The sequence below is a fragment of the Stutzerimonas stutzeri genome (assembly GCF_024448715.1).
In the GTDB taxonomy this organism is placed as follows: Bacteria; Pseudomonadota; Gammaproteobacteria; order Pseudomonadales; family Pseudomonadaceae; genus Stutzerimonas; species Stutzerimonas stutzeri_AR.
The window spans coordinates 576,717-632,251 of the sequence record NZ_JAMOHZ010000001.1 but is presented as its reverse complement, the minus strand read 5'-3'; the positions used below and the strand labels follow the sequence as shown (position 1 = coordinate 632,251).

Annotated in this window: 57 protein-coding genes (2 of these 57 cut by a window edge); 26 read left to right on the top strand and 31 right to left on the bottom strand. The window is 60.1% G+C overall.

All coding sequences use genetic code 11. The features are described 5' to 3' along the window. Nucleotides 1-741: the 5' portion of a hydroxysqualene dehydroxylase gene (locus tag NAV33_RS02740; RefSeq protein WP_255976670.1), read on the bottom strand. It extends 708 nt beyond the left edge of the window; only the first 741 of its 1,449 coding nucleotides appear in the window; the start codon lies at nt 739-741; the stop codon falls past the left edge of the window. Between the two features lie 244 nt (nt 742-985). Here NAV33_RS02740 and NAV33_RS02735 point away from each other — a divergent pair, with 244 nt between their 5' ends. Next, a complete protein-coding gene (locus tag NAV33_RS02735) occupies nt 986-1,309 on the top strand; it encodes a hypothetical protein (protein ID WP_255976668.1) in 324 nt (107 codons plus the stop codon). Between the two features lie 14 nt (nt 1,310-1,323). Here the strand turns inward: NAV33_RS02735 and NAV33_RS02730 are convergent, their stop codons facing one another. From NAV33_RS02730 to NAV33_RS02695, 8 genes are all read right to left on the bottom strand, one after another. Further along, a complete protein-coding gene (locus NAV33_RS02730) occupies nt 1,324-3,045 on the bottom strand; it encodes a bifunctional protein-serine/threonine kinase/phosphatase (RefSeq protein ID WP_255976666.1) in 1,722 nt (573 codons plus the stop codon). A 184-nt stretch (nt 3,046-3,229) separates the two neighbouring features. Continuing rightward, nucleotides 3,230-4,042 (bottom strand): formate/nitrite transporter family protein, encoded by an 813-nt coding sequence (locus NAV33_RS02725; RefSeq protein ID WP_255976664.1) that lies wholly within the window; start codon nt 4,040-4,042, stop codon nt 3,230-3,232. A 108-nt stretch (nt 4,043-4,150) separates the two neighbouring features. Beyond that, nucleotides 4,151-4,537, bottom strand: coding sequence for a nitrite reductase small subunit NirD (gene nirD, locus NAV33_RS02720; RefSeq protein WP_255976662.1), 387 nt, complete (start codon nt 4,535-4,537; stop codon nt 4,151-4,153). Further along, nucleotides 4,537-7,095, bottom strand: a complete 2,559-nt coding sequence (nirB, locus tag NAV33_RS02715; RefSeq protein WP_255976660.1) for a nitrite reductase large subunit NirB — start codon at nt 7,093-7,095, stop codon at nt 4,537-4,539. Before nirB ends, nirD begins: the two co-directional genes overlap by 1 nt. A gap of 922 nt (nt 7,096-8,017) precedes the next feature. Then, nucleotides 8,018-8,563, bottom strand: a complete 546-nt coding sequence (gene folE, locus NAV33_RS02710; RefSeq protein ID WP_255976658.1) for a GTP cyclohydrolase I FolE — start codon at nt 8,561-8,563, stop codon at nt 8,018-8,020. A 104-nt stretch (nt 8,564-8,667) separates the two neighbouring features. After that, nucleotides 8,668-9,225, bottom strand: a complete 558-nt coding sequence (locus tag NAV33_RS02705) for a Smr/MutS family protein (protein WP_255976656.1) — start codon at nt 9,223-9,225, stop codon at nt 8,668-8,670. Between the two features lie 43 nt (nt 9,226-9,268). Beyond that, complete coding sequence (locus tag NAV33_RS02700) at nt 9,269-9,586, bottom strand: hypothetical protein (RefSeq protein WP_255976654.1); 318 nt, start codon at nt 9,584-9,586, stop codon at nt 9,269-9,271. A gap of 89 nt (nt 9,587-9,675) precedes the next feature. Beyond that, a complete protein-coding gene (locus NAV33_RS02695; protein ID WP_255976652.1) occupies nt 9,676-10,269 on the bottom strand; it encodes a cysteine hydrolase family protein in 594 nt (197 codons plus the stop codon). Nucleotides 10,270-10,457: 188 nt separating this feature from the next. On the opposite strand from NAV33_RS02695, the gene prmB reads away from it, so the two are divergent. Then, nucleotides 10,458-11,378, top strand: coding sequence for a 50S ribosomal protein L3 N(5)-glutamine methyltransferase (gene prmB, locus NAV33_RS02690; protein ID WP_255976650.1), 921 nt, complete (start codon nt 10,458-10,460; stop codon nt 11,376-11,378). Nucleotides 11,379-11,420: 42 nt separating this feature from the next. Here the strand turns inward: prmB and NAV33_RS02685 are convergent, their stop codons facing one another. Together NAV33_RS02685 and NAV33_RS02680 are read right to left on the bottom strand one after the other, a co-directional pair. After that, nucleotides 11,421-12,209, bottom strand: a complete 789-nt coding sequence (locus NAV33_RS02685) for a hypothetical protein (protein WP_255976648.1) — start codon at nt 12,207-12,209, stop codon at nt 11,421-11,423. Between the two features lie 66 nt (nt 12,210-12,275). Then, nucleotides 12,276-13,241 (bottom strand): alpha/beta hydrolase family protein, encoded by a 966-nt coding sequence (locus tag NAV33_RS02680; RefSeq protein WP_255976646.1) that lies wholly within the window; start codon nt 13,239-13,241, stop codon nt 12,276-12,278. A 154-nt stretch (nt 13,242-13,395) separates the two neighbouring features. On the opposite strand from NAV33_RS02680, the gene aroC reads away from it, so the two are divergent. The 8 genes from aroC (at nt 13,396) to NAV33_RS02640 (ending at nt 18,691) form a co-directional block, all read left to right on the top strand. Beyond that, the gene (gene aroC / locus NAV33_RS02675; RefSeq protein ID WP_255976644.1) at nt 13,396-14,487 is read left to right on the top strand and encodes a chorismate synthase; all 1,092 of its coding nucleotides are present in this window, start codon (nt 13,396-13,398) and stop codon (nt 14,485-14,487) included. Between the two features lie 75 nt (nt 14,488-14,562). Further along, a complete protein-coding gene (locus NAV33_RS02670) occupies nt 14,563-15,714 on the top strand; it encodes an MFS transporter (protein ID WP_255976642.1) in 1,152 nt (383 codons plus the stop codon). Further along, nucleotides 15,711-16,331 carry a methylthioribulose 1-phosphate dehydratase gene (locus tag NAV33_RS02665; protein WP_255976640.1) on the top strand — a complete coding sequence of 207 codons (621 nt, stop codon included), beginning with the start codon at nt 15,711-15,713 and terminating at the stop codon, nt 16,329-16,331. The genes NAV33_RS02670 and NAV33_RS02665 overlap by 4 nt, the downstream gene beginning before the upstream one ends. 91 nt (nt 16,332-16,422) lie before the next feature. Then, nucleotides 16,423-16,968, top strand: coding sequence for a 1,2-dihydroxy-3-keto-5-methylthiopentene dioxygenase (locus tag NAV33_RS02660; RefSeq protein ID WP_255976638.1), 546 nt, complete (start codon nt 16,423-16,425; stop codon nt 16,966-16,968). A 2-nt stretch (nt 16,969-16,970) separates the two neighbouring features. Then, a complete protein-coding gene (mtnC, locus tag NAV33_RS02655; RefSeq protein ID WP_255976636.1) occupies nt 16,971-17,654 on the top strand; it encodes an acireductone synthase in 684 nt (227 codons plus the stop codon). A gap of 74 nt (nt 17,655-17,728) precedes the next feature. Further along, nucleotides 17,729-17,938 (top strand): PLD nuclease N-terminal domain-containing protein, encoded by a 210-nt coding sequence (locus tag NAV33_RS02650; RefSeq protein ID WP_255976634.1) that lies wholly within the window; start codon nt 17,729-17,731, stop codon nt 17,936-17,938. A gap of 4 nt (nt 17,939-17,942) precedes the next feature. Continuing rightward, on the top strand, nt 17,943-18,134 hold the full coding sequence (locus NAV33_RS02645; RefSeq protein WP_255976632.1) for a PLDc N-terminal domain-containing protein: 192 nt from the start codon (nt 17,943-17,945) through the stop codon (nt 18,132-18,134). Nucleotides 18,135-18,163: 29 nt separating this feature from the next. Further along, nucleotides 18,164-18,691, top strand: a complete 528-nt coding sequence (locus NAV33_RS02640; protein WP_255976630.1) for a histidine phosphatase family protein — start codon at nt 18,164-18,166, stop codon at nt 18,689-18,691. Here the strand turns inward: NAV33_RS02640 and NAV33_RS02635 are convergent. After that, nucleotides 18,648-19,592: a DNA-3-methyladenine glycosylase family protein gene (locus NAV33_RS02635; RefSeq protein WP_255976628.1), complete on the bottom strand. Its 945-nt coding sequence runs from the start codon at nt 19,590-19,592 to the stop codon at nt 18,648-18,650. The two genes, NAV33_RS02640 and NAV33_RS02635, sit on opposite strands and share 44 nt — an antisense overlap. 168 nt (nt 19,593-19,760) lie before the next feature. Here NAV33_RS02635 and speE point away from each other — a divergent pair, with 168 nt between their 5' ends. After that, on the top strand, nt 19,761-20,621 hold the full coding sequence (gene speE / locus NAV33_RS02630) for a polyamine aminopropyltransferase (RefSeq protein WP_255976626.1): 861 nt from the start codon (nt 19,761-19,763) through the stop codon (nt 20,619-20,621). A 341-nt stretch (nt 20,622-20,962) separates the two neighbouring features. Further along, nucleotides 20,963-21,304: a ribonuclease E inhibitor RraB gene (locus tag NAV33_RS02625; protein ID WP_255976624.1), complete on the top strand. Its 342-nt coding sequence runs from the start codon at nt 20,963-20,965 to the stop codon at nt 21,302-21,304. Nucleotides 21,305-21,317: 13 nt separating this feature from the next. On the opposite strand, the gene NAV33_RS02620 is transcribed toward NAV33_RS02625, so the two are convergent. After that, a complete protein-coding gene (locus tag NAV33_RS02620) occupies nt 21,318-22,274 on the bottom strand; it encodes a LysR family transcriptional regulator (RefSeq protein WP_255976622.1) in 957 nt (318 codons plus the stop codon). A gap of 106 nt (nt 22,275-22,380) precedes the next feature. On the opposite strand from NAV33_RS02620, the gene NAV33_RS02615 reads away from it, so the two are divergent. Then, the gene (locus NAV33_RS02615; RefSeq protein WP_255976620.1) at nt 22,381-23,136 is read left to right on the top strand and encodes a sulfite exporter TauE/SafE family protein; all 756 of its coding nucleotides are present in this window, start codon (nt 22,381-22,383) and stop codon (nt 23,134-23,136) included. Here NAV33_RS02615 and NAV33_RS02610 read toward each other — a convergent pair. After that, entirely contained in the window at nt 23,133-24,542 is a 1,410-nt protein-coding gene (locus NAV33_RS02610; RefSeq protein ID WP_272887182.1) for an MATE family efflux transporter, read from the bottom strand. The two genes, NAV33_RS02615 and NAV33_RS02610, sit on opposite strands and share 4 nt — an antisense overlap. Before the next feature lie 123 nt (nt 24,543-24,665). Here NAV33_RS02610 and pdxB point away from each other — a divergent pair, with 123 nt between their 5' ends. From pdxB to NAV33_RS02570, 8 genes are all read left to right on the top strand, one after another. Continuing rightward, a complete protein-coding gene (pdxB, locus tag NAV33_RS02605) occupies nt 24,666-25,811 on the top strand; it encodes a 4-phosphoerythronate dehydrogenase PdxB (protein WP_255976615.1) in 1,146 nt (381 codons plus the stop codon). 115 nt (nt 25,812-25,926) lie between these two features. Then, nucleotides 25,927-27,972, top strand: coding sequence for a DNA polymerase III subunit gamma/tau (dnaX, locus tag NAV33_RS02600; protein ID WP_255976613.1), 2,046 nt, complete (start codon nt 25,927-25,929; stop codon nt 27,970-27,972). Between the two features lie 15 nt (nt 27,973-27,987). Beyond that, entirely contained in the window at nt 27,988-28,314 is a 327-nt protein-coding gene (locus NAV33_RS02595; RefSeq protein WP_019339308.1) for a YbaB/EbfC family nucleoid-associated protein, read from the top strand. Nucleotides 28,315-28,459: 145 nt separating this feature from the next. Further along, on the top strand, nt 28,460-29,059 hold the full coding sequence (gene recR, locus NAV33_RS02590; RefSeq protein ID WP_255976611.1) for a recombination mediator RecR: 600 nt from the start codon (nt 28,460-28,462) through the stop codon (nt 29,057-29,059). Between the two features lie 197 nt (nt 29,060-29,256). Beyond that, nucleotides 29,257-30,246, top strand: coding sequence for an ABC transporter substrate-binding protein (locus NAV33_RS02585; RefSeq protein WP_255976609.1), 990 nt, complete (start codon nt 29,257-29,259; stop codon nt 30,244-30,246). A gap of 96 nt (nt 30,247-30,342) precedes the next feature. After that, nucleotides 30,343-31,086 (top strand): ABC transporter ATP-binding protein, encoded by a 744-nt coding sequence (locus NAV33_RS02580; RefSeq protein ID WP_255976607.1) that lies wholly within the window; start codon nt 30,343-30,345, stop codon nt 31,084-31,086. Continuing rightward, nucleotides 31,086-31,859 (top strand): ABC transporter permease, encoded by a 774-nt coding sequence (locus NAV33_RS02575; protein ID WP_255976605.1) that lies wholly within the window; start codon nt 31,086-31,088, stop codon nt 31,857-31,859. The genes NAV33_RS02580 and NAV33_RS02575 overlap by 1 nt, the downstream gene beginning before the upstream one ends. A gap of 11 nt (nt 31,860-31,870) precedes the next feature. Then, on the top strand, nt 31,871-32,581 hold the full coding sequence (locus NAV33_RS02570; protein WP_255976602.1) for a transporter substrate-binding domain-containing protein: 711 nt from the start codon (nt 31,871-31,873) through the stop codon (nt 32,579-32,581). Between the two features lie 13 nt (nt 32,582-32,594). Here NAV33_RS02570 and NAV33_RS02565 read toward each other — a convergent pair whose 3' ends face one another. Both NAV33_RS02565 and NAV33_RS02560 read right to left on the bottom strand, forming a co-directional pair. Further along, nucleotides 32,595-33,203: an SCO family protein gene (locus NAV33_RS02565; protein ID WP_255976599.1), complete on the bottom strand. Its 609-nt coding sequence runs from the start codon at nt 33,201-33,203 to the stop codon at nt 32,595-32,597. A gap of 20 nt (nt 33,204-33,223) precedes the next feature. Then, a complete protein-coding gene (locus NAV33_RS02560; protein ID WP_255976596.1) occupies nt 33,224-33,772 on the bottom strand; it encodes an adenine phosphoribosyltransferase in 549 nt (182 codons plus the stop codon). Nucleotides 33,773-34,070: 298 nt separating this feature from the next. On the opposite strand from NAV33_RS02560, the gene nadE reads away from it, so the two are divergent. Further along, nucleotides 34,071-34,898 (top strand): ammonia-dependent NAD(+) synthetase, encoded by an 828-nt coding sequence (gene nadE / locus NAV33_RS02555; RefSeq protein ID WP_255976593.1) that lies wholly within the window; start codon nt 34,071-34,073, stop codon nt 34,896-34,898. Nucleotides 34,899-34,969: 71 nt separating this feature from the next. On the opposite strand, the gene NAV33_RS02550 is transcribed toward nadE, so the two are convergent. From NAV33_RS02550 to ccoN, 9 genes are all read right to left on the bottom strand, one after another. Beyond that, entirely contained in the window at nt 34,970-35,704 is a 735-nt protein-coding gene (locus NAV33_RS02550) for a sulfite exporter TauE/SafE family protein (RefSeq protein ID WP_255976591.1), read from the bottom strand. Continuing rightward, nucleotides 35,697-35,903 (bottom strand): cbb3-type cytochrome oxidase assembly protein CcoS, encoded by a 207-nt coding sequence (ccoS, locus tag NAV33_RS02545; RefSeq protein WP_255976589.1) that lies wholly within the window; start codon nt 35,901-35,903, stop codon nt 35,697-35,699. The genes NAV33_RS02550 and ccoS overlap by 8 nt, the downstream gene beginning before the upstream one ends. Before the next feature lie 55 nt (nt 35,904-35,958). After that, nucleotides 35,959-38,403 carry a heavy metal translocating P-type ATPase gene (locus tag NAV33_RS02540; protein ID WP_255976587.1) on the bottom strand — a complete coding sequence of 815 codons (2,445 nt, stop codon included), beginning with the start codon at nt 38,401-38,403 and terminating at the stop codon, nt 35,959-35,961. Nucleotides 38,404-38,410: 7 nt separating this feature from the next. Beyond that, nucleotides 38,411-38,914 carry a FixH family protein gene (locus NAV33_RS02535; RefSeq protein WP_255976584.1) on the bottom strand — a complete coding sequence of 168 codons (504 nt, stop codon included), beginning with the start codon at nt 38,912-38,914 and terminating at the stop codon, nt 38,411-38,413. Nucleotides 38,915-38,925: 11 nt separating this feature from the next. Next, entirely contained in the window at nt 38,926-40,338 is a 1,413-nt protein-coding gene (gene ccoG, locus NAV33_RS02530; RefSeq protein WP_255976582.1) for a cytochrome c oxidase accessory protein CcoG, read from the bottom strand. A 137-nt stretch (nt 40,339-40,475) separates the two neighbouring features. Next, nucleotides 40,476-41,393 carry a cytochrome-c oxidase, cbb3-type subunit III gene (gene ccoP / locus NAV33_RS02525; RefSeq protein ID WP_255976580.1) on the bottom strand — a complete coding sequence of 306 codons (918 nt, stop codon included), beginning with the start codon at nt 41,391-41,393 and terminating at the stop codon, nt 40,476-40,478. Continuing rightward, nucleotides 41,394-41,576, bottom strand: a complete 183-nt coding sequence (locus tag NAV33_RS02520) for a cbb3-type cytochrome oxidase subunit 3 (protein ID WP_255976578.1) — start codon at nt 41,574-41,576, stop codon at nt 41,394-41,396. A gap of 6 nt (nt 41,577-41,582) precedes the next feature. After that, a complete protein-coding gene (ccoO, locus tag NAV33_RS02515; protein WP_255976576.1) occupies nt 41,583-42,194 on the bottom strand; it encodes a cytochrome-c oxidase, cbb3-type subunit II in 612 nt (203 codons plus the stop codon). Nucleotides 42,195-42,204: 10 nt separating this feature from the next. Beyond that, nucleotides 42,205-43,632: a cytochrome-c oxidase, cbb3-type subunit I gene (ccoN, locus tag NAV33_RS02510; protein WP_255976573.1), complete on the bottom strand. Its 1,428-nt coding sequence runs from the start codon at nt 43,630-43,632 to the stop codon at nt 42,205-42,207. Between the two features lie 535 nt (nt 43,633-44,167). On the opposite strand from ccoN, the gene NAV33_RS02505 reads away from it, so the two are divergent. Beyond that, complete coding sequence (locus tag NAV33_RS02505) at nt 44,168-44,848, top strand: alpha/beta family hydrolase (RefSeq protein ID WP_255976571.1); 681 nt, start codon at nt 44,168-44,170, stop codon at nt 44,846-44,848. Here the strand turns inward: NAV33_RS02505 and NAV33_RS02500 are convergent. After that, complete coding sequence (locus tag NAV33_RS02500) at nt 44,838-46,406, bottom strand: methyl-accepting chemotaxis protein (RefSeq protein WP_255976569.1); 1,569 nt, start codon at nt 46,404-46,406, stop codon at nt 44,838-44,840. The genes NAV33_RS02505 and NAV33_RS02500 overlap by 11 nt on opposite strands. Before the next feature lie 187 nt (nt 46,407-46,593). Then, a complete protein-coding gene (acnA, locus tag NAV33_RS02495) occupies nt 46,594-49,269 on the bottom strand; it encodes an aconitate hydratase AcnA (RefSeq protein ID WP_255976567.1) in 2,676 nt (891 codons plus the stop codon). Nucleotides 49,270-49,573: 304 nt separating this feature from the next. Between acnA and rlmM the strand changes: the two genes are divergently transcribed. Then, the gene (gene rlmM, locus NAV33_RS02490) at nt 49,574-50,623 is read left to right on the top strand and encodes a 23S rRNA (cytidine(2498)-2'-O)-methyltransferase RlmM (RefSeq protein ID WP_255976565.1); all 1,050 of its coding nucleotides are present in this window, start codon (nt 49,574-49,576) and stop codon (nt 50,621-50,623) included. Between the two features lie 65 nt (nt 50,624-50,688). Further along, entirely contained in the window at nt 50,689-50,940 is a 252-nt protein-coding gene (tusA, locus tag NAV33_RS02485) for a sulfurtransferase TusA (protein ID WP_255976563.1), read from the top strand. Nucleotides 50,941-50,985: 45 nt separating this feature from the next. Here the strand turns inward: tusA and NAV33_RS02480 are convergent, their stop codons facing one another. The 3 genes from NAV33_RS02480 to coxB are packed head-to-tail and all read right to left on the bottom strand — an operon-like array spanning nt 50,986 to nt 54,766. Further along, a complete protein-coding gene (locus NAV33_RS02480; protein ID WP_255976561.1) occupies nt 50,986-51,345 on the bottom strand; it encodes a hypothetical protein in 360 nt (119 codons plus the stop codon). Continuing rightward, nucleotides 51,345-53,876, bottom strand: coding sequence for a cytochrome c oxidase subunit I (ctaD, locus tag NAV33_RS02475; protein ID WP_255976559.1), 2,532 nt, complete (start codon nt 53,874-53,876; stop codon nt 51,345-51,347). The genes NAV33_RS02480 and ctaD overlap by 1 nt, the downstream gene beginning before the upstream one ends. Next, nucleotides 53,873-54,766, bottom strand: a complete 894-nt coding sequence (gene coxB, locus NAV33_RS02470; RefSeq protein WP_255977001.1) for a cytochrome c oxidase subunit II — start codon at nt 54,764-54,766, stop codon at nt 53,873-53,875. Before coxB ends, ctaD begins: the two co-directional genes overlap by 4 nt. Nucleotides 54,767-54,910: 144 nt before the next feature. On the opposite strand from coxB, the gene NAV33_RS02465 reads away from it, so the two are divergent. Beyond that, the gene (locus NAV33_RS02465) at nt 54,911-55,375 is read left to right on the top strand and encodes a DUF2231 domain-containing protein (RefSeq protein WP_255976557.1); all 465 of its coding nucleotides are present in this window, start codon (nt 54,911-54,913) and stop codon (nt 55,373-55,375) included. A 74-nt stretch (nt 55,376-55,449) separates the two neighbouring features. Here NAV33_RS02465 and NAV33_RS02460 read toward each other — a convergent pair whose 3' ends face one another. Next, a protein-coding gene (locus NAV33_RS02460) for a CopD family protein (protein WP_255976555.1) crosses the window boundary here: on the bottom strand, nt 55,450-55,535 show its end. The gene runs 328 nt beyond the window's last position; 86 of the gene's 414 nt are visible here — the last part of the coding sequence; the start codon falls outside the window, past its right edge — the gene reads right to left on this strand; the stop codon is at nt 55,450-55,452.

Sequence of the window (55,535 nt, the reverse complement as noted above, 5' to 3'; positions counted from 1 at the left end):
AGCAGCGGCGCAGTTGAATCTGACTTCGCCCCCGTGGCGCTCCAGGCAACGAATCGCCGGCCAAGCATAGAGATCGCTCAACCCTACCTTTGGAAAGCCGAATGCGAGGTCGTTGTGACCGAGCCCTTGCGCCAAGAGGCGCATCAGCGATGCGGCTGAGCACTGCTCGACTGGCAGGTTGAGTATCGCCATTGAAGCCGAGGCCCAGAACCAGTCGATGAAGCTCGGGCTGACGCCGTTATCGAGCAGGTACTGATACCCGGTACGGTCATCGAGGGCCATCAGCTCGCCGGGTGAACTGCGCATGGTGCGCCAGGCCAGCGGAACGTTGCTGAGCAGCCGACGTAACGGGACGCTGGGCAGGATCTGCGGCAGGTTACGCAGGTAATGCATTGGCGCTGGCAAGCCACCCACCTTGAAGCGGATATGCCGATGCTTGTCGAGAACGGTCAGCAATTCTTCTGTCTGCCAGCAGACCTGCTCGGACGTGCCGAAGCGTTCGAGCATCGCCAGCATGTTCGAGTATTTGTTCAGCAATACATGCGGGCCGATATCGACGCTGTCGCCGGTTGCCGGATCGGCCCAGCTCCTGGCACGCCCACCGGGCACTTCGCTGGCTTCCAGCACCAGCACGCGTTGCCCTGCATCAGCCAACAGCGACGCGCAGGACAGGCCGGCAATGCCGGAGCCGACGACAACGACATCAAACGGCGGGCCGGTAGATCGGGATGTCAGGGGCATGAACGTGCGACCTCGCCCTTGTCGGTGGAGTGATGTCGAGGAATGGATACTTACTGGCCGAGCAGGTCGGAAGCAGCAGGCAGCACCTCATCTGGCAGCCGCGCATCAGCGGTTGTTCCCACGGCCAGCCGGGCGGCACTGAGCAGTGGCGCATCGGCAAGGCCAGACGAACTGATAGGTGGGTGCGAATTCGACCGGTTCGATGGATGTCCAACGGCCACAGCAATTGCATGGAGGTCGTCCAATGGATTCGCCAAGCCCTTCGGTGTTGGCCCTGCAGAAAGCTCAGGACATCACGTCACGCTGGTCGGACGGGGAACTCGGTGCTGACGAGGCGCAGCATGCGCTCAAATCGTTATTCGACCAGTGGCAGCCCGGCACGCCGGAAAGCGGCATCGACGAAGCCGCCGAGACCGCGCTCACCGCATCACGCATAGCCTTCCATGATTGGCTGCAGCGCGGCGAGAACTGTGAGGAACTGGTGACGCAAATGTGTTGGATTCTCGACCCATCGAAAGACGGGCATGACGACCCTGCGCTCAACGTGTACGCGCCGCACCGTCCCTGATGCGGCCTGCCTCGTCATCGGCTCAGTAGCACCGCCACCGTTATTGCCAATGCCAGCGAAACGGCTTTCCAGAACAGCACCGGGTTGCGTTCCATCAGTGGTGGCCGGGCCTTGTTGAGAAAGGCCTGGTTGGGCTGGCGCAGCTCGAACACGAACTCGGACAGGTCCTCGTAGCGCTTGTAAGGGTTGGGATGCAGCGCCTTGCGCAGCACATCGTCGATCCATGCCGGTACCTCGCGGTCATGCGCGCGGATCGGGCTGTAGCTGAGCTTGTTCTGCGCCGCGCGGGTGCGACAGCGGGCAACCGCGGTGCCGTAGGGTAGGTGGCCGGTGAGCATCTGATAAGCGATAACCGCCAACGAGAACATATCCGAGCGGGGCGTCCCGCCTTCGCCGAGAAAGTATTCCGGCGCGGTGTATTGAGCGGTGCCGAGCAGATCGCCGCGTTCGATGGGTGAAGCAATCTCCATGATGCCGGCGACACGGGTCGAGCCGAAGTCGATGATTTTTACCGTGCCGGTGGTGTCGATCATGATGTTTTCCGGCCGCAGGTCCTGGTGCAGCATCTCCAGTCGGTGAAAGGCGCGAAGACCTTTGGCGATCTGCTCGACAATGCCACGAACCGTTTCCAGGTCCGGCTTGGGGTGGTCGATCATCCACTGCGTCAGCGTCTGGCCTTCGACGAATTCAGTGACGCTGTATAGGTAGTTGCGCTTGCGGGTCTGCAGGCACGGCTTGACGACGTGGGCACTTTCGATGCGCCGCGCGACCCATTCTTCGGTAAGAAAGCGCTCGACGTATTGCGCGTCCCGTTGCAGGTCGATTGACGGCGTCTTGATGATCACCGGCGTTTGGCTGTCGTCGTCGGTCGCGAGGTAAACGTGACTACGGCTACTGGCGTGCACTTCGCGAATAATGGTGTAGCCGTCGAACCGGGCTCGCGCGTCGAGAATGGGTGGGAAGGGCAGTTCGGTGAGTTGCAGGTAGAGCTCGTCGGCGGCCCGCAGCGGCAGCTCGTCGATACGCAGTATCTGTACCGTAAGGTTGTCGTCGCTGCCCTGGGCCAGCGCCTGGGCAATGATCGCTTGAGCAGCTGCATCCAGATTGTCGGGGTTGTGGGCAATGGCGCCGAGCATTGACGACGCGGTGATGTATTCATAGACGCCATCGGTCGCGAGGATAAAGGTGTCGCCCACCTCGACCTGTTCGGCGCGATAGTCCAGATCCAGCTGTGGATGAATGCCCAACGCCCGGCTTAGGTAGCTTTTGTCTTCCGTGACCCACATCCGATGATCGTTGGTCAGCTGTTCCAGCGCATTGCCCTGGACGCGATAGATGCGTGAGTCGCCGGCGTGGAAAAGGTGCGCGGTGGTCGACTTGATGACCATGGCGCTGAAGGTGCAGACGTAGCCGCGGTTCTTGTCGTAACGGTACTGGCTCTGCTGGCTTTGCGCATGCAGCCAGGAGTTGGTCGCCATCAGGACGCGTTGCGCCGAGGTCTTTACCGTCCAGGCGTCGGAGGTGCAGAAATAGTCGGCAAAGAAACCGGTAACCGCCGATTCGCTGGCGATATGGCTGACGGCGCTGCTGCTGATGCCATCCGCGAGCGCGATGGCGATGCCCTTGCTGCTCAGCAGCGGTTCTTTGGGAATGTAGACGCCGTGGAAGTCTTGGTTACTTTCCTTGCGTCCCCTGTCGGTGTGCTGGCCCACCGAGACCTTGAGTTGACTGCTCATCTGCTCATGAAATGCGGTGAGTCCCGGACAAGGCTGCGTACTGCGCAAGCGTAGGAGCGAGGGGACACCCAGTCCTTGCTGGCGATCCCGGTCTGGCCTGTCGCCAGCAAGCTGGCTCCTACAGAAAACGCGTGTCTACCCGTTAGTGCGTAGCTTGATCGGACAGTGTACGGACGGACCGAACTCAGCGCAGCGCGCGTTTTGGCGCAGTCTTTACATGGGTCGTGTAAAGCGTCAGACCAGTGAATGCCAGGCCGCCTACCAAGTTGCCCAGCGCGGTGGGAATTTCATTCCAGATCATGTAATCCATGATTGAGAAGTCGCCGCCCATGATCATCGCCGAGGGGAACAGGAACATGTTCACCACCGAGTGCTCGAAGCCCATGAAGAAGAACAGCATGATCGGCATCCACATGGCGATGGCCTTGCCGCCGACGGTGGTCGAGATCATCGCGCCCACCACACCCATCGAGACCATCCAGTTACACAGCATGCCGCGCAGGAAGATGGTCCCCCAGCCAGCCGCACCGAACTCCGCATAACCCAAGGTTCGTGCTTCGCCGATATGGGAGATTTTCTCGCCGATCGGACCTGGGTCGGTGGAAAAACCGGTGGTAAACATAAAGGCCATCATGAAGGCGACCAGCAGCGCGCCGCCGAAATTGCCCAGGAAGACCAGCCCCCAGTTGCGCAGAACTCCGTTGACCGTCACGCCTGGACGCTTGTCCAACAGTGCCAGCGGCGTCAGGACGAAGACGCCGGTAAGCAGGTCGAATCCCATCAGGTAAAGCATGATGAAGCCGACCGGGAACAGCATCGCGCCCACCAGCGGAGAGCCGGTCTGTACCGTGACAGTTACCGCAAACACCGCGGCGAGGGCCAGGATCGCACCGGCCATGAATGCACGGATCAGGGTATCGCGGGAGGACATGAAGATTTTCGACTCACCCGAGTCGACCATCTTGGTGACGAATTCCGCAGGAACGAGATAGGACATTTTCGGTTCTCTGGTTGTGTTGGCTGTTTGCTGATGATTTCGGCCTTATAAATTCGAGCGATCGCTTCCGCAGGGGCCGCGCTGTTGGCCGAATTCAGCCCTACAAATTCATGCCCCGCCCGTTGGAGCGATTTCCACCGCGTCGCCGTTTAAGCGCACTGGCCAAACCTGCAGGTGCTGTTCCGGATATTCCAGGCAGCTGCCGTCGGCCAGGCGGAAGTGCTGCTTGTAAAGCGGCGAAGCAATCACCAGGTCGCCCTTGAGCTGGCCGAGAATGCCGCGGCCGATGACATTGGCGCCGGATTTCGGGTCCTTGTTGGCGATGGCGAACACCTGCTCGCCAGTCTCGGTATCGGGCAAGTGAAACAGCGCAACCTGCTCGCCATCCAGCCAGGCGACCACGCCTGAATTGGCGACTAGATCGTGGCGGCTGCACAGCGCCCGCCAGTTGGCGGATTCACTCGGTTGCACGCGTACGGCGTTGGGCTGGCTCATCAGAGCACCTCCTCGGTTACGGGAATCAGGTGAAGTTCGGATGCGTGTACCGGACGGCGCTGCCCGCGTTCCTTGACGAAGTGAACGTCTGGGTCGCCGCGCTGGTCGTTGACGAAGGTGCGGAAGCGCTTGAGCTTTTCCGGGTCTTTGATGGCATTGGCCCACTCGCATTCGTAACGGTCGACCACCAGTTGCATCTGCGCTTCTAGTTCAGCGGCCAGCCCAAGGCTGTCGTCGATGATCACTTCCTTGAGGTAATCGAGGCCGCCTTCGAGGGATTCGCGCCAAACGGAGGTGCGCTGCAGCTTGTCCGCGGTGCGGATATAGAACATCAGGAAGCGGTCGATGTAGCGCACCAGGGTTTCGTCATCCAGATCGGTGGCGAACAGCTCGGCGTGGCGCGGACGCATGCCGCCGTTGCCGGACACATACAGGTTCCAGCCGTTCTCGGTGGCGATCACGCCGATGTCCTTGCTCTGCGCCTCGGCGCATTCGCGGGTGCAGCCGGACACGCCGAATTTAATCTTGTGCGGTGAGCGCAGCCCCTTGTAGCGATCCTCCAGGCGCAGTGCCATGCCGACGCTGTCCTGCACGCCGTAGCGGCACCAGGTGCTGCCAACGCAGGACTTCACCGTGCGCAGGGATTTGCCGTAGGCATGGCCGGTCTCGAAACCCGCCTCGATCAGCTCGCCCCAGATATCCGGCAACTCATGCAGCTGAGCGCCGAAGAGGTCGATGCGCTGGCCGCCGGTGATCTTGGTGTAAAGGTCGTATTTCTTTGCGACCGCGCCCAGGGCGATCAGCTTGTCTGGAGTGATCTCACCGCCAGCGATGCGCGGCACCACGGAGTAGGTGCCGTTCTTCTGCATGTTCGCCATGAAGGTATCGTTGGTGTCCTGCAGCGGGATCAGCTTGGGGTCGGTGATCGGCTGGTTCCAGCAGGACGCGAGGATAGAACCCACCGCCGGCTTGCAGATGTCGCAACCGGTGTGGCCGCGGCCGTGCTTGGCGAGCAGTTCTTCGAAGCTGGTGATGCCTTCAACGCGGACCATCCCGTACAGCTCTTGGCGGGTGTGGGCGAAGTGTTCGCACAGGCTCTTGTCGACTTCGACGCCGCGAGCGGTCAGTTCATCTTCGAAGACTTGCTTGAGCAGCGCGCTGCAACCGCCGCAGCCGGTGCCAGCCTTGGTCGCGGCCTTGAGATCGCCGAGGTCGGTGATGCCGGCGTCAACCTGGCAGCACACCGCGCCCTTGGTGACGTTGTGGCAGGAGCAGAGGGTGGCGGTGTCGGGGAGGGCGTCAGCGCCGAGCGTTGGTGCGCCATCGGACAGTGGCAGGATCAGGCTGGACGGATCGGCCGGTAGCTTGATGCCGTTCTGTGCATATTGAAGCAGCGTGTCGTAGTAGCTGTTATCACCGATCAGTACGGCACCGATGACGCGCTTGCCGTCTTCGGACAGCACCAGGCGGCGATAGCTGGCGTTGGCTTCGTCGATGAAGCGATAACTCTTGGCGCCGGGCGTGGCGGCATGGGCATCGCCAATAGAGCCGACATCGACGCCGAGCAGCTTGAGCTTGGTCGACATGTCCGCACCGCTGAACGGCTGATGCGGTTCGCCAGTGAGCAGGGCGGCGACGTTGCGCGCCATGGTGTAGCCGGGCGCGACTAAGCCGAAGACCATGCCGTTCCAGGAGGCGCATTCGCCGATGGCGAAGATCAACGGGTCGCTGGTGCGGTAGTCGGCATCGATCACCACACCGCCGCGCGGCGCGATTTCCAGTTCGGCGATGCGGCCGAGCGCATCCTGCGGACGAATGCCGGCGGAGAACACGATCAGGTCGGTTTCCAGGTATTCGCCGTCGTTAAAGTTCATCCGGTAGGCGTATTCCTCGCCGATGACGATCTCCTGCGTGGCGCGCGACAGGTGCACGCCGACGCCCAGCGCCTCGATACGGGCCTTGAGCGCGGCGCCGCCTTCCTCGTCCAGCTGGACCGGCATCAGGCGGGGCGCGAACTCCACCACATGGGCTTCGAGCCCGAGCGATTTGAGTGCGTTGGCCGCTTCCAGGCCGAGCAGACCGCCGCCGACCACGACACCACGCTTGGCGTTGCTGGCGGCGGCGCGGATGGCATCGAGGTCATCAAGGGTGCGGTAGACCAGACGCGAATTGCCCTCGGCGCCCGGAATCGGCGGCACGAAGGGGTAGGAGCCGGTCGCCAGAATTAGCTTGTCGTAAGCCTGGCGCCCTTCGCTGGTGACCACTTCTTTGCGTTCCCGGTCGATCTCCAGCACTTGCACGCCGAGGTGAATGTGCACGCCATGGGTGCTGTAGTAGTGGGCTTCGCACATGGCGAGGGAGTCGGCATCGCGCCCGCCGAAATATTCGGACAGATGCACCCGGTCATAAGCGCGCTGGCGCTCCTCGCCGTACACGTGCAGCTGGTACTGACCCAGCGCGCCGCGTTCGATCAGTTGCTCGACGCAGTGGTGACCCACCATGCCGTTGCCGATGACGATCAGCGTTTCACTCTTGATCGGGGTGACGATTGCGTTCATGACCGATTCCTCCGTCGAAGCCGTTTGCGGCGTCGTCGTACAAAAACAAAAAAGGCGCCTGGAGCTGTCGGGCAGCTCCAGGCGCCTTTGCCTGGTATTTGGATTTTTATGGGCGCTGGTTCGAGCCACGTTGCTCGTCGCACCCGTCCCGTGCCGCTTGCGGCTAATGGTCTTCGTTGACCTGCGGGATGCTCTGCCGAATCGATCGGCAGGCTTTGCGGATGACAAAGCATCTAGCGTGCCAGGATCGTCGCGGCCTTCGATCCTGGCTCTATTGGATGGCTGGGAATACGCAAGGGCGGGCTTTTGCGGGCTGATCGGAGCGACGCAGAGACACGAATCGAGTCTAATCAGCGAGACGGACGGCTGAGCCAAAGCTGAGCTAAATAGGTGCGACAGTTGCCGTGTGGTCTCTTTTTGGGGCGACGTGATGGCTCGTTATCTGCCTGGTATTCGCCGAAGATAGCGTCTTGTATGTTTTGACTGGAAGGTCCTAAAAGACCTTAACGGCTTGTTCCAGCGCGGCCAGCTGAGAACTCCGGTGCATTTTTCCTTCTCGCAATGGACGCGAGGGAGCGAGATTCAGAAATGAGGTCCAGGGCTCGCAATCCGAACAGAAAAGCGCCCTGGCGTTGCATCGGTTGCTTTACAACGCAGCCATGGGCGCACGGCGATCCGCTCGTTGGGCCAAGCGTATATCAGCGCTGTCTGGATCGCGGCTTGAAAACCATCCAAGTCATGATCATCTTGGCCCGAAAGCGGTTCAGGATTGCATTGCGCTGTCGAAAAAACGGCTCCGCCTATCAGCCGAACATTGCAGGAAATGCTCGCGGGCGAACATAGACTTCCTACAAAAAGCGCCGCGCTAGAGTATTACGGCTGTTCTCCGAGCTGCGGAGAGACAATTCCTTTCCAGCTTCCTTTATCTAACCAGCCCAAGAAACTCGCTGCGGGTGGCGGCGTTCTCGCGGAATTGTCCGAGCATTACCGAGGTGACCATCGAGGAGTTCTGCTTCTCGACACCGCGCATCATCATGCACATATGCTGCGCTTCGATTACTACTGCTACGCCCCAGGCGCCTGTCACCTTCTGGATCGCCTCGGCAATCTCGCGTGTTAGATTCTCTTGAATTTGCAGTCGGCGAGCATACATATCAACGATGCGCGCCACCTTGGAAAGCCCGAGCACTTTGCCGTTGGGCAGGTAGGCTACGTGGGCCTTGCCAATGAATGGGAGCATATGGTGCTCGCATAAGGAGTACAGCTCGATGTTCTTAACCAGCACCATCTCGCTGTTGTCGGAGCTGAACAGCGCGCCGTTGGTGACCTCCTCAAGTGTTTGCTGATAGCCCTTGCACAGGTACTGCATAGCTTTGGCAGCGCGCTTGGGCGTATCGAGCAAGCCCTCGCGGTTGACGTCCTCACCAAGCTGGCCAAGGATCGCGGTGTAATGAGTTTCCAGAGACATTTGACTACCTGTCAGGCTTGCAAAAAAGCGCGAATGCGAAGGTTAGGGACTCAGCTGCTGGGCTGCAAGCAGCACGCCGAAGAATGCGTAGCTGAGCGCGACGGTTATTCGTCACGGCCTTCTAGCATAGTTCGCTTGAGAATGACGTAAACCGCACCGGTACCGCCATGCCGAGGCAGGCATGAGGTAAAACCGAGTACCTGGGCGTGCTGGCGTAGCCAGGTGTTGACGTGGCTCTTGATCAGCGGTCTTTTTCCGTCGATTCGCGCGGCCTTGCCGTGTGTCACCCGTACGCAGCGGATCTCGAACTTGCAGGCTTCGGCCAGAAAATCCCAGAGCAACTCGCGGGCTTTCTCAACGCTCAGCCCATGCAGGTCGAGGCTGCCTTCGAAAGGGATCTGGCCAGCTTTCAGCTTGCGCATCTGGCTGTCCTGGACGCCGTCGCGCACCCAATACAATTCATCTTCCGCGGCAACGTCGATGACGAATTGATCCGAGAGCCCGTCGATGCGGGCCTCGCCGTCATTGATAACTGCGTTCGTTCGCCGAGTGGCTATCTGCGCTTTGTTTCGGCGTGGTTTGCCGGTGTCGGCTCGGTCGTGTTCGATCGGCTTGACACCGCGAACCGCAGATTTGAACAAGGAAAAGTCATCTTCTTGCATGGGGCCTCCGCATTAGCTGGCGATTTTACCCCAAAGGTATTGATCAGCGTTTCCTTCTTAGGCCGGGGGAGAGGCTGAGTCCGCTGGGCTCGCGCAAGTTGCGTCGCACTCGGCGCCTGATTAATGCGCCGATCAATAAAAGGATCAGGCCCAGCACGAGCAGCGTCACGGCAGCCTCGCGATCGAGCGCCATACGGGCGAAGGCTTCGTTGCTACTGAGTAGGGAGGCCGCGCCAAAGGCGGTCAGGAGCGCGCCGACGAGAATCAGCAACAAGCCAAGAAACGCGCCGAAACGCGAACCCCAGCTTCGCCGCTCGCGTGGGCGGAGGCGGCGCGCATCGAAACCGTCGGTTCGTTTCATTCCGGTTACCTCGTCGTGACCAGGGCTATGACCGGGTCTGCCTGGCCAGGTTCATTTGCCTGTCTGGCAACGCTTGATGCCCGGCCTGCTTATGCAAGCGCTCCGACATCGGCGACGCAGACGGCGAAGTTATCCGCAAGAATGGTCATTTCCATGCGATGGACCTGTGCCGCATCGATCACACTGTCACCCATCGGCAGATCGCGAGTGGCGCAAGCTTTGTCCACCAGCGTACAGCGGTAGCCATAGTCTTTCGCCGCACGAACGGTGGTGCTCACGCTGGAGTGGGTCATGAAACCGCAGACGATAAGGTCGAGGCGGCCGTGCTGTTGCAATAGCTCGTGAAGCCTGGTGCCGGCGAACGCGTTGGGCAGCGTTTTGCCTATCACGGCTTCGCCGGACAACGGAGCTGCTTCCGGCATGATCTGCCCGCGCAGGCCTTGGGGATCGAACAGGCCACCGGGAATGCCAAGATGATGTACATGCACGACCGGCGCTCCAGCCGCGCGGGCAGCGGTCACCAGACTGTTGATCTCTTCCAGCGCCGAGCTCAAGTTCGGTAGCGCGAGAGTTCCTGTCCGATATTCTTCCTGAACGTCGATGACCACAAGGGTCGCATTAGCCAGAGTCGCCGGTGCATAACTGCGGCCACTGAGCTGAAGCATGGTCTGTGGCTTGGACATGACTGACTCCTTGTTGTGAGAGGGGCATGATTGTGGCGCCAGATGACCAAGATGTGAACTGCCCAAACCGATGATTCGTCAGCTGAATCGGCAATAACGGGCGATAGGCCAGTATTGCGGTCGCATAAGTCTGAGAAACCCGACCTGCCTTCGGCTAAACTTTCGCGCTTTTGACAGGAGATGCCGACGTGACCGCTTCGCCTTCCCGCTTGCGCACCTTGCGTGACCATATTCGCTGGGCTGTCAGCCGTTTCCATGCCGAGCAATTATTTTTTGGCCACGGCACCGACAATGCCTGGGACGAGGCGCGCCAGTTAGTGCTCGGCGCTCTGCACCTGCCTTGGGAAATCACCGATAGCTATCTGGATTGCCGTCTGGAGGATGACGAGCGCGAGCATCTGCAGAACTTGCTGCGCCGTCGGATCGAGCAACGCGTGCCCACCGCCTACCTGCTTGGTCAATCCTGGTTTTGCGGACTACCGTTCATTGTCGATGAGCGTGTACTGATTCCACGCTCACCCATTGGTGAGCTGATCGAACGACGTTTCGAACCTTGGTTGGCGCGGAGTCCGACACGGATTCTGGACATGTGTACTGGCTCCGGCTGCATCGGCATTGCCTGCGCCTACGAGTTTCTCGATGCTGAAGTGGTGCTGGCTGATCTGTCTTTCGAGGCGCTCGAAGTGGCCAGTCGCAACATAGAACAGCACGGTCTGGAAGAGCGTGTGTATACCGTGCAAAGCGACGGATTCGATGGGTTGCCCAAGCAGCGCTTCGATCTGATCGTCTCCAACCCTCCCTACGTGGATGCGGAAGACTTCGCCGACATGCCCGATGAATATCATCACGAACCCGCGTTGGGGCTGGCGTGTGGTGACGATGGCCTGGATCTGGTGCGGCGGATGCTGGCTGAGGCAGCAGATCACCTGACCGACACCGGCACGCTCATCGTCGAGGTCGGTAACAGTCAGGTGCATGTCGAGGCGCTTTATCCGGAGGTGGATTTCACTTGGCTGGAATTCACCGCGGGCGGGCATGGCGTGTTTCTGCTCGCCGCAAGCCAGTGCCGTGAGCACCAGGCGTTGTTTCGCGCGCGGCTCAAACGGTAAAAGGCAGGGGAGGCACTCAACGTCGCGTTGTTGCCACGCATGTCAGCGAGTCGCAATCCAGATCAGTAAGCCTGCCTGGAATAGCGAGAATGCGATGAGGCAGGCGATGGTGAACCGGAGGGTGCCGTCTTCCCGGCGAAATTTGTCCAGACGCTCCTGGATGCCGCGAATCTGGTTTTCCTGCTCTTGCAGATTGCGATCAGCCTGTTCGAGCATCGCCGCAGCATCCTTCAACTCGATGATCTGCACCTTCTCAGTATTCCAGTCGGGGCGCAGCGTGCTGACACGAGACGCACCGTAAGTTGCCTTGAGCTGCTGGGGCTCGGGATAGAGCACATCGAAGCCCTGCGTCTGCAGGCAATGATCACGCCGCAAACGCATGTCTTCGCTCGTTATATCTTTGGCAGGAAGGGCGCCGCCTTCCACAAGATAGTGCGCCCAACGCTTTTGCGCCCAAAGGGCTCCCTGCGCCAGTAGAAAACGTCCTAGACCGCGGTTGGCAGGCTCCATGTGCAGGCCGGAATCGGGGCCGAAGCGCAGCTCCTTGGCCCGATGATCTGCCCAGATTTCTAGCACGTTGTGTTTCTTCGACAGCAGCTGGCCAGGTAGTCGCACGAACAGCTTCAACAGGCTTTGCTGCGGCGTATGCCGTTCGATCTGAGCCAGTTCAACGAACCGTAGCGGTCGCACGCCGGTATCTCGGTCGGTCGGTAGTGGCGACAGACGCAGCAATCGGAAGCGATCCGGGGCAAGCTCGGCCCAGGGGTGCGGCTGTGGGGTTGCGGGCGCTTGGGCTTCTTCGTCGTTCGGTGCTGGTGAGCTATCGGTCATGTCGGCGTCCAGAGCCTGGCGGTCGATTCATTGCGGCAGGTAAGGTGCGTATCGGCCGCCGATTGGCTAACTGGAGGCTGGCAATACGCCATGTTTCTGCAAAAACCGGCTGATTCGCTCGGTCAGAGCATGGGCGATAGGTAGCTCGGGCTGGTTGTAGGACGCGGTCTGTCTGTCGCGGTCCATCGGAACAATGCGCAGCACGTGATTCATCCCAGATATCAGCGCCAGTTCGGCTTCTTCGCGGGCGCGTTGCAATGCTTCGGCATCTTCGTGATCGACCTGTATGTCATGCGTGCCCTGAATGATCAGTGCAGGCACAGTCACGTTGGCAAACGCTTGTATCGGATCCTGGCGGAACAGCGAAATCAGATAAGGCTGTACGCTCGGGCGGAACAGGATCTGCAGTTCTTCAGGCACTTGTTCGTGCTGGCGTCCCGCCTTGAGTTCGTCGATCAGGTAGTGCGCGGTCGCCAACAGGGGTGGCGGCAGGCGGCCTTGCAGTTGTTCACGCAGCAGCCGATCGATGGGTCGGCCGCTGCCGGCAATGCTGATCAACGCGGCTGGCTCGACGATAGGTGCGGCAAGGCTGGCGATCAGTGCGCCTTCGCTGTGGCCGATCAGCACCACCTCGGAAAAGCGCGGCTCCGCTTTTAGCTGACGCGCCCAGGCCACTGCATCCGCAACATAGCTATCCACGCTTAGTTGTTTTTCGGCCGGCGCCACCGCCAGGCTCTGACCTACGCCGCGCTTGTCGTAGCGCAGGCTGGCGACGCCGTGTTTGGCAAGCGCCTGCGCCAGCCGCTTGAGGCTGTCGTTGCGGCCCATGGGATTGTTGCCGTTGCGGTCGGTAGGGCCCGACCCGGCGATCAGCAGAGCCACCGGCAAAGGCTCGGTGGTCTTTGGCAGCAGCAGGCTGCCATGCAGGCGACCGTCCGTCACCTGCACAGTCATCCCCTCGTTCAGCAGCGTTTGGGCGTATGCGTAAGAAGCGGGCATGGCAAGAAGGGCAAGCAGGAAAAGAAAACGCATGAGCAGAGATTCGATGACTGACGAAGCGGGTTGGATGCGATGCAGGGCGCTTGGTTCGCGGACAGCAATATGCGCCGCCACCCGAGGCAGTGAAACCTTCGGCGGCTCGGGTATACTTCCGCCCCCTGTTTAGGTCGATCGCGGAGCGCCCTGCATGTCCGGCAACACATACGGCAAGCTGTTCACCGTCACCACTGCTGGCGAAAGCCATGGCCCGGCACTGGTCGCCATCATTGATGGATGTCCGCCGGGGCTGGAACTGTCCGTTGCGGATCTGCAGCGAGACCTCGATCGGCGCAAGCCCGGCACCAGCCGACACACCACCCAGCGTCAGGAGGCTGACGAGGTTGAAATCCTCTCCGGCGTGTTCGAAGGGCGCACCACCGGGTGCCCGATCGGTTTGCTGATTCGCAACACCGATCAGAAGTCCAAGGATTACTCGGCGATCAAGGATCTGTTCCGTCCGGCGCACGCCGACTACAGCTATCACCACAAGTACGGCTTGCGCGACTACCGCGGCGGTGGCCGCAGCTCGGCGCGCGAGACGGCCATGCGCGTCGCAGCTGGCGCGATCGCCAAGAAGTATCTGACGACGCTGGGCATTCAGGTGCGCGGTTATATGAGTCAGCTGGGCCCGATCGAGATTCCATTCAAGACTTGGGACAGTGTCGAGCAGAACGCTTTCTTCAGCCCCGACCCGGACAAGGTGCCGGAACTGGAGGCTTACATGGATCAGCTGCGCCGTGACCAGGACTCGGTCGGTGCGAAGATCAGCGTAGTCGCAGAGGGCGTGCCGCCGGGGCTTGGTGAGCCAATCTTCGACCGCCTCGATGCCGATTTGGCGCACGCCTTAATGAGCATCAACGCGGTCAAGGGTGTCGAGATCGGCACTGGTTTCGCCAGTATCGCCCAGCGCGGCACCGAACACCGGGACGAGATGACCCCGGAAGGCTTCCTGTCGAACAACGCCGGTGGTGTCCTCGGTGGCATCTCTTCAGGTCAGCCGATCATCGCGCACCTGGCCTTGAAGCCGACGTCCAGCATCACCACGCCAGGGCGCTCGATCGATGTCGATGGCAAGCCAGTGGAGGTCATCACCAAAGGCCGCCACGATCCCTGCGTGGGCATCCGTGCCACACCGATCGCCGAGGCGATGATGGCCATCGTACTGTTGGATCATTTGCTGCGTCATCGCGGGCAGAACGCCGATGTTCTGGTCGGCACGCCGATCCTTCCGCAACTATGAGTCACCAGGCTCACGCTTCGGGTTGTGCATGTCGCTGCCAGCCTGGCCGTAGCATGTCGGCCGCGTGAGGCCGGCATGACTGCAGCTTTACCCTACTGGCGCCTGTCCGGTTTTTATATCTTCTATTTCGCCGTGCTGGGCGCCGTTGCGCCGTATCTCGGGCTTTATTTCGACCACCTCGGTTTTTCTGCCGAGCGCATTGGCGAGCTGGTGGCCATTCCCATGTTGATGCGCTGCCTGGCGCCGAACCTGTGGGGCTGGCTGGGTGATGTCACGGGTCAGCGCCTGACCATTGTGCGCATCGGTGCGCTCTGCACGCTGCTTTCGTTCAGTCTGATTTTTTACAGCAAGAGTTACGCCTGGCTCGTGCTGGTGATGGCGCTGCACGCGTTCTTCTGGCATGCCGTGCTGCCACAGTTCGAAGTCATTACCCTTGCACATCTGCGAGATCAGGCGTCGCGTTACAGTCAGATTCGCCTGTGGGGCAGTATCGGCTTCATCTTGGCTGTGGTCGGGCTTGGTGCGCTGTTCGCACTCTTTGGTCTGGGCGTTTATCCCGTCGCGCTGATGGCAATCATGGCAGGCATCGTCATTAGCAGTGCCTGGGTTCCTAATGCGGTGCCGGAGCAAAAGCCGGAGACGGTTGGGCAGGGTGGCTTCATGCGCCAACTATGCCATCCGAGTGTGCTGGCGTTCTTCGCCTGCGTCGGCCTGATGCAGGTCAGCCACGGACCTTACTACACCTTCTTCAGTATCCACCTGGAGTCGCTCGGCTATGGGCGCGGCACCATTGGCCTGCTGTGGGCGCTGGGTGTGATAGCCGAAATCCTCGTGTTCCTGATAATGGCCCCGTTGCTTGCGCGCTTCTCGCTGCGCCAGGTATTGGTGGCAAGCTTCGTTCTGGCGGCAATCCGCTGGTTGCTGCTGGGGACGCTGGCCGATCACCTTGCGGTACTGTTGGTCGCTCAGCTGATGCATGCGGCGACTTTCGGCAGCTTTCACGCGGCGGCAATCCACTTCGTCCAGCGGAGTTTCGGCCACCGCCAGCAAGGGCAGGGGCAAGCGCTGTACGCGACGCTTGCGGGTGTCGGCGGAGCGCTGGGCGCACTTTACTCCGGCTACAGCTGGGAGAGCCTCGGTCCGATATGGACCTTCGCCATCGCGAGCCTGGCGGCGCTCGCCGCTGCCGTTATCATTGCCATCCCTAAGCAGGAGAACCGGGCATGACAGCCATCCGTGAACATTTGTCCCAGGCGATCATCGACGCGGGGCGCTTCCTTTATGGACGCGGCTGGTCACCGGCCACTAGCAGCAACTACTCGACACGTCTGAGCAATGCGGAAGTGCTGCTGACCGTATCCGGCAAGCACAAGGGCGAACTGGGCGTGAGCGATCTGCTGGCTGTCGACATGGATGGTCGTAGCCTGGAAGAAGGAAAAAAACCATCGGCGGAAACCTTGCTGCACACGCAGCTGTATCGCTGGAAGTCAGAGGTTGGTGCGGTTCTGCATACGCACTCGGTCAACGCTACCGTGTTGTCGCGTGTCTGCCTCAGCGATTCACTGGTTTTTGCCGATTACGAACTGCAAAAGGCGTTCAGCGGCGTTGCGACTCACGAGTCACAGGTGCTGGTGCCGATTTTTGATAACGACCAGGATATCGAGCGACTCGCCTCCCGCGTGCAACCCTGGCTCGACGAGCACCCCGACTGTGTTGGCTATCTGATACGCGGCCATGGCCTGTATACCTGGGGACCGCAGATGAGCGATGCGTTACGCCAGATCGAGGCGTTCGAATTTCTTTTCGAATGCGAATTGAAGATGCGGGCGCTGCAGCGCGTATGAGCCGCCAGTAGTTTTACCCGTACATGGCGCATGCCGCCAAATTACCGACGACAAAGCCGGCGAGTCATTCCCGGTCGGAGAGACGATCATCATGAGCATCCTCAGCGTTTATCAGGACACAGCCCCCGAGCAGCCACTCAAAGTGCTCACTCATATCGAGGACATCGCCGCGACCTTGGCCGAGGTCGGTGTGCACCTGGAACGCTGGGAGGCCAGTACGCCTATTGGTGCAGGTGCCAGCTCGGAAGAGGTGATTGCCGCCTACCGCCCGCAAATCGACCGGTTGATGAGTGAGCGCGGCTACGTCACGGTCGATGTGGTCAGCCTGTCCAGTGATCATCCACAGAAGGCCGAGTTGCGTGCCAAGTTCCTTGAAGAGCATCGTCATGCCGAGGACGAGGTGCGCTTCTTCGTTGCTGGTCGTGGGCTTTTCACGCTGCATATCGAGGATAAGGTCTACGCCGTGTTGTGCGAAAAGAACGACTTGATCTCGGTTCCTGCCGGGACCCGGCACTGGTTCGACATGGGCGAGCATCCCCATTTCGTCGCCATCCGCCTGTTCAACAATCCTGAAGGATGGGTCGCGCAATTCACTGGCGAAGATATCGCCGGCCGCTTTCCGCGTCTGGAGGACTGAGCATGCCGATCAAAGCCATCCTCACCGATATTGAAGGCACCACCAGTGCGGTGAGTTTTGTCTTCGACGTGCTGTTCCCCTACGCCCGCGAGCACCTGCCAGCCTTCGTCCTCGATCATGCCGAGGATTCGTCGGTGTCTGCTCAGATCGATGCGGTGCGCCGTGAGAGTGGTGAATTGGACGCGAATCTCGAACGTGTCGTGGAGATTTTGCTTGAGTGGATTGCCGCAGACCGCAAGGCCACCTCGTTGAAAGCACTGCAAGGCATGGTCTGGGCCGAAGGCTACCGTGCCGGGCAGCTCAAGGGGCACGTCTATCCAGATGCCGTGGACGCGTTGCGCCGCTGGCATGAGCAGGGCTATGCGCTATACGTGTATTCCTCGGGCTCGGTCCAGGCACAGAAGCTTATTTTCGGCTGTGCCGAGGTAGGCGATCTGACGCCGCTGTTTTCCGGCTATTTCGACACGGGTTCCGGCCATAAGCGTGAAGGCGAGTCGTACTCGCGAATCGCCGGTTCGATAGGTCTGCCTGCCAGTGAAATTCTGTTTCTTTCCGATGTGGCGGAAGAATTGGATGCCGCACGCGAAGCCGGTATGCACACCTGTGGTCTGGTTCGCGGCGATGGCGAGCTGGCGGGTCATCAGGTTGTCGGCAGCTTTGGTTCGATCGATCCGGCTCGTTACTGAGCGGATCGGCGTACTGAACCCTCAAACCGCCCAGGCATCCAAATTACGAACCCACCGTAATTTGGAGTCTTGCCATGACCGATGCCTTCGGCGGTATTTTCGGCCTGCTTATTCTTGCACTGGATATCTGGGCTATCGTCAGCGTTGTGCGCAGCGACGCCACAACTGGCAAAAAGGCGCTCTGGGTGCTGCTGATCGTGATCCTGCCGGTTCTCGGCCTAGTCATCTGGGGCATCATGGGGCCGCGTGGCAACCGTCCCGATGACAGGAACCTGAGGCCATAGGCGCGTGGAGACATGGAGCGCTCTGCTGGCCGTCGTGGTACTGGTGGCGGACCTGCTGGCTATCGTTCAGGTTTGGCGCAGCCGCATCGAGATCGGACGCAAGATCATCTGGAGCCTCGTCATCGTGCTGCTGCCAGTTGTCGGGCTGATTATGTGGCTCGTTGCCGCCGGGCATTTCGCCAAGGTCAGGCTGTAGCTTGCGCGGCGGGCATTGCTGTCGCGCTGATGCTATGTGCGTTTGACGCGCCTGCCGCTAATGATGAGGCTTGGTCAGCACTGCGCGAGGGCCGCGCAGTGCTGCTTCTGCACCATGCAACCGCACCCGGAGTAGGCGATCCGCCAGGCTTCGTTCTCGAAGATTGCAGCACCCAGCGCAATCTGAATCAGGTCGGGCGGTTAGAGGCGCAGCGGTGGGGCGACCTGCTTCGTCAGCAGCGTATTTCCAGGCCAAGAGTACTCAGCAGCCGTTGGTGTCGCGCGTTGGAAACTGCGGAGCAGATGGGGCTGGCGATGGCTGAACCCCTGCCGGCACTTGATTCATTCTTCGCTCAGTCTGATCGGCGAAACGTGCAGACCGCCACGCTACGCCAGCTAGTCAATTCGCTGCCGGCGGCTCCGCCGGTGGTGCTGATAACTCATCAAGTCAACATAACCGCTCTGACTGGAGTCGTTCCTCGTTCCGGTGAGGGGTCGATCCTGGCTTTGCCAGTTACGGACCCACCAAATGTATTGGCGAAGATTCCACCGCCTTGACCTGCCTCGTTTCCGTTACGACATTGCTATAGTTCTGCCAGATATGTACCGCGGCATAGGCTCGCCAGGGTCGCCACGCTTGCGACCGCGCCAACAATTGTCTGGCTGTGATGCCTTCGTTTCCCCATAACGGTGCTTTCAGAAGACCAAGGTCCGCTGCCGGAAAGGCATCCGGCTCACCGAACCCGCGCAACGCAATATATTCGGCAGTCCAGGGGCCGATCCCAGGCAGCTCGCACAATCGTTTAATCAGCTCGTCCGCGCCGTTTTCGACGTGCAGTTCCAGCGCATCATCGGCCACGGCGGCCGCTAGACGCTGCAGCGTCGCGACGCGCTTGCCGGGCATGCCGATATTGTCCAATACGGCGTTAGCCACAGCCTCGGCGCTGGGAAACAGTCTGAGTAAACCGGCTGCTTCGTTTGCTGGGGTTGATGGCAGTTGCTCGCCGAGTCGATCGACCAAACGCCGAGTGATGGTGACTGCCGCTTTGACCGTCACTTGTTGGCCGATGATTGCCCGCACGGCTTGTTCGAACGGATCGAACGCGCTGGGCAGGCGCAACTCTGGATTAGTCGCGACGATTGGACCGAGCAGCGGGTCGTCAGCGAAATGCCGCGCTACGGTGGCCGGATCGGTATCGAGATCGAACATCTTGCGAACTCGCGACGCCAGCACGGATGCGTGCTCCTGCAGCGAGTCGCTCAGCGTCAGTTCAAGGGCGTACTGTCCTGGCAACGGGCGAACGCTGATCCAGCCGACGCTGCTACCGACGCGCACGGTACGGCTGTAGCAACCGGAATCAAGCGACTCGATACCCGGCAGCAAGCGCAGCGCGAAGTGCTGATGAAATTGCGACCAGCTCCAGGGGGCAAGATAGGGGAGGTGCATAAGCGTTGTCATAATCGGACGATAGCCGCGGCTGCTATAGCTGTCTTCACCGAATGCGCTTTGAAAGCATAAGGTTTCGCCTGTCATAGGACCAAAGTAGAATGCCCGTCTTTGCCAACGGGCGAGCCATGCGGCCTGCGGCCTGCCTGTCTGTTACGCCATCCATCAGGGAGACACCCCATGAGCGACTATCAGGAAACTCTCTATGAGGGATACGGCCAGCGCTTCACGGTCGACAAGATGCTGCACGAAGTGCGCACCGAGCATCAGCATCTGGTCATCTTCGAAAACGCGCGCATGGGGCGCGTCATGGCGCTCGACGGCGTGATCCAGACCACCGAAGCAGACGAGTTCATCTATCACGAGATGCTCACTCACGTGCCGATTCTGGCCCACGGCCTGGCGCGGCGCGTGCTGATCATCGGTGGCGGTGACGGTGGCATGCTGCGCGAAGTCGCCAAGCACCGCGATGTAGAGAGCATCACCATGGTCGAGATCGATGGCACCGTAGTAGAGATGTGCAAGGAGTTTCTGCCGGAGCATTCGAAGGGGGCGTTCGATGATTCCCGGCTGAATCTGGTCGTCGACGACGGCATGCGCTTCGTGGCGACCACCGAAGAGAAATTCGACGTGATCATTTCCGATTCGACCGATCCCATCGGACCGGGCGAAGTATTGTTCTCGGAAAATTTCTATCAGGCCTGCCGTCGCTGCCTCAACGATGGCGGCATCTTGGTCACGCAGAACGGTACCCCATTCATGCAACTGGCCGAAGTGCAGACCACCGCCAAGCGCATGAATGGGCTATTTCCGGACTGGCACTTCTACCAGGCGGCAGTTCCCACCTATATCGGCGGCGCCATGACCTTCGCCTGGGGCGCATGCGATTCCGGCAGTCGCAAATTGTCGCTGGAAACGCTCTCTCAGCGTTTCGCCGGCAGCGGTATCGTCACGCGTTACTACAATCCGCACGTCCATCTCGGTGCGTTCGCGCTGCCTCAATACGTGCTGCAGGCCATCGGCAAGCCGAGCAACGACTAAGCTGCTCAGCGCCTCGCAGCGTCCGCTGCGGGGCACACAGAATCAGTGCCTGGCCCTGGTCAATGCCAATAGCCCGACGAGAAGGCCATTGCAGCGGCAATGCATACGCCGTATGTTCAAAAGGCGGATGTGTGCTGCTGCGGAATGCAATAGTTTTCAACTCCGTCAGAATCGAACTACCTATCGCTGTAGAGGACTATTAGTAATACCGATCAGGTTTATCGCGCCCAGTGCCCGCCGTCCAAGGCGCTCGGCTGGCGTTGTCTCAGCAATCATCCGTAACGAGGCTTATTGCATTATTTCTGAGACCGTTCATCCATGAGTGAGAGGAGGTTGTTTTTATGAGTACCACCTTCCATGAGGATGTAAGCAGCAACGTGCTACTGAGGATGAAAGAGGGCGGTTTCGATTTTGCCCGCGTCCATCCGATCGAGTTTTACGCCGTTTTCCCCGACCGAGAGTGCGCATGCGCAGCCGCCAGCAATTTTCAAGGCGAGTGCGTCAATGCTCAGATATCGCCCCGTGACGACGGCGCCTGGGATCTCCAGGTCAGCAAGGTGATGTATGCCACCTTCGATGGTATTGGCGACTTCGAGCAGGATCTGGAGAATCTGGTCGAGCCGCTTGGAGGTGTAATCGATGGCTGGGGCGTGACCCAGGAACTCTCGGGTTGCGCTGTCTGATCTGCAACCGTCTTCAACCAAAACCGAGTCCGCTTTGCAGTGCCTGGTCCCATGGCGGGACCGGGCCGAAGCGGCTTTTCAGAAACTCCAGCAACAGTCGGCTGCGCGAATCGGCTTCCCTGGTCAGGCGCAGGGCATAGATTCCGCTCGCCTCTGGCATTGGCAAACCATGCTCGCAGAACAACGGCAGCAGCTCGCCACGCAGTAGATGATCGCTGATCAGCCAGGTCGGCAGATGCGCTATACCCAAACCGGCCAGCGTGCCGCTGAGTAGCGCTTCGGCATTATTGGTGACCATTCGCAGGCGACGCGGGCGCAGCAGTTGTCGTTTCCCTTCATGCTCGAACCGCCAGGCATGAGGTGGTGCCAGAGCATCCCAGTCGAGTCCGTCATGTTCCGGCAGTTCCGCCACGGTGCGCGGCATGCCTCGCCGTTCAAGGTAGGCCGGGCTTGCGCAGGCTATTCGCATCATCGGCGCCAGGGGTGTAGCGACCAGGCGTGTGTCGGCCAGTGGTCCGATACGTAGCACCAGATCGACTTCGCCCAGATGCTCGCCTTGCAGGTCGATGAAGCTGTCGATCAGACGTAGCTGTATGTCGACGCCCTGATAAACCAGCAGGAATTCCGCAAGCGCGGGCGCCAGATGCCTGCGACCGAAAGGTGCCGGCGCATCGATGCGGATACGACCTTCCGGTGCGCTTTGCAGCGAAGTCATTTCGGCGCGGGCCAGCTGCAGCTCCTGAACGATGCGTCTGGCGCGCTCGGCAAAGACCTGGCCTGCGGTGGTGGGCTTGATTGCATGAGTGCTGCGGCTGACAAGCTGGCAATCAAGCGAACGCTCGAGCGAATCGATGCGTCGCGCGACGGCGGAGGGTGTGAGTGCATGCAGGCGAGCCGCGGCGGAGAAGCTGCCGGTGTCGAGCACATCGAGGAACAGCCTGAACTGATCGGTCAGGGCATTCGAATCCATAACGTTCGTTTCGCTTTTGCGTGAATGGCAAAGCGATTGTGCGTGGCTTTGCATGTTCGTGCCAGCCGGCGCTGAGTAGCATTGCTGTTTTTTAGGAAGTGAACTGATGGATCTCGTCGAATTCGGGCTGAATGTCGTGTTGGGCTTGGTGCTGGGAACGCTCGGCGGGCTGTTCGGTATCGGCGGTGGGCTGATTGCGATTCCTGTGCTCGGCGTGCTGTTCGGCCTGGATCAGCAGGTTGCGCAAGGCACGGCACTGGTAATGGTGGTGCCAAACGTATTGCTTGCCATCTGGCGATATCATCAACGCAACCGTATCGACCCGCGCCATGCGGCAGCGCTGGGCATCACCAGCTTCTGCTTCGCCATTGCCGGCGCCGCGGTTGCGGTTTCGCTGGATGCAGGACACATGCGCATTGCCTTTGTCGGTTTTTTACTGGCTTTGGCCGCCTACATGCTCTTGCGGGTTTTTTTCCAGCCGCAGCCTGGCGGTACCGAATTGCGTCATCCCTGGCCCTGGTTGGGCGCGCTGGGTGCGGGTGCGGGTGCGTTGGGCGGGTTGTTTGGTGTAGGCGGCGCAGTACTCGCCACTCCGGTGCTCACGGCGGTGTTCGGCACTTCACAGGTCGTCGCTCAAGGTCTCTCGCTGTCCTTGGCGGCGCCCAGCACTGGCGTGACGCTGGTCACTTACGCGTCCCATGGACAGGTTGACTGGTCGCTGGGGTTGCCGCTCGCCGTGGGTGGTCTGCTGAGCATTAGCCTTGGCGTGAAATTGGCGCATTCACTCCCCGAACGCCTGCTGCGTCTACTCTTCAGCGGTTTCCTGCTGCTGAGCGCAGTGATGCTGGTGTTAGAGGTCTAAACGCCTGATCTGCCGGCTACGCTGCTGTCAGGCTTCGCCTGTCGACGTATTTCGCGCCGGGCGCTGCGCGCCAGGCGGATGGTCAGCAGTATCGCGGCGCAGCTCAAGCCGGCGATTAGGCCCTGCCACAGTCCGGCTGGTCCGCTCGGCTCGCCAAACCTATCGGTGAGGCCGAGTATGTAGCCCACTGGCAGGCCAAGCCCCCAATAGGCGAAAAGCGTGAATATCATAGTCATGCGCGTGTCTTGATAACCACGTAGCGCGCCTGCCGCGGTGACCTGTACCACATCGGAGAATTGAAACAGCGCGGCGTAGAAGAACAAGCTGGCGGCGACGGCGATGACTGCAGGGTCGGTGGTGTAGATACGTGCGATCTGCTCACTGAACAACAGCATGGTGCCGGCCGAGAAACAGGCATATACCAGGCTCGAAACGATCCCGACGCCGGCAACGAAGCGCGCATCCCGCGGCGCGTTACGACCCAGCGCCTGACCGATGCGCACGGTAATGGCCATGCCCAGCGATAGCGGAATCATGAAGATCAGCGAGGTAAAGTTCAGCGCAATCTGATGCCCAGCCACCACGGTGGCACCCAGGCCGCCGATCAACAGTGCTATCACCGAAAAGATGCTGGCTTCGGCAAACACCGCGATGCCGATCGGCACGCCAACGGAAAGCAGGCGTTTGAGTACCGCCCATTGCGGCCAATCGAATTCAGCGAACAGCCGGCTCGGCTGGTAATAGTCGGCCCGTCGCACCCAGAAGAGCATCGCCAGCAACATGAAGCCCATGACCAGCGCGGTGGCCCAGCCGCAGCCGACGCCACCCATGGCCGGTAGGCCCAACTTGCCGTATATGAAAATGTAGTTCAGTGGGATGTTGAGCATCAGCGCGAGGATGCCCACCACCATGCTCGGTCTGGTGTGCCCGAGCCCATCGCTGTAGCAGCGCAGGACCTGATACAGGGCCACCGCCGGAAAGCCGCAAGCGACTGCGCGCAGATAGGCCATTGTCGGATCGATCAACGCCGGTTCGACCTGCATCAGGTGCAGCACCGGTTCGGCATTCCACATCAGCAACGCGAACAGTGAGCCGACGCCGAACCCCATCCACAGCGCTTGGCGCACCAGCGGACCGATTTGCTCGTGCTCGTTCCTGCCAAAGCGCTGGGCAACGTTGGGTGTCGTCGCCAGGATGATGCCGGTCACCAGCAGAAATACCGGAACCCAGATCGAATTGCCCAAGGCTACCGCGGCAAGATCTCGCGGGCTGACGCGCCCGGCCATCAAGGTATCGACAAAGCCCATGGCGGTGTTCGCCAGCTGGGCGATCATCATCGGCAAGGCGAGGGCGAAGAGGGTGCGCAATTCAACGCGAACCCGTCTGAGTCTTAGCTCAGTGGGCATTGCTGGGCTATCCAAATTGTATACAGGAAGCGGTCTAGTCTACGCCGCACGAGGCGCTCACGGGAAGGCAGCAGAGCGGCTCGGCGCGGTCTAGAATGGACCGACTACTGACGGAGCCCGCCAATGCGCATCCTTGCCGACGAAAACATCCCACTGGTCGAAGCCTTCTTTGCTGAGCATGGCGAGATTCGCCGCATGCCCGGACGTAGTATCAACAGAGCGGCGCTGGAGCAGACCGATGTGCTCCTGGTGCGCTCGGTCACCCGTGTCGATCGTGAGCTGCTTGAAGGCAGCGCTGTGCGCTTCGTCGGCACCTGCACCATTGGCACCGATCATCTGGATATCGACTATTTCGAGGAAGCGGGAATCAGCTGGACCAGCGCACCGGGATGCAACGCCCGGGGCGTCGTCGATTACGTGCTCGGCAGCCTGCTGGCCTTGGCGGAGGGCGAGGGTGTCGATCTGGCCAGCCGTCGGTATGGTGTGATCGGTGCTGGGAAGGTCGGTGGAAGGCTAGTGGAGGTGCTGCGCGGCTTGGGTTGGGATGTGCGTGTTTGCGATCCGCCGCGCCAGGCACGTGAAGTAGGTGAGTTTGTCGGCCTGGACGAAATACTCGCGGAATGCGACGTCATTAGCCTGCACACGCCGTTAACCCTGGATGGCGCGCATGCGACGTTTCATTTGTTTGACCAGTCTCGCCTGGAACAGCTGCGGTCTGGCGCCTGGCTGATCAATGCGGCACGTGGTGCAATCGTCGACAACGCAGCCCTGCGCGGACAGCTGGCCAGGCGTCCAGACATCCAGGCAGTGCTCGATGTCTGGGAAGGGGAGCCGCAGATCGATGTCGAACTGGCCGAGCTGTGCTGGATCGCGACGCCACATATTGCGGGCTACAGCCTGGACGGAAAATTACGCGGAACGGCTCAGGTGTACCAGGCGTTTTGCGCCAGCAAGGGGCTGGAGCCGACAATCAAACTGGCTGACCTGATGCCTGTCCCTCCGTTGCGGGCAATGTCGTTCGATGCCTCGGCCGAGCCCAGGGATGTGCTGGCGACAATCTGTCGGGCCGTCTATGACCCGAGAAAAGATGACGCCGCCTTTCGCCGAAGCCTGATCGAAGACGAGGACCAGCGCCGTATCGGCTTCGATCAATTGCGCAAACAATACCCGCCGCGTCGCGAGATAGATGGGTTGCAGATCGAGGTTGGTGCCGGTCAGCCGCAGGTGGAGCAGCTTGTCCGAGCCCTCGGTGCAACCTTGAAGGACTGACTCGGCGGGCGGCGCAATCGGGATATGCATCAGTGTTGCGGATGACAGGCCGGATGCAATTTGCGGCCTGCTCCGCTAGCATTACCCGTCCTCTGCTTTATCCCGCGATGGTGTTATGAGTTATCAGGTTCTAGCCCGTAAATGGCGTCCGCGCTCGTTCCGCGAAATGGTCGGCCAGACGCATGTGCTCAAGGCCCTGATCAACGCGCTGGACAGCCAGCGCCTGCACCATGCCTATCTGTTTACCGGTACTCGCGGGGTGGGTAAAACCACCATCGCGCGAATCATCGCCAAATGCCTCAACTGCGAAACCGGTGTCAGCTCCACGCCTTGTGGCGAGTGTTCGGTCTGCCGAGAGATCGACGAGGGGCGCTTCGTCGATCTGATCGAAGTCGACGCTGCCAGCCGAACCAAGGTCGAGGATACCCGCGAGCTGCTGGACAATGTGCAATACGCGCCCAGCCGCGGGCGCTATAAGGTCTACCTGATCGACGAAGTGCACATGCTTTCGTCGCACTCGTTCAATGCATTGCTCAAGACGCTCGAAGAGCCGCCGCCCCACGTCAAATTTCTGCTAGCCACGACCGATCCTCAAAAGCTTCCGGTGACCATCCTCTCGCGCTGCCTGCAGTTCTCGCTGAAGAACATGCCACCGGAGCGCGTGGTCGAGCATCTGACTCACGTGCTTGGCGTCGAGCAGGTGCCGTTCGAGGAAGACGCGCTGTGGTTGCTCGGGCGCGCCGCCGACGGATCGATGCGTGACGCCATGAGTCTGACTGACCAGGCCATCGCTTTTGGCGAGGGCAAGGTCCTCGCGAATGACGTCCGAACCATGCTCGGCACGCTCGATCATGGACAGGTCTATGGCGTGCTGCAGGCCCTGCTGGAAGGCGATGCCCGCGCGCTGCTCGAGGCGGTTCGCCATCTGGCCGAACAGGGGCCCGACTGGGGCGGTGTGCTGGCGGAAATGCTCAACGTGCTGCACCGCGTTGCTATCGCTCAGGCGCTGCCCGAAGCGGTGGACAACGGGCAGGGCGATCGCGACCGGGTGTTGGCGCTGGCGCAGGCATTGCCGGCCGAGGACGTGCAGTTTTACTACCAGATGGGCTTGATCGGCCGCCGCGATCTGCCGCTGGCACCTGATCCGCGCAGCGGCTTCGAGATGGTCCTTTTACGCATGCTCGCGTTTCGTCCCGCCAACAGTGAAGACGCGCCGCGAACGTCACTAAAGAATTTGGGAGTCAGTCCGGCCACGACTGATTCCACGACAACAGACGTGGCCGGTACAGCAACGTTGGCTGCGCCGGTTCGCGATCCGGTTGCAGTGCCGGTGGCGCCCGCGCAGCCGGCTGCCGTTGCCCCTTCGCCCGTGCAACCGTCGGAACCGGCGCCTGCTCCGGCAAAAGTCATTGCCGCGCCCGAACAGGTCCTCCCGACGAATGCCGTGCCGGCTGAAGCTCTGCCCGAGTCTGCAAAGTTGGAGCCCGCGCCCCCGGTTGTCGACGTGCCTTGGAACGAGCCGCCCGATACACCGCCGGTTGCGGTAGAAAGCGAGACATTGGAGCAGCGGGCCACGCCGATTGCTGAGCCTGAACATGTCGCTGCAGTGGTCGAGGTCAACGAGCCGGATGACGATGAGCCGCCACTGACCGATGAGGACTATTTCGAAGTCGAGACGCAGGCTGAAGCCTATCTCGATGGGCTGGATGAGCTGGCGCCAGATTCGCAGGTCGCTGAGCCGACACCGGCTGTCGAGCCTGCTACCGGGCTGGCTGCGGAGTGGCTCGATATTTATCTGAAACTCGGCCTGGGTGGTCTGACTGGTAGCATCGCGGCGAACTGCACTCTGATTTCCGTGGAAGGTGATCGCTGGCTGATGCACCTGGACCCGGCGCAGAGTGCGCTGTTCAATTCGACGCAACATCGACGTTTGAACGATGCGCTGAATCAATACCACGGGCGTACGCTGCAGCTGGATATCGAACTGCAGACACCGCAGCAGGAAACGCCAGCCCAGGCGGCAGCCCGCCGTCGCGGCGAGCGGCAACGGGCAGCTGAGCAATCGATCCAGGCCGATCCCGTGGTACAGCAACTGATGCAACAGTTCGCCGCGGTCATTCGCGACGGTACTATCGAACCCGTAGAACACTCCGAACCCTGATCCGAGGTAGACCCCATGATGAAAGGTGGCATGGCCGGCCTGATGAAGCAGGCGCAGCAGATGCAGGAAAAAATGCAGAAAATGCAGGAGGAACTCGCCAACGCTGAGGTGACCGGCCAATCCGGCGCCGGGCTGGTGAGCGTCGTGATGAACGGCCGGCACGACGTCAAACGCGTCAGTCTGGACGACAGTCTGATGCAGGAAGACAAGGAAATCCTCGAAGACCTGATCGCCGCTGCGGTGAACGATGCGGTGCGCAAGATCGAGCAGAACAGCAAGGAAAAAATGTCGGGCATGACCGATGGCATGCAACTTCCGCCAGGTTTCAAGATGCCTTTCTGATCCACCTGTTGGGCGCCGTTCCAGGTGCCCATCGACTGGGCTGGGGCAAGCCAGAACCGTTTTTACAACGGTTCCAGCGCCCCGGTTCGGCGCTTCTGTCTCATTTTGCTCTTGATCGTCCCTTCTGCCTCCGTCCGGTGACTTCATGTCTTTTAGCCCTCTCATCCGCCAGCTCATCGATGCTTTGCGCATTCTTCCCGGCGTCGGGCAGAAAACAGCGCAACGCATGGCGCTGCAAATGCTTGAACGCGATCGTAGCGGTGGGTTGCGGTTGGCGCAGGCGCTGACGCGCGCGATGGAGGCAGTGGGCTACTGTCGACAATGCCGTACGCTAAGCGAGGATGAACTTTGTCCGCAATGCGCCGATCCACGGCGGGACGATTCCCTGCTGTGTATTGTGCAGAGCCCGGTGGATGTATTCGCTGTGGAACAGACTGGCTTTCGCGGACGCTATTTCGTACTTAAAGGACATCTTTCGCCGCTCGACGGTTTGGGCCCCGAGGCCATTGGTATCCCCGAACTACTGGTGCGGGTAGCCGAAGGCAACTTCAGCGAGGCGATACTGGCCACCAACCCCACCGTCGAAGGCGAGGCCACGGCTCACTATATTGCGCAGATGTTGATTCCGAAGGGGTTGACGCTCAGCCGTATTGCCCACGGTGTGCCGCTTGGCGGCGAGCTCGATTTGGTCGATGGCGGCACGCTTGCGCATGCGTTGGCGGGGCGCAAGACAATTACCCTCTGATCCGGCAATACGTCGTATCGCGGCTGCAGCAGTAGAAACTTATAACGCGTGGTTTGCCGCTTATGTCTGCCAGGTAGTGCCGATACCGGGACACTTCGTGTAAAGTTCTAAGCCAGACACACTTAATAACTAAATTATATTAATCTCTTTCTTTTGGTTATATAACTTCAACGTTGCTTGCGAGCTCGAGGTTGATAATGAAGGCAAAACACTGGCTGGTTCCCGCGCTCCTGCTGTTGAGCACATTTGCTCAGGCTCAGGACACGTTCAAGGTTGGTTTCATCCGCGTCATGGATGATGCTCAGGCGATGGTCGCTTACGAAGGCGGGCTGTACGAGAAGCACGGCCTTGATGTCGAACTGGTCGAATTCAGCTCGGGCACCGATCTAATCAAGGCCATCATTGGCGGCCAGCTGGATACGGGCGTGCTTGGCTTTACCAATGCGGTTGCCTGGGCCTCCAAAGGTGCTGATCTTAAGGTCGTCGGCGGCGCTCAGCAGGGATATCACTCCATCGTGGCCCGCGAGGGAACCGGCATCGAAAAGATCTCTGATCTGAAAGGTCACGTGCTTGCCTCGCAGAAAGAGGGCAGCACCGCTGATGCGGTACTGCGCGGCGTCACGCTGAAGGATGCTGGTGTGTCGCCGGCTGAGGTGAACATCATGGGCACAAGCCCGGCGGTCGCGGTGCAGTCTCTTGTCTCGGGTCGCGCCGATGCCGCGTTTCTCTTCGAACCCTATGACCGGATCGCTCAGCTCGTCGCACCGGTGAAGCAGATCTACGAAATTGGTGAGGTCTGGCCGTTTCCCTGCATGGTGGTGATCACCTCCGGCGAAACCCTGGAAAAGCGCAAGGACGCAGTCTGGAAGTCGCTTGATGCTCAGCGCGACGCGATTGATCTGCTGGAGAACCAGCCGGCCGAAGCGGCAAAGCTGATCGCTGACTACTTTATCGCCGAACCGACATTGAAGACGCTCAACCGCGGTGATCTGCCGCGCGAGATAGTCATTGAGGAAGCCATTGCCACCCAGACCTTTAGCGCCAAGCTTGGCAGCGACGATCTGGAGCGTATCCAGGAGCTGGCGAACATCCTCCAGGAGCTCGGCTCGCTGAAGACCCGCGATGGCCAGCCGTTCGAAACCAGCGCGATTCTTGATCTTTCCTGGCAGCAGGCCCGCGAGCTCTAACTTAACGGTAGATCGTTCCATACACTGCCCGGCCTTGCGCCGGGCAGTGCTATTCAGCCCGTCGATCGGGCAGATTCTTGAGGGCTTCGAAGCGTTATGCAGCTCAGGTTTGAAGAAGTAGACAAACATTTCGGCCAGCTCGAAGTCATCAAAGGCTTCAGCGGCGAATTCGCCCAGGGCGAATTGGTTGCATTGGTGGGACCCTCCGGTTGCGGTAAGTCGACCCTGCTGCACTTGGCTGCCGGGCTGGAGAATCCAACCGCTGGACGCGTGCTCGCAGACGGCAAGAAGATTCCCGGACCGAGCCCTCGGCGCACGCTGGTTTTCCAGGAGCATGCGCTGTATCCCTGGCTCACGATGCAGGCCAACGTCGCTATGGCGTTGGAGCTTCAGGGCGTCGCCAAGGCAGACGCATTCGAACAGGCGAAAGTCTGGCTCGCCCGCGTCAGTTTGGATGGCTTCGAGCACTACTATCCGCATCAGGTATCCGGTGGTATGCGCCAGCGCACTGCTTTGGCTCGTGCGTTCATCGCCAAGCCAGAAGTATTGTTGCTGGATGAGCCCTTCGGCGCGCTCGATGCGCTGACCCGCATGGCGCTGCAGGATGTGCTGCGCGAGTTGATCGAGGAGCACCAGCCCACGGTTTTGCTGGTAACCCATGACGTTGACGAGGCGCTTTACCTGGCCGATCGCGTAATGGTGTTCAGTGCCCGACCGGCACAGGTGCTGAAGACTTTCAATTTCACCCACTGCGAGAAGAGTCACGATCTTTCCGAATTCGCGGCCGAGCGGCGGGAAATCCTCCGGTTGTTGGGTATCAAGACGGAGGTAGGGCACTGATGAGCCAGGGACGTCGTCTTACCGGTCCGAAAAAGTATCTTGCCGTCGTTCTGGCGATCCTTTTTATTCTGTTGATATGGCAGATAGCGGCATGGAGTCTTCCAGCGTTTTTGATGCCGGGCATTCCCGCTGTTTTCGAGCGCCTGTTCACCACTGTTCTGGAGCCAGAGTTCCGCGAGGGGCTCTACGGCAGCATGAGCCGTCTGGGCAGCGGCTACAGCTTCGCATTGCTGTTCGGTATTGGCTTTGGTCTGCTGGGCGGGGTGCTGTTCTTCTTTCGCGAAATCCTGCGCTCGGCCATTGTGATACTCCAATCGATTCCGTCGATCGCCTGGGTACCGTTGTTCCTCATCGTGATGGGCTTCGGCAACCTGCCGATCATCGTGGTGGTTGCGCTGGCAGCGTTCTTTCCGATGGCATTGTCGGTCATGAATGCCACCGAGAGTGTCCAGCCGGTTCACGTATCCGCTGCTCGGGTGATGGGTGCGTCGCGTTGGCAATTGCTACGGCGGGTCTATTTGCCAGCGGTCATGCCGGAGCTGATCACTGGCGCCCAGCTGGCGTTCGGTAATGCGTGGCGTGCTCTGATCTCAGCGGAAATGTTGATTGGTTTTGGCCAGGGCTTGGGGCGCTCGCTCGCTTATTCGGGCGAAATTGCCGACATGGCGGGAGTGATGATGAACATCTTGGTCATCGCCATCCTTGCCACTTTGATCGATCAAGTGGTGCTGGAAAAATTCAAGCAACGGATGCTTCGCTACCAGTACGTGTGAGAGGTTTCGCCGTGAAGGCATACCTGCTGCGGCTAATGATGGTTGCATTCATGGCGCCGGCCTGTGTGTTTGCAGCGCCCTTGCAAGCGGTGCTGGTGGGTGATTACCGGCCGCTCAGGGCTGCGGAAGCCGAACAGATCAGCGAAGGCTTCGAAGCGCAGTTGCTTGCCCGTTTGGGTACGGTACTCGACAGCGAGATGACATTAGTCGGTGCCAAGGGGCAGGCGGATCTGCGGGCTGGTGCGCTCGAATCCGGTGTTGCCTATTACCGCAGCGAAGTTGCAGCGTTGACGTCATCCGAGGGCGGGCCTTTCGAATGGACTGACCTGGCGGGGGAAACTTTCTGCGTCACGATCGACAGTCCTCATGCCTCAGTGGTTACTGCCCGCTTCGGTGGCATTGCCCGAAGCTATCCCAGCGCCGCGCAGGCGTTGATCGGGCTCAAGCTCGGTGAGTGCCAGGCAGTTGTAGATGATCGCTTGTTGTTGGATAAGATTGCGCGCCTGCCCGAGTGGCGTCGCTACGACCGGCTTCTGCCTGCGCTTCCCGATTCGGAGTTGGCATTGCGAATCGAGGCGGGGGATGCGGTGCTTCAGCGGCGTGTGGAGCAGGCTGTTTCGGGATGGCTAGAGGACGGTCAGCTGGCGGATCTTACTCAGCATTGGGTAGACGAAGTGGCCTTCCAGGCATACGTATTGGCCGATACGCTCGATTGTCACTGAGTTGTTGAATGCATCACTCGGCTTCGATCACTTCAGGCAAGGCCTGACGCAGCCCTTCCAACTTGAACGGGGCGCGAATGTAACCGCGCAGCGTGCCATCGGGACCAACGATAGCCAGATTGCCGCTGTGGCTGACGCTGTAATCCCCCTCCGTTTTTTCTACCGGTACGAACGGCAGACCCAGCGCTTTCGATAGGCCTTGCAGCGCATCCATATCGCCCGTTAGCCCTCTGAATCCGGCGCGGTAGTAACCCAGGTAGGTGCGTAACGCCTCGGGTGTGTCGCGTGCCGGATCGGCGCTGACCAGCACGAGCTGCAGCTGTTCACGGATCTCCGGCTGTAGTTGTTTGAATAATCCGCGCATATCGCTGAGCGTTGTCGGGCAGACATCCGGGCAGGCGGTGAATCCGAAGAAAAGCAGGTACCAGCGACCACGAAGCGAATTGGTGCTGAAGGCGTTGCCCTGCTCATCAATCAGTTCCAGGCTGGGCAATTGCCGCTCACGAGGCAGGAGTAACAGATTGGCATCATCGAGCAGGGCGTTGCGGTCGAGTGCGAACGCAGGCGAGCAGAATACGACCAAAAGGCCCAGCAGTACCCAGCGGAAATTGGCCAAGCGCATGATCGGTATCCAAACTACGTTTAGCGCTCGTTCAGCTCGAACGCAGTGAGGGTGAAGGTCGGAATGCCCATATCTTGCAGCTTGCGCGATCCGCCCAGTTCGGGAAGATCAATGATTGCAGCCGCTTCGTGGATACTTGCGCCCATGCGGCGAACCAGCTGCGCAGCAGCAATCAGCGTCCCCCCAGTGGCTATCAGATCGTCCAGCAGCAGTACCGAATCGCCTTCGCAAAGGCTGTCAGCGTGCACTTCGAGAAAGGCTTCGCCGTACTCGGTACAGTAGGACTCTGCCAATACGTCGGCTGGAAGTTTGCCTTTCTTGCGGAACAGAATCAGTGGTCTGTTCAGTTCATAGGCGACTATCGAACCGATGATAAAGCCACGAGCGTCCAAGGCGCCGACATGGCTGAAATCGGTTTCGACATAGCGCTGGATCAAGCTGTCCACAACCATTCTCAGCGCTTTTGGCGACTGCAGCAGCGGCGTGATATCACGGAATACCACACCCGAGCTCGGGAAATCCGGGACCGGACGTATCAGTGTCTTGATCGCAAATTCATTGAAGATCATAACGAGGCTCCGGGTGGGGGTCGGCGTTCACGTTTGCGCCGCAACGGGCATAACGGGACGCGCAAGATTAACCCAGGCAGTGCGCACCGCCAATGGCGCGGGTACCTTTGCTGCTTTGGCAATCTGAAACGGCGGGATTCTCTTCGGACGCAGCCGCCAACCTGACCGATGGCACGCGGGTAACGAATCTGCGTCGAGCTCGGGACCGGCATATACAGAGAGATTTATTCGTTGAAATATGGTCGGATGGCCAACTACGGCACTAAATCATATCGTCCAATAGGCACAGGAGACATTCATGCATAGCCGCCAGCAAGAGATCGCTGCCGCACTCAACGTTCGTTCGTCCTTCGACGGTCCGGCGGCCGTTCAGGCTGAGATCGACCGACGAGTTGGCTTTATTCAGGACTGCCTGCGCGAATCCGGGATGAAGACCCTGGTGCTCGGTATCAGCGGTGGTGTCGACTCGACCACAGGAGGCCTGCTCGCGCAGCGCGCGGTGGAAGGAATGCGCGCTGCAGGCGAAGGGGACGATTACCGTTTTATCGCGGTCCGTCTGCCGTATCAGGTTCAACACGACGAGGACGAGGCGCAGCTGGCGGTCGATACGATCAAGCCGGACGAGTGCCATACGGTCAATATCGGTGCCGCCGTCCAAGGGCTATCGCGTGCCATCGAGGCATTGGACCCGCTCTCTGCAGAGAAACGCGACTTCATACTTGGCAACACCAAAGCGCGGATGCGCATGGTGGCGCAGTACACCATCGCGAACGCGCGGCAGGGCCTGGTCATCGGTACTGACCATGCTGCCGAAGCGGTAATGGGATTTTTCACCAAATTCGGTGACGGCGCCTGCGACCTGACACCCCTGGCGGGTCTGGTCAAGGGTCAGGTTCGCGAGCTTGCCGCCGCCTTAGGCGCACCTGAGCAACTGGTAAAGAAGGTTCCAACGGCGGATCTCGAAGAGCTTTCTCCGGGTAAACCGGACGAAGCGGCGCACGGTGTGCGCTATGAAGACATTGATGCCTTTCTGCATGGGCAGTCGGTACCCGACGAGGCGGCCCGTATCATCGTCGAAACCTATGACAAGTCGGCACACAAGCGCCAGTTGCCGAAGGAGCCCTAACCGATACAGTCGAGCCACAAGCGCAGGGGTTGCAGGACGGCCGCTGATCTGTACCGGCATGCGCAGAGCGATTAATGGTGCAGATGCGCGGGCGTCTGTTCCTGCGTTGAAACCGCGCCGGCGCCGTGCCCCATCAGCCACTGCTGATGGGGGCCGGGCAAGGTCCACAGGCCGAACAGTATCACCATCATCCCGCCAAGCATTCGCACGCCGCGCTTGCGCAGCAGAGCGGTCAGCCGCTCTGCTGCCAGACCCGTTGCCAGTAGCACAGGCCAGGTGCCGATACCGAATGCCAGCATCAGCAACGCACTGTCCAGCGCATCGCCCTGGCTCGCAGCCCAGAGCAAGGTGCTATAGACCAGACCACAGGGCAGCCAGCCCCAGAGCGCACCGAGCAGCAAAGCTCGAGGGATGCTCTTGACCGGCATGAGCCGGCTGGCAAACGGTTGAATATGGCGCCACAGGCCTCGGCCTACGGCTTCAACACGTGTCAGCCCGCTCCACCAGCCCGCCAGATAAAGCCCCATGCTGACCAGCAGTAATGCCGCTACAACCCTCAGAGCCATAGCTGCCGGGCTGTTGGCGACGGCCCAGCCGGCGAGGCCGATCAGCAGGCCCGCGCCGGTGTAGCTCAATACTCGCCCCAGATTGTAGGCAACTAACAGGCGCAGGCGTTTGCCGCGCTGCTCGACAGGAATAGCCATGGTCAGCGCGCCCATCAAGCCGCCGCACATACCCAGGCAGTGCCCGCCGCCGAGCAGGCCGAGCACCACAGCAGATACCAGCAGTGGTAACAGCTCAGCCACGATCGGATTTCTCCTCGCTGCCCTGGTCCGCTTGTTCGATGCCCGCGCGATGCTTGGGATCTTCTTCATCGAAAAGAATGCTATGCGCGGGGCCATCGAGATCATCGTACTGGCCGCTGCCGACTGCCCAGAAGAATACCCAGATGGCCAGTGCAACCAGAACGATGGCGACGGGAATCAATATGTAGAGTGCGGCCATGGGGCCTCCAGATAGTGCTGCGGCAGGGCAAAGCTGATCAGGTATGGAGCTGTCTTCATCCTACGCCAGGCGGATCGGGTTGTCGGACCGCAAGCGATGCCGGCAGCCGGGTCAGCCGCAATGCGTTCAACACCACCAGCAGCGAGCTCGCAGACATACCCAGTGCTGCCCATAGCGGCGTCACCCAACCTATGGCTGCGAACGGCAGGATCAGGCCGTTATAGAGGCTCGCCCAGGCAAGGTTTTCGATGATGATGCGACGGCTTCGGCGCGCCACGGTGAAGGCCTGCACAAGACTGTCGAGCCGGTTGGAAAGCAGGACTGCGTCGGCACTGGTCTTGGCCAGGTCGGTTGCCGAGCCCATCGCCACGCTGATATCGGCCGCGGCTAGGACCGGAACGTCATTCACGCCGTCGCCAAGCATCAACACGCGACGGCCCTCTGCTTGGAGTCGCTGCAGATGGACGAGCTTGTCAGCTGGGGTCAACCCGCCCCGTGCCTCTTCGATGCCTAACTGTTGGGCTATGTCGCCGACCATCGGCGAGCTGTCACCCGACAGCAAGATTGTTTTCCAGCCTCGGCGTTTGCAGGCCTGCAACAGAGCGGGTGCGTCGTCGCGCAGACGATCGTTCAATATCAACCATGCCAGCGGGCCCTGCGCGTCGCCAAGCAGCAGCCACTGACCCTGATTTCCCGGGATAACAGGAGGCGGGCCTGCATAGCCGGCGGCGACGAACATTGGTTGACCAATGCGCAAGGTGCGTCCGCCGACCGAACCCTGGAGGCCCAGCCCCGGCACGCTGTTCACCGCATCGGCCGCTTGCGGCGCTCGACCGAAGGCCTTGGCAATAGGATGTTCGGAGCGGTTTTCCAATGCGGCGGCCAGCTCCAGGCAGGCGTTGGCATCCAATCCGCCCAACGGGCGAACCTCGCTCAAGGTCAGGCGCCCTTCGGTAAGTGTGCCGGTCTTGTCGAAAATCACGGTATCGATGTGGTTGAGACCTTCCAGAACATGTCCGCGGGTGAGCAATAGGCCAAGTTTGTGCAGCGTGCCGGTAGCCGTGGTCAGGGCTGTCGGGGTGGCCAACGACAACGCGCACGGGCAGGTGGCGACGAGCAGGGCAAGGACGATCCAGAAAGCCCGTTGCGGATCGAGCTGCCACCAGACGATGCCGACAATAGCTGCGGTCAACAGAACGATCAGCAGGAACCACTGGGCGACACGGTCGGCCAGCTCGGCGAGGCGCGGTTTGTCCGACTGTGCACGCTCCAACAGACGCACGATGGCGGACAGCCGGGTGTCGTCGCCCAGTGCCTGGACCTCGACAGTCAGCGCGCCCTCGACATTTAGGGTGCCAGCAGTGACCGCATCACCGGCGCTTCGTGGCTGCGGCAGGTATTCGCCAGTAAGTACCGATTCGTCGATGCTGGAATGCCCGCTGACGATGCGGCCATCAGCCGGGACCAGAGCGCCTGGCTGCACCAGCACCCGATCACCGACCGCTAATTCACTGAGCAGGATGCGCGCGGACTGGCCGTCCTCGGCGAGTTTCAGGCACGACGCGGGTAGGAGATTGACCAATTGAGCAGTAGCCGCGGCAGTGCGTTCCCGCGCGCGGCGTTCCATATAGCGTCCGGCAAGCAGAAACAGGGCAAACATGCCCACGGCATCGAAATACAGTTCGCCCTGACCGGTCAGGGTGGACCAGATACCGGCGAGATAGGCGCCGCCGATGGCGAGCGAAACCGAAACATCCATGGTCAGATGGCGGGTACGCAGATCTCTCAAGGCGCCCTTGAAGAAATCGGTGCAGCAATAGAAAACGATAGGGGTCGTCAGCAGCAGCGCAGTCCAGCGCAGGATGCTGGCCATGCCGGCCGAGAGGTCAATGTTGAACTCTGGCCACGTCGCCATGGTTGCCATCATCACCTGCATCCAGAGCAGTCCGGTCACACCCAGCTGGCGCATGCTGCGACGGTTCTCCCGCGCGAGCCGCTCTGCAGCCTGATCCGCTTGGTAGGGGTGGGCGGCATAGCCGATACGTCGAAGCTCGGCGAGCAATTCACTGAGCGGCAGCGCCGAATCGTTCCAACGCACCCGCAGGCGATGGTTGGAGAGATTCAGGCTCGCCTCGGCAATACCGTCGAGGCCGCGCAGGTGACGCTCGATCAGCCAGCCGCAGGCGGCACAGCTGATGCCTTCGATCATCAGCGAGGTGTTGGCGAGCTCGCCTTCGTGCTGCACGAATGGCTGTTGCACATCCTTGCGGTCGTACAGTGCAAGTTCATCGGTCAACGCCTGAGGCAATGCGTCGGGATTGATCGAGGCTTCGCTGCGATGCAGGTAATAGCTTTCCAGGCCGCCGTTGACGATCGCTTCCGCCACGGCCTGGCAGCCTGGGCAGCACAGCGCCCGCGTCTCGTTGAGCACGCGGGCCTGATATGCGCTGCCAGCAGGAACCGGCAGGCCGCAGTGATAGCAGGGCAGGGGGCTCGCCATCGGCTGATCAGTAGCTCAGTTCGAGTGTCTGACCGCTCGCGATTTCCATTTCCTCGAACAGGCGCCAGTCCTGATCACCTTCACGGCCGAGCAATTCGACGAAGCGCCGGCCTGTTACCGGCTCCTGCATCTGTCCCTGATAGAACCCGTTACCTTGGGTCTGCAGAATGATGCGGCGATCGCGTTCGGGCTGCGTCGGCGAGAGCAGATTGAGGATCACTTGCTGTGGGCGGCTGTTACCGCTCAGCTGCAGTTCGGCCAGCCCGCGCTCGTCGTTGAGCACCAGTTGCGCCTGTACCTGCAGGCGCTCGGCGAGTTTCTCGCGTTCCAGCGCCTGGTTGATGCCTTTGCCGGCATCGTAGTAGTTGTCCGATACCAGAGTGTCGGCATTGCGGATGGCGATGGTCAGCATCGAAGTGCCGAGTATCACCGACAGCAGCAGGATGCCGATGACAAACCAGGCCCAAAATTGGGTATACCACCGGGTGTTTTCGTTGTCGGAAATGCTCATGTACTACCTGTTCAGCGGATGCTCGGGCCGATGAAACGGCTCTCCGACTCATCTTCGATTGAGGAATCGTCTACCGATCTGATGTGGAAGACGATTTCGTTTGTGCTCGATGGCAGCTTTTCCGGTGCGACCGAGAGCTCCACCGGAACGGTGATCAGCTCACCGGCCGCAGCGTGGATTTCATTGCGACCTTCGTATTGCAGGTCGTCCAGACCAGTGGCTTCGATGACGAAGATCTGCTCCTTCTGAGCCTTGTTCATCACCTTGAGGGTATAGACGTTTTCGATTCTGCCTTGCTGGTTCTCGCGATAGAGCACACGGTCCTTGAGCACGTCGAGCTTGACCAGCGATCGATCGGTGACGGCATAGGCGAACACACCCATCATCGCCGTCAGCGCGATGGCGTAGCTGATCAATCGTGGGCGAACCATGCGGGTCTTCTGCCCAGACAGGTTGTGCTCGGTTGTGTAGCTGATCAACCCGCGTGGGTAGTTCATCTTATCCATAATGGTGTCGCAGGCGTCGATGCAGGCGGCACAGCCGATACACTCGACCTGTAGGCCATCACGGATGTCGATGCCCGTCGGGCAAACCTGGACGCACATGGTGCAATCGATGCAATCACCGAGGCCCATGGCTTTGTAATCAACGTCCTTCTTGCGAGGGCCGCGGCGCTCGCCACGGCGGGGGTCGTAGGAGACGATCAGGGTGTCCTTGTCGAACATCACACTCTGGAAGCGTGCGTAGGGACACATGTAAATGCACACCTGCTCACGCAGGTAGCCGGCGTTGCCGTAGGTGGCGAGAGTGAAGAAGCCCACCCAGAACAGCGCCCAGCCACCTACCTGAAACGTCAGCAGATCAGGCACGAGATCTCGAATCGGGGTGAAATAACCCACAAACGTGATACCGATTGCCAGCGAGACGCCCAGCCAGATCGAGTGTTTGGCGAACTTTCGCAGCAACTTGGTTGAGCTCATGGGCGCCTTGTCGAGCTTCATGCGCTGGTTGCGGTCGCCTTCAGTGACTTTTTCCGCCCACATGAACACCCAGGTGAACACGCTCTGCGGGCAGGTATAGCCACACCAGACGCGTCCAGCAAATACAGTAATGAAGAACAGCCCGAAGGCGCAAATGATCAGCAGCGCCGAAAGCAGGATGAAGTCCTGAGGCCAGAACGTGGCGCCGAAAATATAGAACTTACGCTCGGGCAGGTTCCACCAGACGGCTTGTCGGCCGTTCCAGGTCAGCCATACGGTGCCGAAATAGAGTACGAATAGCAGCGCGCCGCCGACGAGTCGCAGATTGCGGAACAGGCCGGTGAACGAGCGGGTATAGATTTTTTCACGGGCGGCGTAGAGGTCCGTTGACGCGTTGACCTTGGCCGGGGGAGTTACATCATGGACGGGGATTTGCTCAGACATCGAATGCATACCACGGCGGAGGGTGAGTGTCCCGGCCGATACGTGCCGACCGGGATCTTTTGCTTACCTGCTGCGAATGGTACGCCTCGATGGTCGATCTCAGGTGCGACTGTCGGTCGCGCCTGAGACCGATCGGATCAGTTCTCCGACTTTTGCGAGAGGCTGTACACATAGGCGGCCAGCAGGTGCACCTTGTCATTGCCAAGGTGGTCTTGCTGAGCAGGCATACGACCATTACGACCATAGCGCAGAGTCTGTTGAATCTGTCCGAAACTCGAGCCATAAAGCCAGACGTTGTCTGTCAGGTTCGGCGCGCCCATGGCCTGGGTGCCTTTGGCGTCAGGACCATGACAGGCTACACAGTTGGTGGCGAAGATCTTCTGACCCTGCTCGATGTCGGCATTGATGCCCTCAGGGATATCGCGGCCAGACAGGCTGCGAACGTAACCGGCAACGTTGCGGATGCCATCTTCGCCAATCACGTTAGCCCAGGCAGGCATGGCCGCCTGGCGCCCACCCATGATGGTGGTCTTGATGGTTTCCGGCTCTCCACCATACAACCAATCGTGGTCGGTGAGGTTAGGGAAGCCATAGGCACCCTTGGCGTCCGAGCCATGGCAGACCGAGCAATTCGAAGCGAACAGACGTCCGCCCATTTTCAGGGCCTGAGGGTCTTGAGCGACTTGCTCGACTGGCATTGCAGCGAACTTGGCGTAGAGCGGGCCGTACTGCTCGTTCGCCTTGTCCATCTCGCGCTGCCATTCTTTAACCTGCGTCCAGCCACCTTCATAGCCAGGCAGCACACCTTTCCAATTACCCAGGCCCGGATAAAGGGCAAGGTAGCCGAGGGCGAAAATCACCGTGCCGACAAACAGCATGAACCACCACTTGGGCAGCGGATTGTCATATTCCTCGATGCCATCATAGGAATGGCCGACGGTTTCTTCTGTACTGTCGCCACGCTGCCCCTTGCGGGTCGCAAGCAGCAGCCAGACCAGTGCCGCAATGGTGCCCAGGCTCAGCAGGGTGACGTACCAGCTCCAAAACGTGGTCATTTATTTCTTACTCCTGGAAGCTTCTTCTTCACGCTTCTTGGTGTCGGTCTCGTCAGCGAAGGGCAGATTTGCGGCTTCGTCGAAGCTTTTCTTGCGTTTGCTGCTGTAGGCCCAGAGCACGAGGCCAATGAAGGCGACGAATACCAAAATGGTGCCCAGGCCGCGAAGAGTCCCGATTTCCATCATGCGTTACCGTTTGTTCGTGAGGGAGGTGCCAAGGCTTTGCAGGAAGGCCACCAGAGCATCCATCTCGGTCTTGCCCTTCACGGCGTCTTTGGCTCCGGCAATGTCTTCATCGGTGTAGGGCACGCCTACGCTGCGAAGTGCTTCCAGCTTGGCGGCGGTATGTTTGCCGTCGAGCTTGTTTTCTACCAGCCAAGGGTAGGACGGCATCTTCGATTCGGGCACCACGTTGCGCGGGTTGTAGAGGTGCGCGCGGTGCCAGTCATCGGAGTAGCGACCACCAACGCGGGCCAGATCCGGGCCGGTGCGCTTGGAGCCCCACAGGAATGGGTGGTCGTATACGCTCTCGCCAGCGACGGAGTAGTGGCCATAACGCTCGGTCTCTGCACGGAACGGACGAACCATCTGTGAGTGGCAGCCAACGCAGCCCTCACGGATGTAGATATCGCGACCTTCCTGCTCCAGAGCAGTGCGTGGCTTCATGCCTTCTACCGGCTCATTCACCACGTCCTGGAAAAACAGCGGGACGATTTGCGTCAGACCGCCAAGGCTGACAGCCAGGGTCATGAACAGGGCCAACAGGCCAACGTTCTTTTCAAGTAACTCGTGACTTTTCATGCTCGGCTCCTCAGACGATCTGCGCAGCGACTTCGTATTCAGCCGGCTTGGCGGCACGCACGGTACGCCAGGTGTTGTAGGCCATCAGCAGCATGCCGGTGAGGAAGAACGCACCGCCCAACGCTCGCACGATAAAGCCCGGATGACTGGCTTCCAGCGCCTCGACGAAGGAGTAGGTGAGGGTGCCGTCTTCGTTGACCGCGCGCCACATCAGGCCCTGAGTGATACCGTTGACCCACATCGAGGCGATATACAACACGGTGCCTATGGTCGCCAGCCAGAAGTGGGCATTGATCAGCCCGATGCTATGCATCTGCTCGCGAGCGAAGACCTTCGGAATCAGGTGATACAGGGAGCCGATTGAGATCATCGCTACCCAGCCGAGAGCGCCGGCGTGAACGTGGCCGATGGTCCAGTCGGTGTAGTGGGACAGCGCGTTGACGGTCTTGATCGCCATCATCGGACCTTCGAAGGTCGACATGCCGTAGAACGCCAGCGACACCACCAGGAAGCGCAGGATCGGGTCGGTGCGCAGCTTATGCCAGGCGCCAGACAGCGTCATCATGCCGTTGATCATGCCGCCCCAGCTCGGCGCCAACAGAATGATCGACATCGCCATGCCCAGGCTCTGGGCCCACTCTGGTAGAGCGGTGTAGTGCAGGTGGTGCGGGCCGGCCCAGATGTACAGCGTGACCAGTGCCCAGAAGTGCACGATGGACAGGCGATAGGAGTACACGGGGCGCTCAGCCTGCTTCGGAACGAAGTAGTACATCATGCCCAGGAAGCCGGTGGTCAGGAAGAAGCCCACAGCATTATGGCCGTACCACCACTGCACCATGGCATCGGTGGCGCCGGAGTAAATCGAATAAGACTTGAACCAAGAAACCGGGATTTCGAGGTTGTTGACAATGTGCAGCATCGCCGTAACCAGGATGAAGCCACCGTAAAACCAGTTACCTACGTAGATATGGCTTACCTTGCGCTTCACGATGGTGCCGAAGAACACGATCGCGTAGCTGATCCAGACGACCGCCAGCAGAATATCGATCGGCCATTCGAGCTCGGCGTATTCCTTGCTGCTGGTGAAGCCTTGTGGGAGCGTAATGATCGCCAGGACGATCACTGCTTGCCAACCCCAGAAGGTAAACGCGGCCAGACCGTCGGATATCAGCCGAGTCTGGCTGGTGCGCTGTACCACGTAGAGCGAGGTGGCCATAAGGGCACAGCCGCCGAACGCGAAGATCACCAGGTTGGTGTGCAGCGGGCGTAAACGACCGAAGCTGGCCCACGGTAGGTCGAAGTTGAGTGCGGGCCACACCAGCTGCGAGGCGATAAGAACGCCCAGACCCATCCCAAGGATTCCCCACACCACCGTCATGATGGCGAATTGGCGAACCACCTTATAGTTATATGCAGTCTCACTTATTGCTGTGCTCATGCAAGGCTTCCACGCTAATGGCATTTCAGAGGGGCAAAAACGGCGGCAAGTATGGAGAAAGGAGGGGGGCAATGCAAACGAGGCCCAGGCCATCTCGTGCCGTTCGGACCCTGATCCCAAGCGTTTTCCATGCGTTTTGCAGGGTCGTTTTTCACAACATGCCGATGTGCTGAATCGAGAGCTTCGCCTTGTAATTCTGCGTAGTCCGGCGAGTGGAGAAGAATATAGGAGCAGGCGGACTCAAGGGCAAAGCGAGGATGGACTGGACGGTCTGCGACAGAGCGTCGCACTGAGGCTTTTTGGGGCGGGCCTGGTCGAAACAGCGCAGGTATCGTTGTACGTCCCAAGGAAGTTGTGTTGCGGCACGTTGCGGATGGCTCGATTTTCCACGTCACTGATGGTAATTGGCGGACCATTTGCCTCTATCGCAGTGAGAGACGATGTGTACATACGAATTGCTATAGACGGATCATGACGAGTTTTTATAGGCGTAACTGGTTATTCGATAGATGTAGGAAAAGCCATGGAAGTTGAGATGACTAATATTCAGGGCGATCAGTGCACACCGGGACGCGAGGTTCCGCTCGTCAGGGTCGATTCTCCGTGCGACGAAGCCTGCGCGAGCCTGATCCTCGCGCACGGCGCAGGGGCGCCGATGGACAGCCCGTTCATGGCGCAGATGACCCAGCGCCTCGTCGCGCGTGGAGTCAAGGTGTTCCGTTTCGAATTCGCCTACATGGCAGAGCGGCGCCATACCGGGCGCAAACGTCCACCGAACCCTCAGGCGCTACTGCTACAACAATGGCGGGACGTTTATGGCTATGTCCGACAGCAAACCGCAGGGCGGCTGGCGATTGGTGGAAAATCGATGGGCGGACGGATGGCCAGCCTCCTGGCCGATGAGCTGGAGGTTGATGCGCTGGTGTGTCTGGGTTATCCCTTTTATGCCACAGGAAAGCCAGAGAAGCCGCGCGTGGCGCATCTTGCCGAGCTACGTACGCCGACCCTGATTGTTCAGGGTGAGCGCGACGCGCTGGGTGACCGGAATACGGTCGCCGGATACCCGCTATCGCCGGCGATTCGCCTCAGCTGGCTGGCAACCGCCGACCATGATCTAAAGCCTCTGAAACGATCGGGACTGACTCACGATCAGCATCTCGATAACGCCGCGGACGCAGTCGCGGCGTTTCTGGATAACCGATCGTTCAGCGGTTGAAGCGCTCCACCAGGGTGTATTGGGACTGCGCGGTTGCGGCCAGTTCCTCGGAGAGCAACGTCGAGCTTTGTGCATCACCCGCGGTCTGATCGGCGAGGCGGGCAATATTACTGACGTTGTGGCTGATTTCCTCGGCTACCGCGCTCTGCTGTTCGGTCGCCGAGGCGATCTGCGAGGTCATATCGATGATGCTTTCCACCGCGGTGCTGATGCCGGCGAGCGCCTTGTCCGCGTCGATTACCCTCTCCACGCCACGGCTCGCCTGAGCGCGGCCCTGTTCTGTGGTTTCAACGGCCTGGCGTGCCTGCAGCTGAAGTTTTTCAATCAGTTGATGAATCTGGCCTGTGGCCGTAGCGGTGCGCTGGGCCAGTTGGCGGACCTCGTCGGCTACCACCGCGAAGCCACGACCGCTTTCCCCGGCGCGAGCTGCTTCGATGGCTGCATTGAGCGCAAGCAAGTTGGTCTGGTCGGCAATGCTTTTGATCACATCGACGACGGTGCCAATTTCGTCGCTGTTCTTCGCCAGCGCTGAAACCGCATCGCCCGTCTCTGTCACCGCGCTGGCCAGCGACTCGATGGCCCTGCGGGTCTGTGCGCTGATTTCTCGGCCCTCGGCGGCGAGCCGGCTGGCCTCTTCGGTGGCACCGGCCGCCAGGGCTACGTTGCCGGCAACCTCCTGAGTCGTTGCGGCCATTTGATTAATGGCCGTGGCGACCTGCTCGGTCTCGTGATGCTGACGCGCCAAACCGTCGGAACAGCTGTGCGCCAGTTCATCTGCGCGCTTGGCTTGCTGCTGAAGCTGCTCGGCGCTGTCTTGAAGACGAGTCAGACAGGTCTTCAATCGTGCATGTTCGCTGAGCATCGCCATTTCCAGCCGGGCTTCGGCGCCCTGACTGTCGGTGTACATCTGAGCGATCAGCGGGTCGCTCGTTGATTGTTCGGCCAGCCTTACCAACCGGCTCATGCCGCGCATCTGCCAATGCCGCCCGGCGAGTCCCAGCGGCACGGAAAGCAGCGCAGCCAATGCGAACCCCCAGATGTGATCGAGCCATAAACCGACCATGAAACCGATCTGGCTGATGCAAATGAACGGCAGCCAATTGACTGCGACGGGCAGCCACTTGTCGCGACGTGGCACGCCGCTCTTGCCCGCATTGAGTCGCGCATAAAGTGCCTCCGCCCGCTGCACTTGTTCACGCGTGGGCTTGGTGCGAACCGACTCGTAACCGACGATCTTGCGCTGCAGATCGAGCATGGGCGTCATATAGGCGTTGACCCAGTAATGGTCGCCATTCTTGCGTCGATTCTTGACGATGCCCATCCAGGGTTTGCCATCCTTAAGCGTCCGCCACATATGGGCGAAAACGGCGGCTGGCACGTCCGGGTGACGGATCAGGTTATGCGGCGAGCCGATCAATTCGCCGCGCTCGAAGCCGCTGACTTCGGCGAATATGTCGTTGCAGTAGCTGATCTGGCCTTTGAGATCCGTGGTGGAAATCAGCCGCTGCTGCTCTGGGAATGCATATTCACGCTGAGTGATGGGCTGGTTGTTTCGCATGAGGGTACGCCTGGCAGTTCGGGATGGTTTTGATGTTCTTGGGCAGTCGATGACGGCAAGCCATGTCTTATTAACGGCAGCAAAACCAATCAGTTGAGCATCAACCGACAAACATTTGCAGAAACAAGACGCCCGCTGCAACAGTGTTGCGAGCGGGCGTTGAAGGGGCGCCAGGGATGCGTGGCGCTCAGGCTTCGATCAACTGTCTTAGGACATAATGCAAAATGCCGCCGGCCTTGAAGTACTGGACTTCATTGAGCGTGTCGATGCGGCAGAGCACTTGGAAAGTGTCTCGTGAGCCGTCCTCGCGCTCCACATCCACGGTCAGGAGCTGACGTGGTTTGATGTCGGCACTGAGACCTCGGATAGAGAGCGTCTCGTTACCGGTCAGGCTTAATGATTTGCGCGTCTGATCACCCACGAATTGCAGCGCCAGCACGCCCATGCCAATCAGGTTGGAGCGGTGGATGCGCTCAAAGCTTTCGGCGATCACAGCTTTCACCCCGAGCAGGTTGGTGCCCTTGGCCGCCCAGTCGCGGCTGGAGCCGGTGCCGTACTCCTTGCCGGCTATCACCACCAGCGGCACGCCTTCGGTCTGGTAGCGCATTGCCGCGTCGTAAATCGACATGCGCTCTCCGCTCGGCTGATGAAACGTATTGCCGCCTTCTTCGCCACCCAGCATCTCGTTCTTGATGCGGATGTTGGCGAAGGTCCCGCGCATCATCACTTCATGATTGCCTCGACGCGAGCCATAGGAGTTGAAGTCTTCCGGCTTTACGCCCAGTTGCTGCAGGTACAGACCGGCGGGCGAACTGGCTTTGATGTTGCCAGCTGGCGAGATGTGGTCAGTGGTGATGGAATCGCCAAACAGAGCGAGAATGCGCGCATTCTCGACATTTGCTGGCGGCACCAGCGGTTGGCCGATGTCCTCGAAGAACGGCGGGTTCTGCACATAGCTCGAATTGCTGTTCCATTTATAGGTATCGCCAGCGGTTACTGCGATGGACTGCCAATGCTCGTCGCCGCTGAATACGTCCGCATAGCGTGTACGGAACATTTGCCCATCGATCTTGCTGACCGCTTCGTTTACTTCGGCGCTGGTCGGCCAGATGTCCTTGAGGTAGACCGGCTGATTCTGCTCGTCGTAGCCGAGTGGGTCCTTATCCATATTGATTCGGGTTGTACCGGCAAGCGCAAAGGCCACCACCAGCGGCGGCGAAGCCAGCCAGTTGGCCTTCACCAGCGGATGCACGCGTCCTTCGAAGTTGCGGTTGCCGGAGAGCACGGAGGACACGATCAGATCGTTGTCGGTGACCGCTTGGCCAATGGCCTCGGGCAACGGTCCGGAGTTGCCGATGCAAGTGGTGCAGCCATAACCGACGAGATTGAAACCAAGCTGATCCAGGTAGGTAGTCAGCCCGGCGCGCTCTAGATAATCGGTGACGACCTTGGAGCCGGGCGCGAGGGAGGATTTCACCCAGGGCGCACGCTTCAAACCGCGTTCGAGCGCCTTCTTTGCCACCAGTCCGGCGGCCATCAGGACGTTGGGGTTGGAAGTGTTGGTGCAGGAGGTAATCGCCGCGATGACGACTGCGCCATGCTTGAGACCGAAATCCTCGCCAGCTACGGGCACCGAGCTGTTGGCTTGCTGAGTCTTGCCACTGGTTTCCAGTAGGAGATCGAAGTTGGCGCCAATGTCACCCAGCGAAACCCTGTCCTGTGGACGCTTGGGTCCGGCGAGAGAAGGCTGCACCTGGCTGAGGTCCAGTTCCAGAGTGGCGGTGAACACCGGGTCCGGTGAGTTGCTGTCGCGCCACATGCCCTGAGCCTTGCTGTACGCCTCGACCAGCGCGATGCGGTCCTCGTCGCGCCCGGTCAGGCGCAGGTAATCGATCGTGACCTGATCCACCGGGAAAAAACCGCAGGTCGCGCCGTATTCGGGTGCCATGTTGCCGATGGTCGCGCGGTCGGCAAGGGGAAGGTTGTCGAGGCCGGGACCGAAGAATTCGACGAATTTGCCCACCACCCCCTGCTTGCGCAGCATCTGCGTGACGGTGAGTACCAGATCGGTAGCCGTCACGCCTTCGTTGAGTTTGCCGGTCAGGCGCATGCCGACTACTTCTGGAATCAGCATCGACACGGGCTGGCCGAGCATGGCCGCTTCCGCCTCGATACCGCCCACGCCCCAACCCAGCACGCCGAGGCCGTTGATCATGGTTGTATGCGAATCGGTGCCGACCAGGGTGTCCGGGTATGCGATGGTTTCGCCGTTTTCTTCTTTGGTCCACACCACTTGGCCCAGGTATTCCAAGTTGACCTGGTGGCATATACCGGTGCCCGGCGGCACCACGCGGAAATTATCGAAGGCTTGCTGACCCCAGCGCAGGAACTCGTAGCGTTCACCGTTGCGCTGCATTTCGATGTCGACGTTCTGCTCGAACGCCTTGTCGCTGCCGAAACGGTCGACCATCACCGAGTGGTCGATCACTAGATCCACCGGTGACAGCGGATTGATGCGTTGTGGATCGCCGCCGGCTCGGGACACGGCATCGCGCATGGCGGTCAGATCGACGACCGCAGGCACGCCGGTGAAATCCTGCATCAGCACGCGCGCGGGGCGGTACTGGATTTCGCGTTCGGAGGTGTGGGTCTTCAGCCACACCGCCAACGAAGTGAAGTCATCGGCGCGCACCGTGACGTCATCCTCCCAGCGCAGCAGATTCTCCAGCAGAACCTTGAGGGAGGTCGGTAGACGACTGATGTCGCCCAATTGATTCGCCGCTTCAGCAAGGCTGTAGTAATGATAAGTCTTGCCGTTCACATCGAGGCTTCGACGGCAGTTCAGGCTGTCCAGGGATGGCATTCGTCTCTCCTTGTGCCCGCACGGTCGGGCTTGACTGAGATGGGGAGCGTTGTGTTGAAACTAGCCCCTGGCGAAGTGTTTCGCCACGAAACTGGCCGCCGACTGGCGTCGACGGCGATGAAATTCTTGCCTCGGCATTTTTTGCAGGCGCTGACGGGGCTGTATTCGCTCGATTGATTCCAGCTAACTGTTCACTGGACCGGGGCAGCACGCCTCGGGTTCCCCACTCGGCTATGATGTGCGGCTTTGGTCGCAGAGCGCTCGCACGCCATTGCACCGTCGCGCCGACTACAGGGTTCGTACCATGAAAACATTGCTGCTGCATTGCCGACCGGGCTTTGAAAACGAAGTCTGCGCCGAGATCAGCGATCAGGCCGCTCGCCTTGGTGTGGCCGGTTACGCCAAGGCGAAACCGGAAAGCGCTTGCGCCGAGTTCGTCTGCAGCGAGGAGGGTGGCGCGGAGCGGTTGATGCGCGGCACACGCTTCGCCCGGCTGATCTTCCCCCGGCAATGGGCTCGTGGCGACTATCTGGCCTTACCCGAAGCCGACCGAATCGGCGTGTTGCTCGAACATCTCCAAGCCTATCCCGTGTGCGGCAGCCTCTGGCTGGAAGTGCTGGACACCAACGATGGCAAGGAACTTTCGAACTTCTGCCGCAAGTTCGAGGCACCGTTGCGCAAGGCGCTGACAAAGGCAGGCCGATTGAGCGAGGGCGGTGACGGCCCGCGTTTGCTATTGACCTTCAAGAGCGGGCGTGAGGTATTCCTTGGCGTCGCCGAAGCGGATAACAGCGCCATGTGGCCGATGGGCATTCCGCGTCTGAAATTCCCGCGGCAGGCACCGAGCCGGTCGACATTGAAACTGGAAGAGGCCTGGCACCACTTCATTCCACGCGATAAGTGGGATGAGCGGCTGGCTGCGGGCATGACCGCGGTGGACCTGGGCGCCTCGCCGGGTGGTTGGACCTGGCAGCTGGTCAATCGAGATATAGAGGTAATGGCGGTCGACAACGGGCCAATGAACGAGACGCTGCTTGAGTCAGGGCTGGTCGGGCATTACCGCGCGGATGGTTTTGCCTTCCGTCCCAAGCGTCCTGTGGACTGGATGGTCTGCGATATCGTCGAGAAACCGGCGAAAAATGCCGCTTTGCTGGAAGCCTGGATTGGCGAGGGCCTGTGCCGTGAGGCTGTGGTCAACCTCAAACTGCCTATGAAGCAGCGTTACCCCGAGGTGAAACGCCTGTTGGAACGCATCGCAGATGGGCTTGCCGAACGAGGGGTGAAGGCCAGCATCGGCTGCAAGCAGCTTTACCATGACCGCGAGGAAGTGACCTGCCATTTGCGTCGGCTGTGACGCTGGGCCTGGTGACCACACGATCCGTCTGCGCGACAATGCCGACCTGTTTTATGGAGCCTGTGATGTCTCAATCTGCTGAACTGTTCGCCGACGCGGTGCTCGATGCCAGCGGTCTCAACTGCCCTGAGCCGGTAATGATGCTGCACAACAAGGTGCGCGGCCTCGGTGGCGGCGAACTGCTCAAGGTGATCGCCACCGACCCGTCCACCCAACGCGATATCCCTAAGTTCTGCGTCTTCCTCGGCCATGAACTGGTGGAGCAGCACGCCGAAGAAGGCACCTATCTCTACTGGATTCGCAAGAAGACCGATTGATCTCCCTCAGACCTGATCTCCGTGGGATGGGTGTAACCCATCGAGTCATACGCATGGCGGCAAAAAAGCCAGCTGAAGCCCGACGAATACCGTCGACAACGCTGCAATGAAGTGGATGCCCGAGGAAATCTTAGTGACGAAGATCTGGCGCTCGTTGAGATCATGCGGCGGACGCGACAGCTTCCAGGAACGGCGCCCTAACCAAAGCAGCAGCAAGACGACCAACAATGTCAGAGCTCCGAAGCTGGCGTTCAGCCAGTTGAAAATGCCCTGATTAGGGTCAGGCGGAGCAATCGAGCAGACTACGGCATGAGAGCCATACATGGCAGCAAACCAGAGGCTCCAGATCGTCAGCCCGAACGGGATCTGTACAGGGTGAAAGATCGAAGTGCGACGATACTTCATCAGGCGGCTCCCAACGCGGTCGGGAACAGGACGATTGCAGCGTAGGCGCTCCAGATCACGCCGAGGTTGTAATACCAGAGCTGCTCGACAACCACGGTTTCGTAGGGTGCCTTGTCGCCGACATAGCCGTACATCACCCGCATCGCCTGCAATATGGTAAGGATCGTTGCCAGGGCGCAAAGAATCAGGCTGTAGGCCAGCATCACGAAGATCACTGCATCATGTGCGGTTTCGGTTATCTGCAGATTGGCCCCGAGCAACACCCACAATAGCGTGGCGCATTGCATCAGGCCGATGGCTGCTACGGCGCAGAGATTTCCCAGCAACCGGTCACTGTTACCGCGGCGCAATCGCGCCGGCACTATGCGCATCCATAGCGTCCCGACTGTCAGCAGAACGGCGCTGGCGAGCATCAGCCAGCCGTTCAGGTTCGACTGTTCCGGCACCTGCCAGTCCGGCGACACTGTCCATAGATAAAACCAGCCGAACAGCAGCGACAGATACATAGTGCCGTTGGCCAGCAGCGTCACGCCCATGCCCCACAGCCCCGGGCCATCGAAGGTGCGCGAATGCAGCGGCGGCTCGCCGGGCTGGGTATGCGCGTCCGGTGCGGCGGCCGGATGTGCGCCGTTTTCCCAGGACCAGCGGAACAACACGATTAACGTTGCGATGGTCGCGATGAGGGCTACCCAGTAGAACTTGTTTAACAGGCTCAGGCAGAGCACGGCGAGAAACACCGAGGCCACGAATGGCAACCAACTGTTGCCGGGCAGGTGAATGATCTCGCGCACTTTGCCTGTCAACGGGTCTGTGCCCCAGGTTTCCCGTCGGCCATGGTCTATGGTCGTCAATGCGTGTTCGCCGCGAGCAATGCTGTCCGGTAGATCCGGGTCCTTCCATAGTGGATGACGCTCGCTTATGTTCGGCAGGCTGACGAAGTTATATGGGCTCGGTGGCAAGCTAGTGGCCCATTCCAGCGTGTCGGCGTTCCACGGGTTTTTCTCCGCGGGCTGGCCAAAGCGAAAGTGCAATACGATATCCAGCAGGATGGTGGCAATACCGATGGCCATGATGAAGCTGCCGATCGACGAAACCAGATTAGGCATGCCCCAGCCCAGGCCCGTGTCGTAGGTATAGATCCGGCGCGGCATGCCGATCAAGCCAGTCCAGTGCATGATCAGAAAGGTCACATTAAAACCGATGAATACCAGCCAGAAGCCCCAGCGGCCGAGCCGTACCGAGGGCATGCGTCCTGAGAAATGCGGCAGCCAGTAATACAGCCCGGCCATCAACGGGAAGAACATGCCGCCGACCAGCACGTAATGCATATGCGCAACGACGAAGTGAGTGTCGTGCACCTGCCAATCGAAGGGCACCAGGGCGACCATCACACCGGTCAGCCCGCCGCAGACGAAGACAATTAGGAAGCCCACCAGCCAAAGCATCGGTACGTGGTACACCGGTTTGCCCAGCCAGAGCGTGGCGATCCAGGCGAATATCTGCACTCCCGTAGGGATAGCAACCAGCATGCTTGCCGCCGAGAAGAAGCCCAGGGCCAGTGCAGGAATACCCACGGTAAACATATGGTGGACCCAGAGGCCGAAGCTCAGGAAGCCGGTCGTCAGCACGCCGAGTACCACCCAGCGATAACCCACCAGTGGCCGTTGGCAAAACACCGGCAATAACGTCGAGACGATGCCGGCGCCCGGCAGGAAGATGATGTACACCTCGGGATGGCCAAACAGCCAGAACAGATGCTGCCAAAGCACCGGGTCGCCGCCCTTGGCGGTATCGAAGAACGGCAGCCCGGCCGCGCGTTCAAGCTCCAGCAAAATGCTGCCGAGGATCAATGGCGGAAAACCAAAAACGATCATCAGCGACATGACAAGGATGTACCAAGCGTAGAGCGGCATCTTGTGCAGCGCCATACCGTTGGTTCGTGTGCGCAAGATCGACACCACCAACTCGACCCCGGCGCTCACCGCGGAGATCTCGACGAACGTAATACCCAGCAGCCAAAAATCGGAGTTGACGCCGGGCATGTGCGACGAGCTCGACAGCGGCGTATACATAAACCAGCCGGCCTTGGGCGCCACGCCGAGAAACACGCTGGAAAGCAGAATGATGCCACCGAAGAGATAGCAGTAATAACCGAGCGCAGACAGCCTCGGGAAGATTAGATCCCGTGCACCGAGCATCTTCGGGATGAGGTAGACCGCCAGCCCCTCCATCATTGGTACGGCGAACAAAAACATCATCACCGAGCCATGCATAGTGAAGACCTGGTTGTAGACCTCCGGCTCCATCAATACGTAGCCGGGCAGGGCGAGCTGGGTGCGGATCAGCATCGCCATCAAGCCGCCGATCAGGAAGAACACGCCGCCGGTAATCAAAAAGCGCAGGCCAATGCTGGTGTGGTTGACGATGGTCAGCGCGCGCCACCCGCGCGGGTTGCCCCAGACATCGTTGAATCGGTCGTGGAGCTGATCCGGGTCCGTAGAGGGCGCGCTGCTTCTATCGAAATAAGTCATGGAGCGAGCGTCTCCAGCCAATCGGCGATCTGGTCAAGGGTTTCAGGCGGAACGTCGTCGTGGGCAGGCATGCCATTGCCGAACTTGAGCGTCTTGTGTTCACGCAGCCAGCGGCGGAGGCCTTCTTCATCATTGTCGATTACGCCCGCGCCTAGGCTTGGCCGTGTTGCCAGATCGGTAAGATCCGGTGCGCGATTGCCGTCGGTAATCCCCGCGACGCGATGGCATTGGCCGCAGCGGTTCTGGAAGACTTCTCCTGCCTCGCCGGGCGCGCGCTGCGTAAAGTTGAGATTTTCCCGCGCCGCGATCCATTCGCCGAAACCGGATTCGTCCAACGCTTCGACATGCAGTTTCATATGCGCATGTTGCAGGCCGCAGAACTCGGAGCACTGGCCATGGAATATTCCGGCATGCCCTGCTTCGATACGAATGATGTTGGTCCGCCCGGGCAGCATGTCCATCTTGCCGCCAAGCCGTGGGATCCAGAACGAGTGAATGACATCGGCACTGGTGACATGCACGTCCACAAGACGGCCAGCCGGGATGATCAGCTGATTGGCTGTGGTAACACCGCTGTCGGGGTAATGCACCTCCCACCACCATTGATGGCCGGTGACTTCGACCTTTAATGGTTGCTCGCCCTCGACCGGCAGCGGAATCATGCTGCGCCCGGTCGGGATGCCAAATATCAACAACACGATGATGCTTACGCTTGGCAGCACGATGCCGCCGCCTATGACCCAGCGCCGATTAAGTCGTATCGCTTGTTCATCAGTGGTCTTGCGCGGTTTGCGCGCCAATGCGTAGATCCATAGGGCACTCACGGCTACCAGCACCAGCGTGGCGAAAGCGAACATCCCCCACCAGACATTCGCCACCTGCCGCGCCATTGGGCTGGCCGGGTTGAGGGCGGAAAGCGAGCCTCCGCAGGCGCTCAGCAAAGGAACTGCCAGCGCCAGTGTGGTCCATTTCAAGAGGCTGCCGACTCGTTGGGAGCGGGTGCCCAGTCCCCTTGAATGCCGCCGGAGAGCCGAATGGCCCGATACCGAGACTCCATCCACAGCCGCGCCGCGATTGCCGGGCATCCCTTGCATCCGATGCTGATCCATTTTCCAGTGGCGGCTTTGACCGGACTGCTGCCGGTCGATATTGCCCACCTCTTCACGATGGATGATTTCTGGTGGCGCGCAGGGCTCTGGTTGGCCGGTGTGGGTGCGCTGGGCGGCTGGGTCGCCAGCATTTTCGGCTTGATCGATCTGCTTACGGTGCGTGAGATTCGGCAGAAGATCACCGCCTGGTGTCATGCAATCCTGGCGGTGATGATGCTTTCGTTGGCTTCGCTCAATTGGTTGCTGCGTTACCAGAACGATGGAGACAGCATGCTGTTCTGGGCGCTGTACCTGTCGGCAATCACCGCTGCGATGATCTCCCTGGCTGCCTATCTCGGCGGGCGGTTGGTTTACGAGCATGCTGTTGGGGTCGATCTGGACAAGGTCTGACCTGGGCCGTGAATGAGGTTTGGATCGTTCGGTCATGGGCGTTATTCGGTTGATCGAGCGGTTTGAGTCATGAGCTAAAACGGCTTGGCCAGTACCAGCCAGAGCGTTGCTGTAATGAAGGTCGCGACAGCAACGCCGAGAAAGCGGCAGCGAATGCTTA

Excerpts from the sequence above, each read along its gene's own strand:
- NAV33_RS02735 (WP_255976668.1), top strand. The coding sequence starts at position 986 with ATGGATTCGCCAAGCCCTTCGGTGTTGGCCCTGCAGAAAGCTCAGGAC.
- NAV33_RS02730 (WP_255976666.1), bottom strand. The coding sequence starts at position 3,045 with ATGAGCAGTCAACTCAAGGTCTCGGTGGGCCAGCACACCGACAGGGGA.
- NAV33_RS02725 (WP_255976664.1), bottom strand. The coding sequence starts at position 4,042 with ATGTCCTATCTCGTTCCTGCGGAATTCGTCACCAAGATGGTCGACTCG.
- nirD (WP_255976662.1), bottom strand. The coding sequence starts at position 4,537 with ATGAGCCAGCCCAACGCCGTACGCGTGCAACCGAGTGAATCCGCCAAC.
- nirB (WP_255976660.1), bottom strand. The coding sequence starts at position 7,095 with ATGAACGCAATCGTCACCCCGATCAAGAGTGAAACGCTGATCGTCATC.
- folE (WP_255976658.1), bottom strand. The coding sequence starts at position 8,563 with ATGTCTCTGGAAACTCATTACACCGCGATCCTTGGCCAGCTTGGTGAG.
- NAV33_RS02705 (WP_255976656.1), bottom strand. The coding sequence starts at position 9,225 with ATGCAAGAAGATGACTTTTCCTTGTTCAAATCTGCGGTTCGCGGTGTC.
- NAV33_RS02700 (WP_255976654.1), bottom strand. The coding sequence starts at position 9,586 with ATGAAACGAACCGACGGTTTCGATGCGCGCCGCCTCCGCCCACGCGAG.
- NAV33_RS02695 (WP_255976652.1), bottom strand. The coding sequence starts at position 10,269 with ATGTCCAAGCCACAGACCATGCTTCAGCTCAGTGGCCGCAGTTATGCA.
- NAV33_RS02685 (WP_255976648.1), bottom strand. The coding sequence starts at position 12,209 with ATGACCGATAGCTCACCAGCACCGAACGACGAAGAAGCCCAAGCGCCC.
- NAV33_RS02680 (WP_255976646.1), bottom strand. The coding sequence starts at position 13,241 with ATGCGTTTTCTTTTCCTGCTTGCCCTTCTTGCCATGCCCGCTTCTTAC.
- aroC (WP_255976644.1), top strand. The coding sequence starts at position 13,396 with ATGTCCGGCAACACATACGGCAAGCTGTTCACCGTCACCACTGCTGGC.
- NAV33_RS02670 (WP_255976642.1), top strand. The coding sequence starts at position 14,563 with ATGACTGCAGCTTTACCCTACTGGCGCCTGTCCGGTTTTTATATCTTC.
- NAV33_RS02665 (WP_255976640.1), top strand. The coding sequence starts at position 15,711 with ATGACAGCCATCCGTGAACATTTGTCCCAGGCGATCATCGACGCGGGG.
- NAV33_RS02660 (WP_255976638.1), top strand. The coding sequence starts at position 16,423 with ATGAGCATCCTCAGCGTTTATCAGGACACAGCCCCCGAGCAGCCACTC.
- mtnC (WP_255976636.1), top strand. The coding sequence starts at position 16,971 with ATGCCGATCAAAGCCATCCTCACCGATATTGAAGGCACCACCAGTGCG.
- NAV33_RS02650 (WP_255976634.1), top strand. The coding sequence starts at position 17,729 with ATGACCGATGCCTTCGGCGGTATTTTCGGCCTGCTTATTCTTGCACTG.
- NAV33_RS02640 (WP_255976630.1), top strand. The coding sequence starts at position 18,164 with ATGCTATGTGCGTTTGACGCGCCTGCCGCTAATGATGAGGCTTGGTCA.
- NAV33_RS02635 (WP_255976628.1), bottom strand. The coding sequence starts at position 19,592 with ATGACAACGCTTATGCACCTCCCCTATCTTGCCCCCTGGAGCTGGTCG.
- speE (WP_255976626.1), top strand. The coding sequence starts at position 19,761 with ATGAGCGACTATCAGGAAACTCTCTATGAGGGATACGGCCAGCGCTTC.
- NAV33_RS02625 (WP_255976624.1), top strand. The coding sequence starts at position 20,963 with ATGAGTACCACCTTCCATGAGGATGTAAGCAGCAACGTGCTACTGAGG.
- NAV33_RS02620 (WP_255976622.1), bottom strand. The coding sequence starts at position 22,274 with ATGGATTCGAATGCCCTGACCGATCAGTTCAGGCTGTTCCTCGATGTG.
- NAV33_RS02615 (WP_255976620.1), top strand. The coding sequence starts at position 22,381 with ATGGATCTCGTCGAATTCGGGCTGAATGTCGTGTTGGGCTTGGTGCTG.
- NAV33_RS02610 (WP_272887182.1), bottom strand. The coding sequence starts at position 24,542 with ATGCCCACTGAGCTAAGACTCAGACGGGTTCGCGTTGAATTGCGCACC.
- pdxB (WP_255976615.1), top strand. The coding sequence starts at position 24,666 with ATGCGCATCCTTGCCGACGAAAACATCCCACTGGTCGAAGCCTTCTTT.
- dnaX (WP_255976613.1), top strand. The coding sequence starts at position 25,927 with ATGAGTTATCAGGTTCTAGCCCGTAAATGGCGTCCGCGCTCGTTCCGC.
- NAV33_RS02595 (WP_019339308.1), top strand. The coding sequence starts at position 27,988 with ATGATGAAAGGTGGCATGGCCGGCCTGATGAAGCAGGCGCAGCAGATG.
- recR (WP_255976611.1), top strand. The coding sequence starts at position 28,460 with ATGTCTTTTAGCCCTCTCATCCGCCAGCTCATCGATGCTTTGCGCATT.
- NAV33_RS02585 (WP_255976609.1), top strand. The coding sequence starts at position 29,257 with ATGAAGGCAAAACACTGGCTGGTTCCCGCGCTCCTGCTGTTGAGCACA.
- NAV33_RS02580 (WP_255976607.1), top strand. The coding sequence starts at position 30,343 with ATGCAGCTCAGGTTTGAAGAAGTAGACAAACATTTCGGCCAGCTCGAA.
- NAV33_RS02575 (WP_255976605.1), top strand. The coding sequence starts at position 31,086 with ATGAGCCAGGGACGTCGTCTTACCGGTCCGAAAAAGTATCTTGCCGTC.
- NAV33_RS02565 (WP_255976599.1), bottom strand. The coding sequence starts at position 33,203 with ATGCGCTTGGCCAATTTCCGCTGGGTACTGCTGGGCCTTTTGGTCGTA.
- NAV33_RS02560 (WP_255976596.1), bottom strand. The coding sequence starts at position 33,772 with ATGATCTTCAATGAATTTGCGATCAAGACACTGATACGTCCGGTCCCG.
- nadE (WP_255976593.1), top strand. The coding sequence starts at position 34,071 with ATGCATAGCCGCCAGCAAGAGATCGCTGCCGCACTCAACGTTCGTTCG.
- ccoS (WP_255976589.1), bottom strand. The coding sequence starts at position 35,903 with ATGGCCGCACTCTACATATTGATTCCCGTCGCCATCGTTCTGGTTGCA.
- NAV33_RS02540 (WP_255976587.1), bottom strand. The coding sequence starts at position 38,403 with ATGGCGAGCCCCCTGCCCTGCTATCACTGCGGCCTGCCGGTTCCTGCT.
- NAV33_RS02535 (WP_255976584.1), bottom strand. The coding sequence starts at position 38,914 with ATGAGCATTTCCGACAACGAAAACACCCGGTGGTATACCCAATTTTGG.
- ccoG (WP_255976582.1), bottom strand. The coding sequence starts at position 40,338 with ATGTCTGAGCAAATCCCCGTCCATGATGTAACTCCCCCGGCCAAGGTC.
- ccoP (WP_255976580.1), bottom strand. The coding sequence starts at position 41,393 with ATGACCACGTTTTGGAGCTGGTACGTCACCCTGCTGAGCCTGGGCACC.
- NAV33_RS02520 (WP_255976578.1), bottom strand. The coding sequence starts at position 41,576 with ATGGAAATCGGGACTCTTCGCGGCCTGGGCACCATTTTGGTATTCGTC.
- ccoO (WP_255976576.1), bottom strand. The coding sequence starts at position 42,194 with ATGAAAAGTCACGAGTTACTTGAAAAGAACGTTGGCCTGTTGGCCCTG.
- ccoN (WP_255976573.1), bottom strand. The coding sequence starts at position 43,632 with ATGAGCACAGCAATAAGTGAGACTGCATATAACTATAAGGTGGTTCGC.
- NAV33_RS02505 (WP_255976571.1), top strand. The coding sequence starts at position 44,168 with ATGACTAATATTCAGGGCGATCAGTGCACACCGGGACGCGAGGTTCCG.
- NAV33_RS02500 (WP_255976569.1), bottom strand. The coding sequence starts at position 46,406 with ATGCGAAACAACCAGCCCATCACTCAGCGTGAATATGCATTCCCAGAG.
- acnA (WP_255976567.1), bottom strand. The coding sequence starts at position 49,269 with ATGCCATCCCTGGACAGCCTGAACTGCCGTCGAAGCCTCGATGTGAAC.
- rlmM (WP_255976565.1), top strand. The coding sequence starts at position 49,574 with ATGAAAACATTGCTGCTGCATTGCCGACCGGGCTTTGAAAACGAAGTC.
- tusA (WP_255976563.1), top strand. The coding sequence starts at position 50,689 with ATGTCTCAATCTGCTGAACTGTTCGCCGACGCGGTGCTCGATGCCAGC.
- NAV33_RS02480 (WP_255976561.1), bottom strand. The coding sequence starts at position 51,345 with ATGAAGTATCGTCGCACTTCGATCTTTCACCCTGTACAGATCCCGTTC.
- ctaD (WP_255976559.1), bottom strand. The coding sequence starts at position 53,876 with ATGACTTATTTCGATAGAAGCAGCGCGCCCTCTACGGACCCGGATCAG.
- coxB (WP_255977001.1), bottom strand. The coding sequence starts at position 54,766 with ATGGCGCGGCAGGTGGCGAATGTCTGGTGGGGGATGTTCGCTTTCGCC.
- NAV33_RS02465 (WP_255976557.1), top strand. The coding sequence starts at position 54,911 with ATGGCCCGATACCGAGACTCCATCCACAGCCGCGCCGCGATTGCCGGG.